Source organism: Candidatus Thiodiazotropha sp. AKIB8 (assembly GCF_058244675.1).
Genome location: NZ_JBSYOO010000016.1, coordinates 1 through 57,671 on the forward strand (window position 1 = coordinate 1; position 57,671 = coordinate 57,671).

Sequence of the window (57,671 nt, forward strand, 5' to 3'; positions counted from 1 at the left end):
AAAAAAAACCCTATCCTACTGGGGGCGGTTTTACCGGCCGCTTCTGTTTACGGGCCAGAAACAGGAAAAAACATCAATCAAGACACTACAAAGCCGATAGTCGATCAAGATATTTCGACCCTGTAGCTGGGTTAATTACATAGAAAGCACCCTCCAGAATCATCTAACAGCTCCCTGAATAGAGCATTTTCCATATATAAATTATGGTTTTATCATCATAAAAGTGGCTCCCGAAAGCCTATACAGATCACCAGCTCAAACTTTGCTTGCTGAACCCGGATAGTGTATTTTTCGCGGATGCCTACACCACTCCTCCTGATACTCTGCACCGCCCCCGACCGTGGGACAGCCGAGCGTCTTGCAGGAACACTGGTAGAACAGGGGTTAGTCGCCTGTGTCAATTTATCTGCGCCGATCACTTCAATCTATAAGTGGCAGGGTAAAACCGAACAGTCTGACGAAATCCAGTTATTCATAAAAACAACAAAAGATCGCTACCAGGCATGTGAGTCGGCACTCCGGGCGGAACATCCCTATGAACTTCCGGAAATCATCGCAGTCCCTGTAGAGCAGGGGCTGGATGACTATATAACCTGGGTGGAAAGATGCACAAACCAAACAAATTAATCGCCCTGCTGTTGCTGCTAACAGGGCTGGCAGGCACAACTCTGGCTGAGTGGAATGAAGATGACCTGCTGATGCAGGATCAGGCTTTCCAGATATCTGCAGAGAGCCTCACGCCGGACTCACTCAGAGTCGAATGGCTTATTGCTGATGACTACTACATGTATCGGGATAAGATCTCTTTTGATACAGAATCCATCGGCATCGAATTGGGCGAAGCCAGCCTCTCCAAGGCAAAAATCAAACAGGACGAATTCTTTGGGGAAGTGGCGATCTATCGCAATAAAGCCGTTGCTGAGATTCCGATCAAACGCATCCAGGGCGCCCCGGAAACCCTGCTTCTGAAAGCCCGCTCTCAGGGCTGCGCCGATCAGGGCATCTGCTTTCCTCCTCATATGCAGGAGGTCCGACTGGCGCTGCTGCCGATAGCAGAGGATGCTGCCGCTGCCGAGACCAATGACCCACTCGCCTTACTTGGAGATAGTGACCCTGCTCCCTTGTTCGACAATAGCGAAGAGGATGAATTGCTCGAACCCGATGAAGCCTACAAACTTACCGCTTCAGTCGAAGATGGCACACATATACGACTCTACTGGTCCATTGCAGACGGTACCTATCTCTATCAGGATAAGATAAGACTCTCCCTGAAGCAGAATGAGACAGCGCTGCTCGGGCAGATCGATCTACCAGAAGCAGAGATCAAACAAGACTCTATCCGACCGGACGGCTCCTTCGGGGATGTCGCGGTCTACCACAACGAAGTTGACTTGACTGTGCCATTGGTGCGAAGCAGCGTCGATGCTGGAGAGATCGTAGTTGAAGCAAACTATCAGGGATGCGCCGAGATCGGAGTCTGCTACCCACCAATCAGCAAGCAGTTCACACTCAGTCTGCCTGGTATATCAGAGGCCCAGGCTGAAGCGTCAACCACTGCCCTGAGCAGTAGATCATCCTCAACAACCCAGGCACCAGCCCAATCGGAAACCGATGAGATCACCAATACCCTGAAAGGAAACTCCACGCTGGTGATTGTTGGCGTATTTTTCCTGCTTGGACTGGGTTTGGCGTTCACCCCCTGCATCTTTCCAATGATCCCAATCCTATCGGGCATCATCGCAGGTCATGGTGATCAGATCACAACTAAAAAGGCATTTACACTGTCACTGGTCTATGTCCTCTCAATGGCAGTGACATATACTTTTGCCGGGGTTCTGGCCGGACTGTTTGGAGAGAATCTTCAGGCCTATTTTCAGAATCCCTGGATTCTTTCCAGCTTCGCCCTGGTATTTGTACTACTCGCACTCTCGATGTTTGGATTTTACGATCTGCAACTGCCCAGCAGCCTGCAGAGCAGGCTCACCGAAGTGAGCAATAAACAGCAGGGGGGATCCCTGATTGGCGTGGCCATTATGGGCTTCCTGTCCGCCCTGATCGTCGGCCCCTGCGTCGCCCCACCCCTGGCAGGCGCCTTGATCTATATTGGACAGACAGGCGATGCCTTGCTCGGTGGTCTGGCGCTGTTTGCCCTGAGCATGGGTATGGGCGCACCGGTGATTGCCATCGGCACATCTGCCGGGAAACTCCTACCCAGAGCCGGAGGCTGGATGGATGCAGTGAAGGCGGTATTCGGCGTTGCCCTGCTGGGCGTTGCCATCGTTATGCTGGAACGCATAATTATTGCAGAAATAGCAATGGTGCTTTGGGGTCTTCTTCTGATCATCTCCGCGATCTATATGGGCGCCTTGCGTAACCTGGAAATTGAAGCCAGCGGGTGGCAGAAACTCTGGAAAGGAGTGGGCTTCGTGTTTCTCGTCTACGGTACTTTGATGCTTGTCGGCGCAGCTGCAGGCGGCAAGGATACGGTGCAACCCTTGAGGGGCATTGTGATGGCTGGCGGCTCGGGATCAGCCCATCAGGAACTGACCTTCAAACGAATCAAGAGTCTCGAAGATCTTCAACGGGAGGTTGATTCTGCTTCTGCAGCAGGCAAACCGGTGATGCTCGATTTCTATGCGGATTGGTGTGTCTCATGCAAGGAGATGGAAAAATATACATTCAGTGATTCAGATGTGATCAGCGCGCTCTCGAATACAGTTCTACTGCAAGCGGATGTGACTGCAAACGACGATACGGACAAAGCTTTGCTGCAAGAACATTTCGGTCTGCCAGGCCCACCGGCAATCATCTTTTACGGGGCAGATGGCCAAGAGCGCAAAGCCTTCCGTGTCGTGGGTTTCAAGCCAGCGGACGAGTTTGCAGAGCATGTGCGAAGGGCCATTCAATAGCGTAAAAAACCTGCACCTTATTGGTGCAGGATCTCCCTGAAAAGCCGAAATATCTCATTTATACACTGACAAACTGTAACGATCTTGATAAGTTCTGCATTGAAACTGGACAAAACCGCGCTTATCTTGCAAAATTAGACGAATCTTATTCAAACACCGCCGAATCACTTCCCATGCACAGAAATTGGGAATAAAAAGAGCGGTTTACTTCGCAACTCATTGTCCGGGACAGCAGAATTATGGCGACCATTCTGATACTCAATGGCCCCAATCTGAATCTACTTGGCGTTCGTGAACCCAATCACTACGGTCATGAGTCTTTGAATGAGATAAGCCAACACCTGGAGTCCATAGCCAAATCGTTAGGCCATGAGATCGACTTCCGTCAAAGCAATGCTGAGCATGAGTTACTGACCTGGATACATCAGGCTTACGAGAATGAGGTGGCTTTCATTATCATCAATCCAGCCGCCTTCACCCATACCAGTATTGCCTTACGGGACGCCCTTCTGGGAACAGGCATACCCTATATCGAAGTTCATCTCTCAAATGTACACGCCAGAGAGGAGTTCCGCAGACACTCCTATTTTTCTGACAAAGCCGAAGGTGTCATCGTCGGCCTGGGTGCTCAGGGATATGAACTTGCATTGCAAGCCGCTGCTACGCGGCTCAACAAATAAACAATCTAGAGACAGAACATCATGGATATTCGCAAAGTAAAAAAATTAATTGAATTGCTTGAGGAGTCGGATGTTGCGGAGATTGAAATCCACGAGGGTGAGGAGTCGGTCAGAATCAGCCGCAACAACTCCATACCCATGACAATGGCGGCACCTGCAGTTGCCCCTGTTGCTGCGCCTCAACAAGCTCAATCTCCCTTGCCCGCCGCTTCAGCTCCACCAGTAGAAGAGAGTGCTGCAGAGATCCAGGGACATGCGGTACGCTCGCCAATGGTAGGCACCTTCTACCGCTCACCTTCACCAGGCAGTAAGCCTTTTGTTGAAGAGGGTCAGCAGGTTGCTGTGGGGGACACCCTATGCATCATCGAAGCGATGAAGATTCTGAATCAGATTGAATCAGACAAAGCGGGAACAGTAAGGAAAATACTGCTCGATAACGGCCAGCCGGTGGAATATAACGAACCCCTTTACATCATTGATTGAGTGAAACCATGATAGACAAGATTGTAATCGCCAATCGTGGTGAAATTGCACTTCGCATTCTACGAGCCTGTAAAGAGCTGGGTATCAAGACTGTTGCCGTTCATTCCGAAGCTGACCGGGACCTCAAGCACGTACTGCTTGCTGATGAATCAGTCTGCATAGGACCCGCACCTTCCAGTGAAAGTTACCTCAATGTGCCTGCAATAATCAGCGCCGCCGAAGTAACCGATTCGGTTGCAATCCATCCTGGATATGGCTTCCTCTCCGAGAATGCAGATTTTGCAGAGCGGGTTGAGAACAGCGGCTTCATCTTCATCGGCCCCAAAGCTGAGACTATTCGTGTCATGGGCGATAAAGTTGCAGCCATCGATGCCATGATAGAAGCCAAGGTACCAACAGTACCCGGCTCCAATGGCCCACTGGACAGCAACTCCAAGCGCACCAGAGAACTGGCAAATGAAATAGGCTACCCGGTCATCATAAAAGCGGCTGGTGGTGGTGGTGGACGCGGCATGCGTGTCGTGCACAGTGAAGCCACCCTGCTGAATGCCGTAGCAATGACCAAGGCTGAAGCTGATGCTGCATTTGGCAATGCGACAGTCTATATGGAGAAGTTTCTTGAAAATCCACGCCATGTAGAGTTCCAGGTACTATCTGATACCCACGGAAACGCCATTCATCTGGGTGAGCGTGATTGCTCGATGCAGCGCCGTCACCAAAAGGTGGTCGAGGAGGCACCAGCCCCTGGTATCACCGAACAGCAACGCAGGGATGTCGGCGAACGTTGTGCAGAGGCGTGTCGCCAGATTGGCTATCGCGGAGCAGGCACTTTCGAATTTCTCTACGAGGATGGCGAATTCTACTTCATCGAAATGAATACCCGTGTTCAGGTTGAGCATCCTGTCACTGAGCTGATTACCGGCGTCGATATCGTTAAAGAACAGATACTCATCGCTGCAGGTGAGCCTTTGCGATTCAAGCAGAGCGACATCAAACTCGAAGGTCATGCTGTTGAGTGTCGTATCAACGCGGAAGATCCTGTTAACTTCATGCCCAGCCCTGGCACCATTACCCAACTGCACACACCAGGCGGCCCAGGTATTCGGGTCGATACACATATCTATAACGGATATAAGGTTCCACCCTACTACGATTCGATGATCGGCAAACTGATTGCCCATGGTGAGGATCGTGCGTCTGCTATTGCACGTATGCGTATTGCACTTCATGAGATGGTGATCAGTGGTATCAAAACCAATATACCCCTGCACCTCGACATCATGAAAGACAGCGCATTCAATGCTGGTGGTGCCAACATCCACTATTTGGAAAAAAAGCTGGGGTTATAATCCTGGTCAGTAAACAATCATGTCCTGGCTTCAACTCTCACTTGATACCGATGAGGATCAAGCACCAATCCTTGAATTGGTCTTTGAAAACCTTGGCGCTCTCTCAGTCACCCTGGGCGATGCCGGAGACCAACCACTTCTGGAGATTCCGCCAGAGACAGAGCAGCTATGGCAGCATACCCGGGTAACAGCGCTTTTCGAGGGTGAACAGGACCAGCAACAACTGCAACTCGCGCTGACTGAGGCACTCAGTGAACCACTTGTAAGGCGGCTTCACTGGGAACGGATTGAAGACCGTATTTGGGAACGGGTCTGGCTGGAGCACTTCAAACCCATGTCTTTCGGTCAACGCTTATGGGTCTGTCCAGTAGGGGAGACCATTAAACAACCCGATAGCATAGTCATTCAATTGGATCCCGGGCTGGCATTTGGCACAGGAACCCATCCCACTACTGCACTCTGTCTTGAATGGCTGGATGGCCAGCCACTTAATGGCAAGAGAGTCATTGATTATGGTTGTGGATCGGGAATTCTCGCCATCGCCGCACTTAAATTAGGCGCTGCTTCGGTGATAGCCATCGATCACGACCATCAGGCACTTCAGGCCAGTCAGGATAATGCAGAGAAAAATGGGGTTGCTGAACGATTGTCCACCTTTCTGCCTGAAGAGGCACCAAAACTAAGTGCCGATTACCTGGTAGCCAATATTCTTGCTGGTCCCCTGATAGAGCTTGCATCGCATTTGGCTGAATGCATCAATTCAGGTGGAGAGTTTGCCCTTTCGGGAATCCTTGCTGAACAGGCGGATGAAGTAGGCAATCACTATCAGGCATTCGCTGAACTATCACCTGTCAAACAACGAGAGGAGTGGATACTGATCAGCGGTACTAAGCACTAAAAGGCCCTGCTAATAAATAATTCCTAGGGACAAAAGAGGTTAAGACTTGCCTAGGATTTTAGTACAGTCTAACGTAGGCTTAACAGGCCCTAAGTAACTGACCGATATTCAACCCATGTTTACCCAGTGCCCACACTGCTTAACTCTGTTCCGCATCAACTCGGAGCAACTCAAGGCCGCCGAGGGTCAGGTCAGGTGCTGCCAGTGCAACCAGATCTTCAATGCATTGGAGACCCTTCAAGAAACTCCGAAACCATTCAGCAATCAAGAAGAGATAGTGGATGTCGCGACAGATGAAGAGCGTGTCTCAGATGATCAACTCCTCTACTACCCACCCCAACAACATGATCATGACTCAGCACTGATCAATGACAGTGAAGTTGAGAGGTCACTTGATGATCTAGCAGATGACTCATCCCCTGTTCCTCCATTTTCAGATGATTCAAATTTGGAGAGCGACGAACCAGGCTTACTGGAAGAGAGTAGCAACCCGTACCTCTATGAAGTGAATGATGGTCTGGAGACAGAGCCTGACTACTTTGCCTCCGGCTCAGAATCCCAAATGTCTGAATTACTGGACAAGGACTCGGCTTCATTACTCCTCGACAGTGAACACCCGAATTCCAGCCTTGCTGAGATTATCGAGCTGGACATCCCTGAGTCTCATCATAAATATGAAGCGTCATCGGATAGCCTGATCAATGATAGCAGTGAACTTGAAGCTGAACGTCAAGGCGATACGGATAGCAGTGAGTTGGCAGAGGAAGAGCCGCCAATTGAGTCGGTGGAAGAGGAGCTCCGAAACATCGAGGATCAAATTGAGAAGGAGTTACCCTTCACTTTTGAAGCTCAGGATGATGAGGAAGCAGATTCAAACGGCGCCTCCATCTTCTGGACCATCGGATCATTGCTATTGTTGATACCGCTATGCGGGCAGATGGCATGGCAGTATCGGGATAACCTGATACATCATGAAACAGGCAGACAACTATTGGATGTTGTTTGCACTGTTGCCGGCTGCACCACACCGCAGCGAAAAGACAGAAGTAAGATACTGGTTACCGAGCGCTCGTTAAGCGCTCACCCTGAAAAAGAGAATACGCTTTCCATGCGTCTTGAGATAGTCAATACCGCACCGTTTCAACAACCCTTTCCTAAACTTCAACTAAGCCTGTTCAACGATATGGGGGCACTCATCGCGCGTCGAACTTTTAGCACGTCTCAATATCGCCCAGCATATACCGGAACAGATGAGTTGATGCCCAAACTGAAACCGATCCAAATCGATCTTGAACTGGTCGATCCCGGCAAAGAGGTCACTGGTTTTAAATTTGAGTTTCTTTAAATTCGATTGACTCATAACCTCCATTAGTACTTGACCATTTTATTAACCCGGCAACTGAATATGTCGTCGGCTTGTAATAAATAAGACAACCCTAAACTTTCACCAACCCTGGTTTGAATTAAAAACGACATCACAATCAGGGAATTTACTTCTCAAAAAAGTTTACATTTTAAATGTATATTCATTTTCATCCTCTTCAGCCTATATATCTAAAGGAGATTGAATAGCTTACTCAACACCCTTCCAGCCGATTCACAAGTTTCATCTCTTTCGAACCCCTGCACTGGATCAATTCAACTCGATTTTGCCTTTGCTTCCACCCCGATTTACGGGTAGTATCCCAACCCCTCCTTATCCTGTGAAAAGCCCTCTAAGAGGGGCGATTTAAATGCGCATTGGGCCCTATAAAATTGCAAATAATCTGTTCTTAGCGCCGATGGCAGGCGTAACGGACAGGCCGTTCAGACAACTATGCAGAAGTCTGGGCGCAGGTGTTGCCGTGTCAGAGATGATCTCTGCCGATGCGTCCTTATGGGGTACTAAAAAAAGCGTAAGGAGACTAGACCACGAAGGTGAGGATGCACCAATCAGCGTACAGATTTTAGGCTCTGATCCTGAGATGATGGCTCGGGCCGCCTGCGCCAATGTAGAGATGGGCGCCCAGATCATCGACATCAATATGGGTTGTCCAGCAAAAAAAGTATGTAAACGTGCCGCCGGCTCTGCACTGCTTGAGGATGAACCACTGGTCGCTGAAATACTAAAAGCGACTGTTGATGCTGTGGATGTCCCGGTCACCCTTAAAATACGTACCGGCAGTGATCCACAAAACAGAAATGGTCTACGAATTGCCGAGATAGCCGAAGATGCTGGCATCCAGGCATTGAGCATTCATGGCCGTACTCGAGCCTGCAAATTTTCAGGTCATGCCGAGTATGAGACCATTAGACAGATTAAACAGATGATAACCATACCGGTTATTGCAAATGGAGATATTGATTCCCCGCATAAGGCTGCGGAGGTATTTGAAAGAACAGGCGCTGACGCCCTAATGATTGGCCGCGCTGCGCAAGGACGCCCCTGGATCTTTAACGAGATCGACAACTATTTAAAAACCGGCAGGCTATTGCCTGAACCGGAACTCGAATGGGTTGCTGGCATCCTTACCAAACATGTCCAGCAGTTGCATCTATTTTATGGGGAGTACCTTGGCGTTCGCATTGCCCGCAAACATATCGCCTGGTACAGCAAAGGGCGCCCTGAAGGCGCCGTTTTCAGGAACAAAATAAACTATTCAGAATCACCTGCAGAGCAAATGCAGGCAATTCAGGAATATTTTGAGTTCCTGTATAACAAAAGGGACCTGGCAGCATGATGATTGAAGCGGCTCTACCTGACCAACAAAGCGAAGAGTATCTGACAGTTACTCACAGCAAAAAATCTGAACCCTTGCGACAGTGTGTCAGCGACGCCATGCAGCGCTACTTTAGTAATTTAGACGGACATGGTGCCAACAATCTTTATCGGTTGGTAATGAATGAGGTTGAAGCGCCACTACTTGAAAGTGTCATGAAGCATACCGGCGGGAATCAGACACAAGCTGCCACCATCCTGGGCATCAGTCGCAGCACCTTGCGCAAGAAACTTTCCCAGTACGACCTTGATTGAACTACAGAATCATCTTATGTGAATTAAGCGGCAATATCTGACTACTTTGCAGATCATGCCAAAACGATCATTTGCGTCATATCAAATCATTGAAGCATCCGACAGATTTAATTGTAGATTCCCTTCATAGTGATTTTTTTTAACGTGACCAAACAATATTTCTAAATAACAACCAACGGTATCACTCATGGCATCGATAAAACGCGCACTGATCAGTGTCTCAGACAAGACGGGGATTGTTGAATTCGCCCGCAATCTGGCAGAAAAAAATGTGGAAATACTCTCCACTGGAGGCACCGCAAAACTACTTACCCAAAATGATGTGCCTGTTATCGAGGTATCAGAATATACAGGCTACCCGGAAATGATGGATGGCAGAGTCAAGACTCTACATCCAAAAATCCATGGCGGAATCCTTGGTCGCCGTGGTACCGATGATGGCGTAATGAAGGAGAACGGCATTGGTCAGATCGATCTGATCGTGGTTAACCTCTATCCATTTGAAGAGACTGTGGCAAAACCGGATTGCGATCTGCCCACCGCAATTGAAAATATCGACATCGGCGGCCCAACCATGCTCAGAGCGGCGGCAAAGAATCATAAAGATGTCACTGTCGTTGTAGATGCATCTGACTACCAGAGAATCATCGACGAAATGGCGGCTAATGACAATCTGGTAGGTGACTCCACCCGCTTTGACCTGGCAGTCAAAACCTTTGAACACACCGCTCGCTATGATGGTGCAATCGCCAACTATCTTGGTGCCAGAACTGAGGGTGAGGTGATTGATTTTCCTCGTACGCTATCGTTACAGTTCAAACAGAGTCAAACCATGCGCTATGGTGAAAATCCCCACCAGAAAGCCGCTTTCTTTGTTGAACACAATATTGAGGAAGCGAGTGTTGCCACAGCTACTCAACTACAAGGCAAAGCACTCTCATATAACAACATCGGCGATACCGATGCAGCTTTGGAGTGTGTTAAGAGCTTTGATGAAGGCCCGGCCTGCGTCATCGTCAAGCATGCCAATCCCTGCGGTGTCGCCTATGGTAAAAATCTGCTTGAGGCCTATGACCGCGCCTATAGCACCGATCCTGAATCGGCCTTTGGCGGAATTATCGCCTTCAATGGTGAATTGGATGGGGATACAGCAAAAGCCATTGTTGAGCGGCAATTCGTAGAAGTGATTATTGCCCCCAAGGTCTCTGCTGCTGCAGTCGAAGCGGTAAGCAGTAAAAAGAACGTTCGCCTACTGGCCTGTGGTGAGTGGCTCAGCGAATCTGTGCATCGTACTGAGTACAAACGTGTCAACGGCGGCTTACTGGTTCAAGATGCCGATCTGCAATTGACACAAGAGATTAAGATTGTCACTAAAAGACAGCCTACTGAACAAGAGATGCAAGATCTTCTGTTTACCTGGAGAGTCGCTAAATATGTCAAGTCCAACGCAATTGTCTATGGCCGTGACGGCATGACCATTGGCGTGGGCGCAGGACAGATGAGCCGGGTTAACTCTGCACGCATCGCAGCAATAAAAGCAGAACATGCCAAGCTGGAAGTCAAAGGCTCGGTGATGGCATCTGATGCCTTCTTTCCTTTCCGCGATGGTATAGACAATGCTGCCGAAGCTGGCATTGTCGCAGTCATTCAACCCGGTGGCTCTATGCGTGATGACGAAGCCATCGCTGCAGCTGACGAGCACAACATGGCGATGGTATTCACTGGCATGCGTCATTTCCGTCACTGATGAATATACTGGTAATCGGTTCGGGCGGCCGAGAACACGCCCTTGCTTGGAAAGCTGCACAATCTCCCCTGGCAGAGAAGGTGTTTGTAGCCCCAGGTAATGCTGGTACTGCGCTGGAAGATAAACTTGAGAATGTAGAGATTGGCGTAGAGGCCCTTGACCAACTGGTGGACTTTGCCAGGCAGAATCAAGTTGGCCTGACCATCGTAGGGCCTGAAGTACCTCTCGTAATGGGTATAGTCGACGCCTTCCAGAAGGCCGGCTTGCGCTGTTTTGGACCCTCACAGGGCGCTGCTCAGCTTGAAGGCTCAAAATCTTTTACCAAGGATTTCCTCGCTCGCCATAAAATCCCCACTGCTGACTATCAGACCTTTACTGAGATAGATCCCGCTTTGGATTATCTACATCAATGTGGCGCACCCATTGTAATCAAAGCCGACGGCCTGGCTGCAGGTAAAGGGGTCATCGTCGCCATGGAGATGGAGACCGCCGAGTCTGCAGTACGTGACATGCTTGCCGGCAACGCTTTTGGGGAAGCTGGCCATCGGGTGGTTATTGAGGAGTACCTCGAGGGCGAGGAGGCAAGCTTTATTGTCATGGCTGATGGCACACATGTCCTGCCCATGGCCACCAGCCAGGACCATAAGCGAATCGGTGATGGTGATACGGGCCTCAATACCGGTGGTATGGGTGCCTACTCACCTGCGCCGGTAGTTACCGATAGCGTTGAGAAGCGCATTATGGATGAGGTCATCTATCCAACCATCAAGGGTATGGCGGATGAAGGGTTACCCTATACCGGCTTTCTGTACGCCGGCCTGATGATCACTGCCGATGGCACCCCTAAAGTGATTGAATTCAACTGTCGCTTTGGAGATCCGGAAACACAACCCATTATGTTGCGCATGCGTTCTGACCTGGTCAAACACTGTCTCGCCGCTCTGCAAGGAGAGCTGGATCAGGAAACAACTGTCTGGGATCCCCGTGCATCGGTTGGCATCGTCCTGGCGGCAGGCGGTTATCCAGGAAACTACGACAAAGGCCTAACCATTACCGGACTGTCTGAATCGTCATCAAGTGATCAGAAAGTGTTTCACGCAGGCACTCGCCTGGATGGTGATAAAGTACTGACTGCAGGTGGGCGAGTGCTCTGTGCCACGGCTCTGGGAGAGAGTGTTACCCAAGCCCAGGAGGACGCCTATCGGCTCACCCGTACAATTCAATGGCAGGATATCTACTTCCGCTCTGATATAGCCTACCGGGCCATTGCCCGGGAAAAGGCTGCTGATGGCGGTTGAAAAACCCAGTCGGAAACACTCTACTCATCGCACCCTGTTTCGGGGTGCCTTGGGTGTCTCAATAGCAGTCATCAGTTATCTGGCTTTCACCCCTTTGGATCTACCGGGTGTCAGCAGCCTGAATGACAAAGTCTCTCACATGATCGCTTTTTTCTGCCTTGCTTTTCTGGCGGACTTTTCCTGGCCTGAATCCCCTTGGAATCAGTTAAAGTTTTTTTTACTTCTGGGTTACGGTCTCGCCATTGAGGTGGTGCAGGCCTTTCTCCCCCATCGCCTCTTTTCTCTCTTTGACCTGTCAGCAGACGCCTTTGGGCTAATTCTCTACACTCTACTTCTTCCTTGGTTTATGCGATATAAGTTGCTTAAATCACTCAGATAACAAACGGCTTAAATAAAATACTCGCTCAATCTTTCACCCTTAACCACAGCAATCCAAAAAACCAATATAATTCTTGTAGGGATTGGTATATTCATTGAGAGATCTCGAAATCAGTCAATAAATCCACACAACAAGCAGGCAGTTATGAGCAGCGACGTTAAACATAGTGCTTTTAAATATGACTACCTGGGCTCTGATCCTAAGGCAATTCAGAGGTCAGTCTCCAACCATTTGGTCTACACCATCGGCAAGGATCCATTCACAGCAACAGATCACGATTGGATGATGGCATTCAGTCATGTGGTTCGGGATCGCTTGATCGAACGCTGGATGGAGACACAACGTAACTACTACAAACACGATGCCAAGCGTGTCTACTATCTCTCGATGGAGTTCTTGATCGGTCGCAGCCTGATCAACAGCCTGTTGAATATGGATATTTACGATGCGTGCGGCCAGGCGCTGCACAAACTGGGCATCGAACTTGAACAGCTGCGAAACCTGGAACACGACGCAGCCCTTGGTAACGGAGGCCTGGGAAGACTTGCTGCCTGTTTTCTCGATTCCATGGCGAGCCTGAATATTCCCGGTTATGGTTATGGCATCCGTTTTGAATATGGCATGTTCCGCCAGAAAATTGAGAATGGCAGCCAGGTAGAGCTGCCGGAAAACTGGCTGGTGCATGATAACCCGTGGGAGTTTCCACGTCCGGAAGTCTCCTACCGGATTCGCTTCGGCGGACGGGTCATGGAGTACCAGGATAGCAGTGGCCGTAAGCATTTCGACTGGATCGATGGCGACATTGTCATCGCACAGGCTTACGACACCCCGATTCCCGGTTTTCAGAATGATACGGTAAACAATCTGCGCCTGTGGAGCGCCAAGGCCCACGAAGCCTTCGACCTCAATCAGTTCAACCAGGGGGAGTATACAGAGGCGGTAGTCGGCAAGACCTTCTCAGAAAACATATCCAAAGTACTCTATCCCAACGACAGCTCCACCATGAATAAGCTGCTTAGATTAAAGCAGCAGTACTTTTTCGTCAGCGCCTCACTGAAAGACATCCTGCGACGCTTCTTCACAGACCATGAAGATCTGAAGGAGTTACCATCCAAAGTCGCCATCCAGCTCAATGACACCCATCCAGCCATTGCCATACCGGAAATGATGCGACTGCTGATGGACAAGCATCAACTGGAGTGGCAACCGGCCTGGGAGATCACCACCAGGGTCTTCTCATACACCAACCATACCCTGCTGCCGGAGGCCCTGGAGACCTGGCCGGTGAAGATCCTTGAAGAACTCCTTCCCCGCCACTTGCAACTGATTCTCGAAATCAATCGACGCTTCCTGCTGGTGCTGGGACACCTCCATCCTGGAGACATGGATATCCTGCGCCGCCTCTCAATCATCGATGAAGGTGGGGAGCGACGTATCCGCATGGCTCATCTGGCGATCATCGGCAGCCACAAGGTGAATGGTGTCTCTGCCATGCACAGTGAGCTATTGAGAGAGTCGACTTTCAAGGAGTTCAACCAATTCTATCCAGGCAAAATCATTAATATCACCAACGGCATCACCCCTCGTCGCTGGTTATACCTCTCTAATAGAAAACTCTCATCTTTGATTAGTGATGCTATCGGCCCCGAGTGGATAAAGGATCTCAGCCAGGTAAAAAAGCTTGAGGCATTCGCCCAGGACAGCAGCTTCCAGGACAAATTCCTTGATATCAAAAAGGCCAACAAGGATCACATGGCCAACCTGATTGAGTACTACCTGCATAAACAGGTCGATCCCACTACCCTGTTCGATGTCCAGGTAAAGCGAATTCATGAATACAAACGCCAATTGCTGAATCTGTTTCGCGCAATCGAACTCTACAACCGAATGGTCGATAATCCAGGTATCGATTGTGTTCCCCGCACCATTCTTTTTGGTGGTAAGGCAGCCCCTGGCTACAGTATGGCGAAAATGATCATACGCCTGATCAATGATGTTGCAGATGTAATCGACAACGATCCCGCTGTCAGCGACCGCCTTAAGATCATCTTCATCCCCAACTACGATGTCACTACCGCCACCGACATCATTCCCGCCGCTGAACTGTCACAGCAGATCTCTACCGCAGGTATGGAGGCATCGGGAACCGGCAACATGAAGCTGGCGCTGAATGGTGCCTTGACCATGGGCACTATGGATGGTGCGAATGTGGAGATGCTTGAGCAAGTGGGAGATGAAAATATCTTTATATTCGGACTCACCACTGATGATATCGCCCGGCTCAATCATCAAGGCTATCATCCACAGAGATACTATGAGTCCGATCCCAGACTAAAACGCATCATCGATATGATCGCGAACGGTTTCTTCTCACCTGAAGAACCCTCCCGCTATCGCATGATCACCGATAACCTGCTGCGCAGTGACCATTTCAAAGTCCTGGCCGATTTTGATACCTATATGTCCATCAGTGATAAAGCAGATGGCATCTATCGGGAACCCTCATCCTGGGTCCAAATGGCAATACTCAATACCGCGCGCATGGGTTATTTCTCAAGTGATCGCACCATCAGTGAATATGCCAGTAAGATATGGCAGGTGGAGCAAGTGTCGGGTTAATCAGAAATGCATACGAAAGTTGTTATCATATTTTAAGCATCTTAGGGCCCCCCACTTTGAGCTACTCGGTAGGGTGGGGCCCTGCCCCACCAATCTGTTGAAGAGGAATAAGAGACTCAAAGACGCAAAGAAACTTGAGAATCAATAAAAAGCACCCAGCAAGACAATTATTCTAAATATGGGATATAATTCCCATACAAACCAACACTGGATCATCTGCCTCTACAAAGGGAGTGATGGCATGAATGGAAAGCATAGCTGGATAACCCTGTTAACACTAAGTCTCTCACTCTTTGCCTGTGGTGGAGGCGGTGGAGACGACGACAGTGATGACGATGATGATGACAACAGCGGTCCAGGCGTAACTGAAGTCAGCGGCAGCCATCGCGTTCTGGCCTTTAATGACCTGGGTATGCACTGTGCGGATCTCGACTATTCGACATTCGTCATCCTGCCCCCCTTCAATGTCATACACAGCCAGGTGATTGAACGGGGTAATCCTCCGAAACTGCTTGATGACAATAGCGTCGAAGTCAGCTATCTCGCTACATCTGATCCGAGCGGCTCGATCAACACTACCAGCCAGAACCTGGCCGGCAGTGTCAATAAAACCAACTTTTGGAGCATTAACCCAAATTCGGGTAATAGCTATGTCTTCGATCTGTTCGGAGATAACCCAGTGCCGGACGAGGGCTTGGTATTTGGCCAAAACATGCCTGGCATTCTCAACCCATACAGCGCCAATGATCCCCAGCTGTTCAACGAATTCAACAGATCCAAAGGCTGGTTCTCTGCTGAGGGTATTCCAATTCTGCCGGTCGACGACAACGGACAACCCAACGCCTATCCTTTGATGAGAGTCACTGCCCAGCAAGTGGGTAGCGAAACCGCCCTTGCCACGCTTGATGTCGTCTTACCCGTCGCCTCAGAGGCAGATTGCCAGAACTGTCATGCAGCAGGTGAGATTGCGGCACCCATCTCCAGCGAAATCCCCTACCTGATCCCGGACGACATCAATGATTCCAATGCCGTATTGCAGGCCGCAAAAGAGAACATACTGCTACTGCATGATGCGGAACACGCTACCAACCTGGTAGCAAGCAAACCCGTACTTTGTGCCGCATGCCACTACTCTGCTGCCTTGGATTTAAGTGGTTCTGGACCTGCCGGCAGCCAACTCGGAAATGACACCATGTCAGAAGTCATGCACAGGCATCATGGTCAGCTGACTGATGAAACGAGCGGAGAACCGATCTTCCCCAGCAATGGCGACCTGGAAGAGACCTGCTACCAGTGCCACCCAGGAAAAGTTACCCAATGCCTTCGTGGCGCTATGGGTGGTGCAGGTATCGAATGTGCCGATTGTCATGGGAGTATGCTTGCCGTAGGCCAGGAGACAAGAACACCTTGGCTTGACGAGCCTCGCTGCGAATCCTGCCATACCGGTGATGCAACCAGTCATCTTGGTACCAGCCTGAGACTGAGCCAGGCCTGGGAAGACAACATCGACACAGCAACACCCCGAATCGCGACCAACAAACGCTTCGCAGAAAACGATTTGACGCTCTATCGCAACAGTCTCGGTCATGGCGGTGTTGCCTGCGAAGGCTGTCATGGCTCAACCCATGCCATCTGGCCGAATGCCAATGAGGCTTCCAATGACAACCTGGCATCGATACAACTCCAGGGACATGTCGGCACAATCAGTGATTGCAGCACTTGCCATACCAGCCTGCCTCTGACCACGTCCGGCCCCCATGGCATGCATAACGTCAATAGCCGAGGCTGGAACCTTGATCATGAAGACTTTTACAAAGATAACCCCAGCAGTTGCCAAAGTTGCCATGGCGTTAACCTGCAAGGTACCGTGTTATCCCAAGCTGCTGATGACAGAAACTACCTGCGGGACGATGATGGAGAGAGAACCATCTTCGTGGCGAAAGGTACGCAAGTGAGTTGCACCTTATGCCATGAATACCCCGAGGAAGATGATGACTGATAGGCATCGTAGAGTCTGTCGAGCTCTGATTCAGATACTCCTGCAGAAGACAATTTATAATCCAAACAGCTGCTCATCATCACTCTCACCCAACCGCACAAAGGTGATACCTATACCGTAGATACCCTGTTCCATTGCAACTCTAAAATGGATTTTGTCGATAACCTTGGTTTATAAGGTGGCGAGTTTCGGTATTTCATAAAATCTTGAGCTATCGAACTGTGCCCGGATGTTCAACATGCCATGGATACCCAGGTAGCCTGGATGGAGCACAGCGGAATCCGGGATGGTTGGTGCGCTGTTCCCCAGGATTCCGTTGCACTTCATCCAGGCTACGGACTTATTATGTTTGTACCGTAGGGTGGGGCCATGCCCCACCAAATAGGTTAGAAGTAGACAAATAGTGGATGATCACTCTGGATCTTGAATGAACTTCTCTGCAACTTATCACTATTTCCCACCATATATGGTGGGGCATGGCCCCACCCTACGGAAGGTAAGGGAGAGATGGTATCTGACTCTCTCATTGTGATAGGTAGTAGGGTTGGCTATATCTTGCGATTAGTTGCTGGTAATAGATAAACAATTATCAACGCTTGAAAACTAATTAGATGAGTTTCATGTGCAGCTAAATATCATCTTATGAGCGCTTTTTATTATACAAACAGCTTATCGAACAGCTGCTCATCATCACTCTCACCCAGCTGCTCAAAAAAGAGATCAGTTCTCTGCTTGAGATCTGTCAGGTTACTCTGGCGGATCAACTCTCTGCTCTCAAGCAGGGCACTGGGCTGCATGCTGAGTTCGCGTAACCCCATCCCGATCAATAACCTTACATAACGCGGATCACCTGCCATCTCGCCACACATACTGACTGGTATATCTGCCTGACGAGCTGCATCAATGGTATTTTGAATCAGTGACAGCACAGCCGGGTGCAGCGGATCGAAAAGAAAATTGACCTCTTCATCCATTCTGTCCACCGCAAGGGTGTATTGAATCAGATCGTTAGTACCTATCGAGAGAAAGTCGAGTAATTGGGCAAAACGATCCGCTATAATCGCAGCAGCCGGAACCTCTATCATACCGCCGACAGGAATCTCAGAATCGAAAGGGATTCCCTCTTCAGTCAGCTCATGCTTGGTTTTGTCGATGATATCCAAAACCTGCTTTAACTCTTTAATCCCAGAGAGCATCGGTATCATCAGTCGAACCGGCCCCTCTGCAGATGCGCGGAGAATAGCTCTCAGCTGTGGCACAAACAGTTCAGGCTCCTTCAGGCAGAGCCTGATCGCCCGCAGCCCCAGTGCTGGGTTGATGGATGGCATGCAACTCGATTCGGCGATTGCGCCCGTGGTCTTGTCCACCCCCAGGTCGAGTGTACGTATCGTGAGCGGAATACCGCCCAATCCTCTTACAGCAGCGATATAGACATCCAACTGCTCAGCTTCAGTCGGGGGTTCGCTACGATTCATATAGAGAAATTCAGTGCGGAACAGACCCACCCCATCTGCTCGGTTTTCCATCGTTATGCCGATGTCTTCTGGAAGCTCAATATTGGCATAGAGAAATATCTGATCGCCGTCTGTAGTCAGAGCAGGCAGGTCTACCTGCTGGCGAAGCTCTACCTCTCTTCTTCGGCGGGTCTCTATTCGCTGCCGGTAGTAATCCAGGATTCGTTCGGTAGGATCAGCCAGCACAACACCCTGTGCGCCATCAACAACCAGCGGCTCTCCCTGTCGAAACAGAACGGTTGCCTGGTGAATACCCACTACAGCAGGAATACCCAGACTGCGTGCCAGGATTGCGGTGTGGGAGAGCGGCCCACCATACTCGGTGATAAATGCGGCAACCCCCTGATTTTTCATCATGATAGTTTCAGCAGGGGTCAGATCCCGTGCCACGATGACCCGCCCTTTGAGATCACCCCTCTGTTCAGGTTCTCCACCGGCCAAAACAAATTGCACGTGCCCCACAACATGATTCACATCATCTTTGCGGGTACGCAGATAGGGGTCGTCCATCTCATCGAAGACCCTAACCAGCTCATCTCGCCGTACCTGCAATGCCCACTCAGCGGTGTATAACTTCTCCTGGATCAGGCTTATAGTTGCCTGACTGATGGCATTGTCCTCCAGCATCAACAGATGAGTATCAATAAACTCGCTGATATCCTGGGCAGTATCCTCAGGGATCAGGTTGCGTACTGAACGTAAATGACTGGTGGTGGTCAGCAAGGCCGTTTCAAAACGCTCTACCTCGGCATTAATCCGATCCCTGGTAATCTCTCGATGAGTGATCTCCGGTACGCCTTGCTGTAAAAGGTAGGCATCACCAATTGCGACCTCGCGGGTCGTCTTGATACCGATGCCCTGACAGGAGAGCGTCATTGTTCCTCCCCAAACTTATTGTTGATGAGAACTATTAATGCCTCCATCGCCTGCTGTTCATCGTTGCCATCGATTTCGAGCTTCAATACAGAGCCTTTATTTGCTGCAAGCATCATCACACCCATAATGCTTTTACCATTAACCCGTTGACCATTTCGGTTCAAAAATACGTTACTGTCGTAACCATTGGCGCAGCTGACTAGCTTTGCTGCAGCACGGGCATGCAATCCAAGTTTGTTTACTATTTCTATCTCTTTTTCAAGCATGATTAATACTATTTTAGTGGGCTTTTACAGCAATGAATCCCATCCCTGCCACCACTGACGGCTTTTTCCGTTAGTGATTTAAGGTCGAGATCCTGATAATTGAGCGTACGAATCAACATCGGCAGATTAAGCCCTGATACCACGTTCACTCGATCTGACTCAGCCAGACTATAAGCAATATTGCTGGGTGTGGAGCCATACATATCGGTAAACACCAACACGCCATCCCCTTCATCAAGACTATCCACTGCTTTACGGGCCTGAGTTTTAATTTGATCAGGATTGCAGTCAATCGACACAGTTAATGTTTCAACAGACAACAGCGCACCATTGAACATCTTATTTGCTGTCTCAAGCAGAGCATCACCAATTTGAGAATGGGTTATCAATAACAACCCAATGCTCATGACAACTCACGATGGCGAGACATGACTTGCAAACCTGCATCCTTAAAATGTCGATATAACTGTTCAACAACATACACAGAACGATGTTGCCCACCTGTACAACCGATAGCGATGGTTAAATAGCTGCGCCCATCTGCTTCGAAAGCGGGAATCCAACGGGATAGAAAGCTGATCAGGTCTGACACCATGAGGTTGGTCTCATTCTGAGCATTAAGATATTCAGCAACAGGCTGATCCAATCCGGTAAAGGTACGTAATTCAGTCTGCCAATAGGGGTTGGGTAAACACCGCACATCGAACAAATAGTCCACATCTCGAGGCAGCCCGTGCTTGAATCCGAAGGACTCAAACAGAATTGAAACCTGCCCATTCTCACCATCGATTCTATTACGAACCAAGTCTCGTAACTCATGTACGTTACTGTGAGTGGTATCTATTCTGAGATTCGCCGCTTCACTCAACGGCTGCAGAAGTTCTCGCTCATGTTGAATCGCCTCACTGAGGGAGCGTTGCTGGTTGCTCAAGGGATGTTTACGCCGGGTCTCGCTAAAACGCTTGATCAACGTATCCAGCTGGGCATCGAGAAACAACATATTGCAATTAATACCACGCTGACGAATGTTCTCCACCACTGCCGGCAGACTTGAGATCTGACTTGGTTGGCTGCGTGCATCAATACCTACTGCAGTTTTATTGAAGATCTCCTCAGGTTCACCGTTCAAATAATCGGATACTGAAACCAAAAGCGAGACCGGAAGATTATCAATGCAGTAGTACCCCATATCCTCCAGGGTATGCAGAGCAATGGTCTTTCCTGAGCCGGAGAGCCCTGTAACAATCTGAAGTTTTATCTCATTTGCCATTCTGTTCAGACTCTTGAAACTAGTGTTTTACCCGAATCCAGCTCGGTAACATCGCCAGATCGTAGGAGGTAATTACCTTTTTTGTAAACAAGTTAACAGGAATATCGACAAAGCAGATAGGGATACCTTGCCCAGCTGAGTTTACCCTCAGCATATTCATCCTGCACACATCAATGAGAGTAGGCTAAGCCTGATCTATATAGTTTTTCTGACGTTCGATAAAATCCTCGGTCGCGTTGTACCCATCCATCTTCAGCAGATGTTGTCGTACAGCCGTCTCCACCAGGATTGCCAGATTTCTACCTGCTGCAACAGGCAGGCTCGTCTGCGGCACCTCAACTCCCAGCAATGTTCGATGGGAATGACAACCTTCCAGGCGATCCATGTCATCTAATTTTTTATCATCAAAGTGCAGCAAATCGATTATTAAGTGTAGCTGCTTCTCTGGCTTTATAGCACTGTTACCAAAGATCGCACGCACATTAATCAGCCCCAATCCACGAACTTCGAGGAAGTCCTGCAGTACCTTGGGACAGCGACCGCTCAAGGTCTTACCGCCGGTTTTATAAAACTCTGTTGCATCATCAGCCACAAGACGATGCCCCCGCGAAATCAGAGCCAGGGCCAGCTCACTTTTTCCGATTGCCGGATCTCCACTAAGCAGTACACCCTTACCTAAAACTTCCATGTAGACCCCATGTAACAACAGCGTCTCACCCACTGGAAGACTGAATTTCTCCAGCAGTCGATGGATTACATAGTTGTCACCTTTCGGGGTGAACATGAGTGCAGTTCTGTTCTTTTCTGCCAATTCAAAGCAGCTCTGTTGAGGCTTTAGACCATCAGTAAATATCAGCGCCAGAGGAGAGGTGGTAAAAAGCGCCCTCAGAGATTCCCGGTATTTTTCTTCACCGCTGCTCTGTAGATGTTTCTGCTCAGGAGGACCAATCACTTGAATTTGATTGGGTCGAATCAGATTCAGTGGTCCCACAGGTTGTTGACCGTGGGGCGACTCACTGTCCAACTCTATTGTTTTTTCATCACCATCACCATTCCAGCTCAGTGAAAGTTCGCTGGCAAATTCGTCGAAAAGATCGCGAATGGTGTAGTTGGTGGGCATTAAACTGACGTTATCGCCGCTTCTCGCTGCCGGATTAACTGAAACAGTTGCTGCGTTGTTTCCGCTTCACGCAGTGCCGAGCAGAATGGAGGGTCATCAAACATCCTGGCCAATTTTGCCAGTAGTTGCAGATGGGCTTCAGTTGCCTCCTCAGGAACCAGCATGGCAAAGGCAAGATCCACCGGTTGGCTGTCGATCGCATCAAAATCGACCCCTGAAGGCAGCTGAATAAATGCTGCGGTGGATTGTGTTATCTGTGACATTCGCGCATGGGGTAGCGCTATTCCTTTGCCCAGTCCGGTGCTGCCTAAACGTTCACGCTCAAGCAATGCATCAAACACAGTATCCTGTGTGAGACCAGGAGCAGAATTGGCCAATCTTTGGCCAAGCTGCTCCAGGACACGTTTTTTACTGGCTGCCTCCACACTGCAGCCGATCCGTTCCTCAAGCAGAAATCCGTCGGGAAACATGGAGACCTCGCCAGTTTTATCTATTCTGAACTACTGCTACTTACAGCGTACTTCGCGCCACTACCGGCACGGTGACTCTGCATCTTTTCTTTATGCTTTATGACTTGCCTATCCAGCTTATCGGTAAGCCCATCAATGGCCGCATACATATCTTCCTGTACTGCATCAGCGAATACGCTGGCACCGTTCACTTGCATGGTGGCCTCTGCCTTTTGCCTCAGCTTCTCTACGCTCAAGATGACATGTACATTGATTACATTATCAAAATGCCTCTCAAGACGTTCGAACTTATTATCTACATAGCTTTTCAAGGCATCGGTAACTTCCACATGATGACCGGTAACGCTTATCTGCATAATTTTCTCCTGTCTTAGATGAGTTGGCTCATCACTCTAACTGAGGCGGTGAAGTAACGCCGGGGCATTTTTACAGCAACTCATTCATGAATCCACTTTTATCTGAAACCGCTCCGGTTCAGTAAGCATATCAAGCATGATATGATAGCCACTCCGATAATTCACTTCACCTACATCAGTCGCTTACGCTCGTTCGATGGTGGGATACTCATCGACTCGCGGTATTTTGCCACCGTTCGGCGGGCCACTTTTATACCCTGTTCCGACAATATGGCGGCGATTTTGTTATCGCTGAGAGGTTTGTTTGTATTCTCTGCAGCAATCAATTTTTTTATCAGCGCACGTATAGCAGTGGAGGAGCACTCACCCCCTGCACTTGTGTTCACATGGCTGGAGAAGAAATATTTAAACTCCAGCGTACCCCTGGGGGTATGCATATACTTCTGGGTTGTCACCCTGGATATGGTCGACTCGTGCATCTCCAGAGCCTCAGCGATATCCCGTAAAACCAGTGGCTTCATAGCCTCTTCGCCATGTTCAAAAAAGCCCCGCTGATATTCAACAATCTTACTCGCCACACGCAGAATAGTCTCATTTCGACTCATCAGGCTTTTGATGAACCAACGCGCTTCCTGCAGGTGGTTTTTCAGGAAAGTATTGTCATCACTCTGATCCGCACGCTTGATCAGACTGGCATAGTCGTTGTTTACCCTTAGTTTAGGCGTAACCTCACCATTTAGCTCCACAACCCAGCGATTATTGCGCTTGCTGACGAATACATCAGGAATCACATACTGAGGCTCGCTTTTGGCGATCGCTGTGCCAGGGTGAGGATTGAGCGTCCTGATCAACTGCATGATAGCCATCAGGTCGTCCTGATCAACCTTCATTCGTCGCATGATCTGATTCTGATCCTGCGCAGAGAGCAAGTTGAAATGGTCGCGACAGAGTCTGATCGCCAAATCCAAATAGGGTGTTTTTTCAGGAAGTTGCCGAAGTTGAATTAGAAGGCAGTCCTGAGCACCCTGAGCACCAACCCCCGGAGGGTCGAAAGCCTGGATACGATGAAGTACTGCCTCTACATCCTCCAGAGTCATCTCCTCATCATTCAGGGAAACCAGGATCTCCTGGAGATCACCTTTGAAATATCCATCCTCATCAATACTGTCGATGAGGTTAGTGGCAATCAGAACATCCTGCTCAGTGAATGGGGTCAGTGTCATCTGCCAGACCAGGTGGTCATGCAAAGTGATCGCGCCACTGCGCTGAACCAGATAGTCATTGTCTGCAGATTCACTACCACTGCTCGATGGGGGAAGATAACTGTCGTATACGTCAGCCCATTCACTATCAACGGGCAGGTCTTCTGTGATCTGGCTACTGTCGGTCTGAATTTCCCGCTCGTTGTTGATATCGTTGGAGCTCAAAGACTCTTTATTGTCTGAACTCTGATCAGAGCTCTCTTGACTAGCTTCTTCTTTTTGAGTCTGCTGACTAAACTCCTCTTCACCCTCCAGCATGGGGTTTGTTTCAAGAACCTCCTGCACCTCCTGACTCAGGTCGAGCGCAGACAATTGCAACAGGCGTATTGCCTGCTGCAACTGAGGTGTCATTGTTAAATGTTGTCCGAGCCGGAGCTGTAGAGCCTGCTTCATAGCAGAGATATCTTTAAACCTGGTATGTTATTTGTATGTCTTTATATTCATTCTAGCTAATAAATGCCGTTCACGGAATAATTCTTGGTATTTGTTTCGTTTGAATATAATTCTGCCTCATACTTTAACCTTCATTTTGTCAGCTGACGAGTAGTCATCATCTCTACTCTTAAATCACATAATCCATGAAAAAACATAAACATAGCCTTACATAGTAAAATTTTCGCCCAGATAAACACTACGTACCTCCTGGTTATCGAGGATCTCCTCGGTGGTTCCTTCCGCCAATACCTTACCAGTATTAATGATGTAGGCTCTATCACAAATATCAAGAGTCTCTCTAACATTATGGTCGGTAATCAACACCCCAATCTTTAATTCTCTAAGATGTTGAATGATTCTTTTAATATCGATAACCGCAATTGGGTCGACACCTGCAAATGGCTCATCCAATAAAATGAATGCGGGCTCCATTGAAAGCGCACGGGCAATCTCCAGGCGGCGTCGCTCTCCACCTGAGAGGCTCATAGCCATACTCTCTCTCAAATGTTCGATACCGAACTCTTCCAAAAGCCGGTCACAATGCGCTCTTCTTGCTTGCGCGTCCAGATCCTTTCGATTTTCAAGTATCGCCAATATATTCTGCGCAGTATTGAGCCGCCTGAAAACAGAGGGCTCCTGGGCCAGATAACCAATACCCATGCTGGCGCGCTTATGCATTGCAAGATCAGTAAGCTCCTCTCCATCCAGGTAGATTCTACCCTGATCAGCCTGAACAAGGCCCACGATCATGTAGAAACTGGTGGTCTTTCCGGCACCATTTGGCCCTAACAGCCCAACAACCTCACCGCTATTCAGATTGAGCGAAACACCATCGACCACTTTACGCTTATGGTACTGCTTCTCAAGTGCATCAGCCCGCAACTGGCTCACGGTGCATCGCTCTTGGTCTGGGGTTCAATTACGACTTGAACCCGCTCTTTACCCTGAGCACTGCTACCCGCCTTCACCTGGGCACTGGTTCGATTGTAAACAATCCGGTCATTTCGAAAACTGTTACCGCCCTGCTCAAGCAGAGCATTGTCAATCAATACCATTTCATCACGATCAACATGAATTTCCATCCTTCGCGCCTGACCATGCACCTCTACCCCATCGACTTCCGGCAGCTGACTGAATCTAGTCGGTTCACCTTCACTGATGATCCGCTCCGTCTTTCCCTGCCGACGATGAACCCAGAGGCGCTCAGCCCACAACTTCATACTACCCTGGGTAATCGTCACATTCCCCTCATAGAGGCTGATACCTGTCGACTCATCAATGGCTAGACTGTCCGCCTCAAGCTGCATTGGCTGATCCCGATCACTCTCCAAGGCCATAATCGGCATTGCGCCAAAACAGACAAGGCCATATACCAGGATTGACAGAATGCCCTTACTCGAACTCATAGTAGCCTCGTACCTGATGTAATAACTTCAAGCGAGATGGCTCAGTCAGCCATGCCTGCATGCCGACTGCTGATATTCGCTGCTGACCACTCTGAATTTCGACCGCCTCAGCCGTTGATGCATATGAGTCTTTTGATTTAAAAGTCAGATCTTCGGTCTCAATCAGATAAGGTGCGAAATCACCCTTTCCTTCACGCTCGATGATCACTCTGCCCGGAAGATAGAGTGTCTCTTGCTGATGGTCTGCCACACCCTGTTCTGCCTGCATCCTCCATGGCGGCGTATCGGCTCGGAAACGCCATACCACTGGCTTTAACAGCTCGGTAATACCACGCTTCTCATAATGTAACATTTTAGGGGTTTGTAATGTTTGCAGAAGCTCCCCATCCTCATTGTACTGTTTTACGCGTAGGTCCACGGCATAGGAATCAGGGATATCCCTAGCTACCTGTCGTTTCTGCATCTCAGGGCGCGTCAGTTCATTCACCCACCAGGCTAAACTCAGCACCAGGGCGAGCATCAAGGAGAGACCAAGCAGGCGTCTGTTCAAGCTAGACTTCCCACATATCCATAATCAACTGCGAACTCATGCTTCAAAGATAGTGATCCAAACTGGCTTGCAAGGTTCCTTGCGCTTCCATGATCATCTCACAAACATCCCTGCCAGCCCCATGTCCACCGCCATGAGGCGTTTGCCAGTGGGCGTGTTGAACCACAAAGGGGTGCGCATCCTGAACGGCGATGGCAAGCCCGACTCGACGCATGATAGGAAGATCCACAACATCATCCCCGACGTAAGCGACCTGCTCATCAGTAAGCCCCAGTTTATCTCTCAACTCTTCATACGCTGGAAGCTTCTCGAGTTTGCCCTGATAGACATGCTCAATACCCAGGTTTTCCATGCGCAACCTCACCACTTCAGAGGTCCGGCCAGTGATAATGCCAATCACCACACCGGTGAATTGCAACATTTTCATCCCATGTCCATCTCTGGAATTAAAGGACTTGTACTCTTGACCATCATCACCGAAAAAAAGAGCGCCATCCGTCAATACCCCATCAACATCAAATATCAAGAGTTTGACTGCTTTTGCTTTATTATAAATATCCTGCATTTTGCCCCCCTGTCTAGTATTTCATATCGTTTGACAATGTTACCGTGACGCTAAATGGCTAGCCGCAAGGCATGACACCCCCTTTCCAAGGCGCGTAACAACACGGGTCGCCGGGTAGCGTCTTGTCCGAGAGGAGGCCTGCTCAGGCCTCTAAAACTGTCGACCAATTGAAACACGACACTACATAACACCAGCTCTAAGTAGGTCGTGCATGTTGAATGCGCCAATCAGACGCTGCTCCTCATCCACCACCAGCAGGCCGTTTATTTTATTTTCATCCATCAACTGTAACGCCTCAGCCGCCAACATTTCTGGCGGAACCCGTTTGCAATCCCTTGTCATCACCTCTTCAACACTGATTTTGTGTATATCGATCGGCTGGTTGAGCGTACGCCTTAGATCGCCATCCGTATAGACACCGGCAAGACGCCCCTCGTGATCAACAACCGCTGTCATGCCCAGCCCCTTCACAGACATCACCTCCAACGCCTGGTGAAGCGTAGCCTCAAGCATCACCGATGGCAGGGCCTCTCCACTATGCATGATATCTCGAACATGCAGCAACAGACGTCTACCCAGCGACCCACCAGGATGGGACAAAGCAAAATCCTTGGCAGTAAAACCTCGCGCTTGCAGCAGAGCCACCGCCAAAGCATCGCCCATCACCAGTGCGGCAGTAGTACTGGAGGTCGGCGCCAGCCCCAGGGGACAGGCCTCTTTATCAACACTGACATCGATATGAACCTCAGACTCTCTTGCCAAGGTCGAATGAGGCTTTCCTGTCATCGCGATCAACGGCACACCCAATCGCTTCAGCAGGGGAAGTATTACCAGTAACTCTCCTGTCTCCCCGGAATTTGATAACGCCAAAACCACATCATCGGCTGTGATCATGCCCAAATCCCCATGACTGGCTTCACCAGGATGGACAAAAAATGCCGGGCTACCCGTACTGGCAAGGGTTGCTGCCAGTTTGTTACCGATATGACCAGATTTTCCCATACCGATCACGACAATACGGCCACGACAATTAAGCAGATAGTGGCAAGCCTGGGCAAACCCTCCATCCAACCTTGGAATCAACGCTGAGACCGCCGCAGCCTCGGTTTCAATTACCGCCTGGCCCAACTCGATCATTTGGGTCATTTCTTGCTGTGAGGGTGGTGTGGGTTTCTTCATCCGAACAGTATGTCTTGTTTAGTGAGCCATCACAAAATGCCGGCCTGTCTGGGGACAAACCCGCCATGAGAGGAGATAACCTGTTTAAATATCATGATTTTTCTTGTAATTACGATCCACTTCCAGCAAATCCACGTTATGCTCAATGAGTAACTAAAGAGTAAAACAGCCAGGCCTGGTAACCGACGAAACAGAGCAACAACCCCAAACCTTCAATACGATTAATACGGCCCTGTTTACCAAATCCATAGCCCATTAAAAACAGGAACAACGTCAAGGCGAACATTACCGGAAGATCCCGGTTCAGCAAATCCGGCGAAAAAGCACCCGGCGCGACCAAACCAGGAATACTCAATACAGCCAGCATATTATATAGGTTTGAACCAATGACATTGCCGATAGCAATATCGTCCTCTCCCTTCAGTGCGCTGGTAATGCTTGCCGCCAGTTCGGGCAGACTGGTGCCGATGGCAACAATAGTCAATCCAATCACCACATCGCTGACGCCGAGCGCCACAGCTATATTGGTCGCACCCCACACCAATATCCGGGAACTGATCAGTAGAAATACCAAACCACCGATCAGAAGAAACAACGCCTTTTTTGTTGGTACATCGTGCGGAATCTCTGCATCGTACTCCCCGGCTATGGGGTCTGCTTCTCCTGTTTTTGCAGTGTAGATCATCCAGCCGAACACAGAGATCAGCAACAGGATCAGGATCGATCCATCCACCTGACTTAAATTGCCATCCCACATCAACACTATGCAAATCACCGTAACAGCAAGCAGAATTGGATATTCGCGCTTAAGTACACTGGAGTGAACAGAGAGAGGGATAACGAGTGCAGTAACACCAAGAATCAGACCGATATTGGCAATATTGGAACCAACCGCATTACCGATCGCCAAACCCGGATTGCCGTTTACCGACGCCATAAGGGAAACCAGAACCTCAGGCGCAGAGGTACCAAACCCTACAACCGTCAGGCCGATCAGCATGGGGGAGACGCCAAGATTGTCCGCCAATGCGGCGGCACCGCTGATAAAGCGATCCGCACTCCATACTAAAACCACCAGACCAATAAGTATCGAGAAACTATGCAGCAACATTAAAATTATATTTTTTAGCGAGTTAAATAAACACTGTCACCTGATCTATATCTACTTGAAGATCACCAGGACAGTCGCAGCTTTGTAGCGCTGACACCATATTATTAGGTGATGCGCTAAGAGAATAGTCAAAGGGTTGAGATGATAGCAGAAAGCCAGAGGAAAACACTTGACAATCATATCGGAATATTAGATGATTCTTACATACTGATACTCAGATGTACCAGTTTTCCTCCTTTGGTGGTATATATTCAAGCGCAACATCTCCTGTTGCGCTTTTTTTTTGCTTGGCGACTCGATTTCCAGGATTATCCGCCCAACTACCCTCTGGGAGTGAAATAGTCCTTGTGCCATCCCAGGGGTTCATGTATTATCCGCCGTCTTTTTCGAGGCACAATAGTTCTCCATTGGAGCGACATCGGATGACTACATTAAGCGCAAAACCGGCTGAAGTTCGCCGCAATTGGTACCTTGTGGATGCAACAGACAAGACCCTTGGTCGTCTGTCCACTGAAATTGCACGACGTCTGCGTGGCAAGCACAAACCGGAATATACTCCGCATGTAGATACCGGCGACTATATCGTCGTTGTCAATGCAGAGAAAGTCCGTGTTACCGGTAATAAAATGACAGACAAGATGTACCACCACCACACTGGTTACATCGGTAATATGAAATCCATCAGCTTGGACAAATTGCTTCAGAAGGCACCAGAACGTGCAATCGAGCATGCAGTCAAGGGCATGATGCCGAAAAACCCGTTAGGACGCTCTATGTTTAAAAAGCTGCGTGTCTTTGCTGGTTCCGAGCATACCCACCAGGCTCAGCAACCTCAGCCCCTGGACATCTAAAGGCAAGAGTTTAAGACCATGGCAGATACCCATATCACTACCGGACGCCGTAAAAGTTCCACTGCTCGAGTCTTCATGACTACTGGCAACGGAAACATTACCGTCAACAACCGCCCTCTCGACGAGTACTTCGGTCGCGAAACTGCCCGCATGGTAGTTCGCCAACCGCTGGAAACTACAGGGACTGTCGACAAAGTTGACATCAAAGTCACTGTCAGAGGTGGTGGCACCACTGGTCAGGCTGGCGCCATCCGTCACGGTATCTCCCGTGCACTGGACGCCTATGACGAGTCACTGCACAGCACACTGCGTAGATCAGGATTCCTGACCCGTGACGCCCGTGCTGTTGAGCGTAAGAAAGTCGGACTTCACAAAGCCCGTAAGCGCCCTCAATTCTCCAAGCGCTAAGTCTGGCTTGCGTTGCAGGCGGAGACGCCTGGCACCAAGTCTGCAACTGGGGATTCGTCTAATGGCAGGACAACGGACTCTGACTCCGTATGTGGAGGTTCGAATCCTCCATCCCCAGCCAACAACTATTTAAGCCCACCCTGTGTGGGCTTTTTTATTTTCTCTACAAAGCTGCCCGGATGGAGGATTTGAACCGATAAGAGGTTCGATGGAAGAGCGAAGCGATGACGAGCAGCTTCAGCTGACCCCGCAGGGGCGAGGCCGTTAGGCCGAGTAATCCTCCATCCCCAGCCAACAACTATTTAAGCTCACCTCAATAGATGTAGAGAGCCCCTGAGTATGGGCTGGAGGTGTCCTCCATATCATCGCTTTTGCCTGAATTTTCGTCGGGTGCACCGACAACCAATGTCCTCCCATCATGAGAGATACTCAGGCTTGCGCCAAATCTATCGTTTACCATCCGGCAAAACAGGAAACATACCGGCTCTTCCCATCCTGGAGAGGTATCCGGTGCCTTCACATAGGCCTTTTGAATCCATGAAGAGAGGGGGTTTTCCCGGGTAAACTGATATACAGCCCCAGGTTGAGATAGTGCACTGTCATCAGCCTGATCCCCATTCACCCCACGAGCAACAGAGCCCTCATATTGGGCACCAACTGCTACAGACATCCCGTCCCCTGATATCGCAACCTGGTGACCAAAATAGTCATCACTTCCAGTATTGGAAGCCTTAAAATATTCTGACTCAATCCACTGGGAGTTAATACGCTCAAACAGGTAGGCCGCACCTGAATATTCAGCACTATTATCAGATCCATCACTTCCGATCCCGGTTGAGGATGAATCCTCCCCCCAAGCGCCCACAACCATCAGATTGCCATCATCACTAATTGACAGACTGTGACCAAAACGATCCCCGGCTTCACTATTTGAGGATTTGATGTAGGCCTGCTGGGTCCAGCTCTCTCCATCCAATACGAACAGATAGACAGCACCTGACTGAGCTGCACTATTGTCAGACTCACCATCAACACCCATTGACGATGAAGCTTCATAGTGAGCCCCTACAGCCAGGGTTACCCCATCACCGGAAAGTTGTACGGCGCTGCCAAAATAGTCACCTTCCTCGCCGTTTGATGATTCGAGAATAGCCCGCTGTTGCCAGACATCTTCCCCTCCCTCGAATACATAGACCTTTTCAGCTGCCCCCACACTGAGTCGATTGCCACTTGCAGAAAGGGATAGTGCCTGACCAAAAACTTCGCTGGCTGAGCTATCTGATGCCTTGAGATAGGCCAGTTGACCCCAGATGTCAGCATTGCGGGTAAACAGATAGACAGCCCCAGCACTTTGGGCACTGTTATCCTGCTGATCGCCATCCACGCCTGTTGCTGCAGAACTCTCACCAGGGGCACCAACCGCAAGTGTGTTGCCATCGTAAGAGAGTGATACTGCTCTCCCGAAGTCGTCATCCCTATCAGTGTTTGATGCCTTGATATAGGCCTGACGCTGCCATCCACCATCAATGCGAGCAAACAGATAGACTGCGCCAGCACTCATTTTATAGTCTGGAGTGAAGCTCCACTCGCCATCGATACCTGTAGCCGGTGAGATATCACCTGGCGCACCAACCGCCAGTGTCAACCCATCCCCTGAAACTGCAACAGAAGTTCCAAAATAGTCTTCCCAACTGGTTTCATAGCCTTTCAGATATCCAATCGTGTCGAGCATCAATGAGCTGATAGTGATAGATTCAGAATCGACACATTGACCAGCCTCGTTGCAGGCCTGTATCAAATAGGAAGTATTGAGCCAATCTTCCAAGTGCACCGAAATCTCTTCGTCAACCTGGGTTGATGTGAGATCCGAGCCTTGCTGGTTAAAGCCTGAAATCCCGTCCGGGTTCTTCAGCAGCCGATAGTGGTTGGCACCCACATCATCCCAGAAGAATCGAAGTAGTTTGGTATTTTCCGCTGAAACAGTGAGGCTGAGCGCCTGAACAGTGCAGTTGATTTGAACATTCGTTATTTCGGCTCCCGAGAGGGTACCAGTGCCGTTATTGACGGTGCAGGTTTGCCCAGATGGTTGGCTGGCGATGGTTACCTCATAGGCCGCACCGTCATCCAGCTCAATGGCAAATGAAAAACGGCCGTCACCAGCGACAGGAAGGGTATCCCCCCCGTTGATTTGAAGCACGAGGCCATCAGCTGTCAGACCAGTGACCTCACCACCAACTCGATAGGAGTTTTCACTACTGCCACCACAAGCGCTCAACAGCAATAGCAGATTCAATATAAATCCAGAACGAACCACTATCCCTGAAAACACTTCCATTAAATCTTCCTTTTCACTCTATCGAGTCATCCTATAACAAAGCGCTTAGGGGTGAACTATATTTTGTTACCGTTTAATTAACATCTCAAATGCTGCCCCTACCTCACAATTGTGAACATTACCCTTAAACAGAATTTAATTCCTAATACATTGACCCAGATCAACGTATTCCGCTAAGACATTCAATAGATTCCAAATTGGTGGCTTGGTAACGAACCACCAGCAACTCTTGGAAAAAGAGCACACTTAAATCTTGGAGGGATTCTATCGATCACTAACTCACCAACCTGCACTCTAAACCCGAATACTGCCCCTATTGAGCCGAATCAGCGGCTTCACATCCATCAGTAGCAGAATTTGGGTGAGTCGCACCTCAACATCAGAAATGGATAAGGAGAGGGTCATGCGTCGAAAAATCACCGCATCAGTGATGCAACTACTCGCTATCCTGGGACTGGTCGCAGTCGCAGGAACAACTCATGCCGCAATTATCGACTTCAGTTCGGGAACGTTCCTCGACAGGTCACCAGGTACCGGAGTCGACTACTATTCTCAGGATGGCTATATCGTCGAGATTGCAAACCCAGCGCACAACACAGACATGACAGTCTGCCCGAATAGATGGTGTTTCGATAATATTTGGGGTGTCCCCGCAGAAACAACCTTTATTACCCGCGCCGATGGAGGGGCATTTGATCTCACCAGCTTACAGATCTTTGCTAATACAGCTTCTGGAGTGAACTTCAGTGCTGATAGCGGCGCCTTCCTGAACTCCACTGATTTCGGAACCATCAGTTTCGATACCGCGTTTCAAGATATCACACTGCTGAGGATGGACATTCCTTGTGGATTTGCGACAAGTTGCGGCATAACCCTCGACAATATCGATGTTAGCCCAGTCCCCATCCCTGCTGCTGTCTGGCTCTTTGGTAGCGGGCTTTTGGGATTAATTGGTTTCAGGCATAAGAGAGAGGCAGATCAGGCTTGACTGCCCAGATAGGGCTGCTCATCAGCAGCCCTGTCGAAAGGCATCACGACTGCTTCGTTTTCAGCCGACTCACTTCGCCACATACTCCGCCACTGGCGGATGGTAAATCATCTGCAGCGTAACGCCATCTGGATCAAAACAGTAGAAACTCCTGGCACCATCCCGATGGGTGCGAGGAGAAGTGCGCATCTTCACACCCTGCTCAGTCAGAAAATCATACCATTCGTCAACGCTCTCTGGGCTACTGAGCATAAAGCCTATGTGGTCGAGACGCTGGGCAGCTTCATCAAATGTCTCAACGGCTATCTTATGCAGCGCCAGATTGTCCGGCCCGGAAGTCAGATATAGATTATCAGGGTCTGGTCGCCACTCAATTTGCATACCCAGCAATTCAACATAGAAGTGCTCGCTGCTGGCCATATCCCTGACATTCAGCGCAACGTGGCGCATGCCAATGTGACTTTCAGGTCTTTTCATGAATAACCTCATTCACGGCCTGCTCCCAGATCTCCTGACCACAGGCACGCTGAACCACCAGAGGCAGAGCAACAGGTCCATGAGAGAGGAGCTGCTCATGCAAGGTCAGTGGGGATGAACCAGGATTTGCCTGAATATACTGATTGGACAGGTGCTCAAGCAGATCAGCGCCCAGCAGGGCCATAAAGGCATCTGTAGGTCGTCTGGAGATGGCAGTCAGGCTGACTTCCGCCCAGCAGGGAATATCTGATAATGGTTTCAATCGCTCAAGTGCCTGGCGACTGTCTATTTGACCAGAGTGAAATTCGAGATCGACAGAGGCCTGTTCCGCCAGCGCCAACCTTCTCTGATTGAGCAGTGTACGATCCTGCTCATCGAAATAATCATTTGCTTCCAAAAGACGGCTCATATAGTGGGCCCAGCCCCGTTTGAAAGCGGCTGATGGATTGATCTGACGCACTAGGCTATGTGCCGGTACGCCCCCAGCCCAGGCCAGATAGTGACGCCCTGCCCAACTGCCATAGAGGTTGCGCATTCGAATCGCTGACCGGCTCTCGCCTCCCCCAACCTGCTGATCATGGGGAATCAAGAGCACCCCCCCCTGCTCGGTGCGCAGATAACTGCCACAGTCCGGCTGCCTGAAACAGCTATCGGTGACACGAAACTCAAGTGGCTGTTCTGAATCGGGCAACAGCTGCTGCTGCTGCAGAAAGTCCCGTAATATTTTTGCTTCTTCGCGATAGGCCTTTATTCGATCATTTCCGCTGAGAATTTCGCCTCTATCCTCTCTCAGGTCAGTGACGCTTAAACCTTGTGATTCCAGGGACTGGTAGGTCTCTTGAAGTCGTTTACGCGCAAAACCTAGTGCTTGCTTAACCTCAAGATCGATCTGATCGCGGTTGCGCAGCAACCAGCCCAGCAGTGCCTCTCCACAGTCTGCCGTTCCTGATGCAACCGGGGCCAGCTCTTTGACAAGGCTCTTCCTGTAATCCCCAACGGCTTCTGCAGCCTTGCTGGCCAGGGTCTGTAATCTGCCCTGGTCGGCACAACACTCCCGGGTTTGCGGTAGATCCCGTCCCAGCCTTTTTAGCCAGGGTTCGCCCTTTTCAGCTGTCTCCAGGGCGTCGGCCAACCAGAGTGTCGATACCACCCCAGGCAGCTCTGACAATCGACCCCGGGCATCACGCAGATAGTTCGGGGTAAGCTCCAACACCCCCATCAACGCCTCACAGAGACGATCTGGTTGGCGCACGATCAACTCCTGAAGTTGATTCAAGGGAAGATATCTGGCCGGGTCGCGGTAACGCCAATCCTGCTCCAGCAGCATCCGATGTTCAACAAATGCCGCCCCATAGATCAGCTGTAGATCGAGCTGTCGATCTGCATCCAACTGTTCCGAATCAAGCTCTTTGAGGCTAACCAGCAGGTTACTGATCAGGTTCGCCAAAGCGCCATTGTCATCATCACCATCGGCATTGAGTCGACCTTCGTATCCAGAAACTGAGGCAAAAACTGCAGCCAAAGGATGAAAGCGGAACCAGGCGCGATAGTAATCGGCAACCAGTTCGTCGAATACACCGGCATCATTGCTCATTGATAATCTCATAGTCATGGGTGATTTTAGCTGTAGCGCCCAGCATTATAGAGGCAGAGCAGTATTTTTCTGCACTCAATGAGATCGCACGGGAGACATGTTTTTCACTCAGCTCCCGGCCGCTAACAACAAAGTGGGCATGAATGGCTGTAAAGACCTTCGGATCCTCTTCAGACCGCTGAGCCTCAAGCTCAACAACACACCCTGTCACTTGCTGGCGGGACTTTCTCAGCATTGAGAGTACATCAAACTCAGTACACCCGCCCATACCCAGGAGTAACATCTCCATTGGTCTGACGCCCAGATTTCTACCGCCATGTTCAGGTGGGCCATCCATAATCACCCCATGACCACTACCAGCTTCCCCCATCATGGTGGCTGCCTCCACCCATACGACCCGTGCTTTCATTGTTAACTCCAATTTGTTCATCTTTCAGGTCTGACACAAAATTCAGAAATAAACGATAAACATGAATTACGTTGAATTTATGACTTGTTGTTTTTTGTTACACTATATATAGGCGAGTCTACAGAAGGCTGTAAATTCGACAAGTTGAAACAGTTGCTTGACTTGATCCTACGCTTTAACTGAACATGGCTTCAAACCAAAGCAAGGGCTCAGATTTGCAACCATGAAGATCATCGAGAGCTGCCCTGGGGCAGAATGCTATATTGCTCTGCAAGCTGATCTCTTAAATAAACAACCTTAATTCAGAGTCCGAAGATCATGACGATCATACAACCGCCACCGCAGGAACCAGAATATCTACAACGATTCCTGTCATTTTGTCATCGCCGACGCTACCCAAAAAACACCGAGATCATACATATTGGCGACCCGGCAGATATACTCTACTACATCACGGAAGGCTCGGTGGCTGTCTACATCGAAGATGAAGATGGTCGGGAAATCATCCTTACCTACCTGAATAAAGGCCAGTTCGTGGGAGAGATGGGTCTCTTCGTCCCCGAGCCGAAACGCAGTGTTATGGTGCGTACTCGTGCCTCCTGCCAGATTGCAGAAATAAGCTATCAACGCCTGGAACAGCTCTTCACCCATGACCTGAAGGACTTCTCCAAGGATATTCTCTACGCCATGGGGGCTCAGTTATCCCAGCGTCTTAACCAGACAAGCAACAAGGTAGGACATCTGGCCTTTTTTGATGTCACAGGGCGTATTGCCCGCACCCTGCTTGATCTGTGTAAGGAACCTGACGCGATGACCCATCCGGACGGCATGCAGATCCGCATCACCAGACAGGAGATCGGACGCATCGTAGGCTGTTCCAGGGAGATGGCAGGCAGAGTACTGAAAAACCTTGAGGAGCAGGGTCTGATCAGCGTTAAGGGTAAAACCATCGTGGTGTTTGGCACCCGCTGACCGCTCTCCAATCGCGTAGGGTGCGGCCCAGCCGCACCTTTCAGGCTCAAGAGAGAATCTCTACCGACCCCATTGAGTTGGCAGCTTCATAGCCTCAGCTTATATCACCGTTATGCCAAGTGTCCGTTCATTGCAGCAAGCCTGGCAGCTATCTCCACCCTCCTGAAAGGAAGGTGGCAGGGGTTATCATCCCCCCATCTCCAACACCTTCTGGTAACGGGGGCAGTTGGTCAAATGGTCATTGACCATTCCCACCGATTGCATGAAAGCGTAACAGATCGTGGTGCCGACAAAACGGAACCCCTTGCGTTTCAGTTCCTTGCTCAGAGCATCAGAGGTCGAGGTGCTGGCTGGCACCTGCTCAAGCTTGCGCCAACTGTTCTGCACTGGCTCTCCCTCCACAAAAGACCATAGATACTCTGCGAACCCCTCACCAGCCTCCAGCTCAAGGAAGGCCCGGGCATTACCGATCGTCGCATTGACCTTAAGCCGGTTACGTACAATCCCCGAGTCCCCAAGTAACCTGGCAACATCCTCCTCACCATATGCGGCAATCTTCGTCGCATTGAAGCCATCGAAGGCGCGTCTATAGCCATCCCGCTTGCGTAATATAGTCAACCATGAGAGTCCCGCCTGCGCCCCTTCCAGAATCAGCATTTCAAACAGATGTTGCGGGTCACGGGAGGGTACCCCCCACTCCTGATCATGGTATTGGATATACTCATCATGTCCCAGGCACCAGGGACAGGGTTCCGATTTCATTGTTTTTCGCTCTCCTTTGGCCCAATCCAGAATTGCGGTACATGGGCCACCTCCCAGCAAAAACCGTCCGGATCTCTAAAGTAGCCAGAATAGCCTCCCCAAAATGTATCCTGGGCCGGTTTTATCACTTTTGCCCCTGCAGATGCTGCTTCCGCCATAACCCGGTCGACGCCAGCCTTGTCAGCTAGATTATGGGCCAGAGTTATCGGGCTCTGCTCAGCTTTACCTAGAGAGAAGCCCATATCCTCTTCCAATGCTGATTTGGGATAGAGGCCAAGCCAGCTTCCCTGTAGTTCGAAAAATGCCACTGCATCACTCTCGAAATCGTAGCGTGGCAGACCCAATTTCTCATAGAACTGAATGGATAGTGAGAGGTCAGTCACGCCTAGCGTGATTAAATTAATTCTTGGCTGCACAGTAATTTCTCCTTGAGTTTGATTTCTCAATAGGAGTCTATGCTCTGCCTACTGACAACGGGGTGTCAGCAGTGAAATTGCATGGTGATCCGATCCACTAGTGTGGTGCGTCATACTAGCCAACATCATCCTCAACACTGATCAGGAAAAGAGTGTATTTAATCTCGCTCCAGGGTCTTCGGCCCTCATAAAGGCTTCGCCTACGAGAAAGGCATTGACCTGGTGGCTGCGCATGCGGGTGACATCTTCACGATCCAGTATGCCGCTTTCGGTCACCACGATTCTCTCTGAAGGTATCTGCTGAAGAAGACCCAGGGTTGTATCGAGAGTGACCTCGAAACTGCGCAGGTTTCTATTGTTGATGCCGATCAGCCGGTTGTCGACTGCCAGAGCTCGCTTCAGCTCCGCCTCATCATGCACCTCAATTAGCACATCCATACCCAGCTCATGGGCGAGGTCGTTCAGTGAGTTGAGCTGCTGGTCATTCAGGCAGGCCACGATCAACAATATGCAATCGGCATCAATGGCACGGGCCTCATAGACCTGGTAGGGATCGATGATGAAGTCCTTGCGTATCACCGGCAGCTGACAGGCAGCTCTTGCCTGTTGCAGATACTCATCACTCCCCTGAAAAAAATCGATATCGGTCAATACCGAAAGACAGGCCGCACCACCCTTTTGATAGCTGCTGGCGATCTCAGCAGGCCTGAAATCCTCTCTCAACACCCCCTTACTTGGGGAGGCCTTTTTGATTTCAGCAATCACGCCGGCCTGGCCCGCGTCGATCTTGCCAGCTATGGCATCGGCAAAACCTCGTGGCTCTGAGCTGTGGCAGAGCTGCTCCTTGAGGGACTCCAGGCTGCAGACATCGACTCGAGCGGCAATCTCTTCAAGTTTACGCCGAACAATCTTTTTCAGGATATCTGGGGTATCACTCATAATCACTCAAAACTCTGGGTCAAAACCACTAACCTGTCGAGCCTGCTCCTCGCCTCACCGCTGGTGATAGCCGCATCGGCTTTTTCAATCCCTTGTTTGAGGCTGCTGGCGATACCCGAACTATAAATCGCAGCACCGGCATTGATCATGACAATATCCCGAGCTGGCCCTGGTTTATCCTCGAGTACACCTCGAATGGTTGCGAGACTCTCAGTCGCATCATTGACCTGAATCGTCTCGAGGGGATTACGGGTGACCCCGAAATCCTCGGGTTGAATGGTGAAACGCCTGATCTGGCCATCTTTCAACTCCGCCACATCAGTTGCGTCGCCAATACTGATCTCATCGAGACCATCCCGGGAGTGCACCACCATCACATGACGACTGCCCAATCTTTGTAAAACTTCGGCCAGTGGTTCAAGCAGCTCATCGCTAAAGACCCCCAAAAGCAGGTTGGGAACACCAGCGGGGTTGGTCAACGGCCCCAATACATTGAAGATGGTTCGAACACCCATCTCTTTGCGAGGACCGATGGCATGTTTCATCGCGTTGTGATGACCGGGAGCAAACATAAAACCAACCCCAACCTCACGTACACACTGCTCGACCTGTTGTGGAGTCAGATCCAGTCGCACACCAGCCGCCTCCAGGGCATCAGCACTACCCGATTTGGAAGAGACAGATCGATTACCATGTTTGGCGACATGGCAGCCAGCCGCTGCGGCAACAAACATACAGGCGGTAGAGACATTGAAGGTGCCTGAAGAGTCGCCACCGGTACCCACGATATCCACCGGATGAGTTAAATCACCAATCGACACACCGGATGCCAGTTCACGCATCACCGATGCTGCAGCAGCGATCTCGGCAACCGTCTCCCCTTTCATCCGCAGTCCGATAAGAAATCCGCCGATCTGTGCTGCGGTGGCACCGCCAGTCATGATGGTCTGCATCACCGCTGTCATCTCTTCACCGGTCAGATCCTGGCGGGCCAGAATCTTATTGATGGCTTGTTGCATTTCCACGTGCTCCCCCCCTGTTGAACTTATTGTTATAAGTCTTATACAGTTTATATCAGAAGTAGGGTGCGGCCCTGCCGCACCAACATTCGCAATCAATGGCAGAACCTTTGCTGCGGCAGTACCGCACTCTACACCCCGTCGACAAAGTTCTTCAGTAAATCATGGCCATGCCGGGTAAGGATCGATTCAGGATGGAACTGCACGCCCTGTATCGCCAGGGTTTTGTGCCTGACCCCCATGATCTCATCCATAGAGCCATCCTCCAGCTCAGTCCATGCGGTGATCTCAAGACACTCCGGCAAACTCTCTTTGTCAACAACCAGAGAGTGGTAGCGAGTTGCCTGAAAGGGGTTTTCAAGGTCATGGAAGACCCCAGTATCCCGATGGTGGATCGGTGAGGTCTTACCATGCATGACTTGCCTGGCATGTATGATATCGCCACCGAATGCCTGGCCAATGGATTGGTGGCCCAGACAGACACCAAGAATCGGAATCTTTCCAGCGTAAGTCTGAATAACCTCAACTGAGATTCCCGCTTCATTCGGGGTGCAGGGTCCGGGTGAGATAACGATATGGTCAGGACACAGGGCACCCACATCCTTCACTTCGATCTCATCATTCCGAACCACCTTGACCTCGACACCCAGTTCACCCAGATACTGAACCAGGTTGTAGGTGAAGGAGTCATAATTGTCGATCATCAATAGCATGACTAGCTCGCATTTCTTTCAGGGATTTGGATTTTTGGGGCAACCCGGTCGAAGCAGGTTGGACGATCGGTCGCAGAAGTATAGCCGTGCCTATAGCTCAAGACCGATCGTTCAAGATGCTCGGCCGGACTGTTCCAAAAACCAAATAGGACAAAGTGAGGTTTCATCTCCATACCTTCAATTACAGTAACCATTCAACTATCAGCATTGTTCTCGTTTAGAGGGTCCGCCCTGTGAGAAATGCGGGCTAGACCTCCTCATCACAGGCATGGCGATCAAGCCCCGCCTCTGCCAGAGCAACAGCCCGAAATACGGCACGACCTTTGTTCATCGTCTCTTTCCACTCCAGTTCAGGTACCGAGTCGGCTACTATTCCCGCGCCAGCCTGGATATGTAGCGTCTTGTCTTTAATGACAGCTGTACGAATAGCGATAGCGGTATCCATGTTGCCATTCCATGAGATATATCCCACGGCCCCTGAATAGACGCCCCGCTTCACCGGCTCCAGTTCGTCGATGATCTCCATGGCTCTGATTTTTGGTGCGCCACTCACCGTACCCGCTGGAAATGTGGCACGCAGCAGGTCGATAGCACTCATCTCGTCGCGAATGGCGCCAGTGACGTTGGATACGATATGCATCACATGGGAGTATCGCTCCACAATCATCTTGTCGGTCAAAGTAACAGTGCCAATCTTAGCCACCCTGCCGGTATCGTTGCGACCCAGATCGATCAACATCAGGTGCTCTGCAAGCTCCTTGGGATCTGCCAGCAGCTCCTCCTCCAGCGCCTTGTCCTCTTCCTCGCTGTAGCCACGTCTGCGGGTACCCGCAATCGGCCTTACCGTCACCTCGCCATCTTCCAGGCGGGTCAGAATTTCAGGTGAAGAACCAACAATATGAAACTCCTTCAGATTGAGGTAGTACATATAGGGTGACGGGTTCAAGCCTCGCAGTGCACGATAGAGATCCAACGGAGGTGCTTCGAAGGGAATAGAGAGTCGCTGGGAGACCACTACCTGCATGCAGTCGCCATCAAGAATATATTGTTTGCTACGTTCGACTGCCTGCTTATAACCCTGTTCGGTAAATCCCGAGACAAAATCGGATTCATTGACCTGTCTCGAACTCCCCTTACCTATCTTGGGAATTGGCTGACGCATCTCCTGTATCAGTTCACAGGTCCTTTGCTGTGCCGTATCCAGTGTTCCCCCTTGAGAGGGATCAACATGCACAATGACATAGAGGCGGCCGGTGAGGTTATCGAATACAACCACCTCATCTGAGACCATCAGCAGAATATCCGGGTTTTCCAACAGATCAGGATTGGGACATTTCGCCAGCTTGGGCTCAATATAGCGAATGATGTCGTAACCGAAATATCCAACCAGGCCACCGTTGAATCTCGGCAGCCCTTCAATCTCTGCAACCTGGTAGCGTTGTTGAAAATCTTCGATCCAGGCCAGCGGATCCTCCACCTGATGAGACTCAACCACCTCATCATCACTGACCACTTCGACCTTTTGCCCGAAAACCCTGACATGGGTGCGACAGGGCAGGCCAATGATCGAATAGCGACCCCACTTCTCGCCCCCTTGTACAGATTCGAACAGATAGGAGTAGGGCGCATTGGCCAACTTCATATAGACGCTGAGGGGGGTATCGAGATCAGCAAGGACCTCACAGACAACAGGTATGCGGTTGTAGCCCTGTTGCTCCAGGGCTGCGAATTCTTGGGGGGTCATTTTCCTCTCCACACAAAAGACGATAAAACGGTTGAGCTAGAGTTGGCAGTCACCAACGCCATCGTGCACCATTCATCAAGGTCTCATTGCGTGAAAGCAGGATCATCACTATCTTCAATTAGGTAAAAAACTTGCGATAACCTTACTAGAAAACGGCACCTTAGCTCAAGCAGCGTTTTCAAGAATTCCCTGGATCTCGGTCAATGAATCAATCACTGCATCAGGATCATAGTTGCGGATATCCTCACCGTGATTATAACCGTAGCTCATACAGACAATCTGGAAGTTGGCCGCCCTGGCCGCTTTTACATCGCTTTGGGAATCTCCCACCATCATTGAAGCTGAAGGATCTATACCCAGATTCTCTGCGGCATGCAGCAAGGGCAATGGGTCGGGCTTTTTCTTTGGCAGGGTATCACCGGCGATAATGATCTCGAAATCATCATGTATTCCCAGATCCTTTAACAGGGGAAGGGTAAATTGAGCCGCCTTGTTGGTCACACATCCCAGTCTGTAGCCCTGGCGTTTCAAATAGTCGAGACCCTCACGAATTCCTGGATAGAGCATCGAACGCTGACTGGTGTTTAGCGCATAGAGTTCCAGAAAAATTGGGTATGCCTCGACAAAGTCCGCTTCATCCGGCTCACCATCCAACTGACCGATCAATGCACGGCGAACCAGTCGCTCCACGCCATTGCCGACCCAGTCGCGAACGCGCTCTTCGCCATGCACGGGTCGGCCGAGCCGTTTCATCATCTCATCAACGCAATAAGCCAGATCGGGCACACTATCAACCAGGGTACCGTCCACATCTATGAGGATCATTTCAGGTTTCTTGATCATGCCAAAATCTCTCTAACAAGCACTTGAATTTCGACTCTGCATGGTGCGGCATTGCCGCACCCACAGATTAACGAATTAAACCTTTGCCATCTCTGCCTTCATCTTGCCGACGATGGTGTCATAACGGTTGGCATCACTCTCTCCAGGAAAACCGAAGATACCTGAACCGGAAACGAATGTGTCTGCCCCTGCCGCCTTTATCTCCGCAATATTGTCGACCTTGACGCCACCATCGATCTCCAGACGAATATCCAGTCCAGAGTCATCGATCAGCTTGCGGCATGCACGAAGTTTGTCCAGGGTCGCTGGAATGAAGCTCTGCCCACCGAAACCCGGGTTGACTGACATCAGCAGGATCATATCGACCTTGTCGAGTACATAGTCCAGGTGACTCAAGGGTGTTGCAGGATTGAAAACCAGGCCGGATTTGCATCCTTCAGAGCGGATCAGCTGCAAGCTGCGATCGATATGTTCAGAGGCTTCAGGATGAAAGGTAATATAGGTTGCCCCCGCTTTGGCGAAATCTGGAATGATTCTATCCACTGGCTTGACCATCATGTGTACATCGATATCAGCGGTAACGCCATGTTTGCGCAGTGCCTCACAGACCAATGGTCCGATGGTCAGGTTGGGCACGTAATGGTTATCCATGACATCAAAATGGACAATCTCGGCGCCTGAAGCGAGAACGTTGTCCACTTCCTCTCCAAGTTTGGCAAAATCCGCAGACAGAATGGAAGGTGCGATCTTATCGGACTGACGAGCCATGTTGTTATCTCCTACTGTGTGATCCCCATGCCTGGCCTGGCTGGAGGCTTGGCGCAAACCCATTTTCACGCCTCGGTTTTCAAAAGGATGGCCACTTTAACTCAAAGCGATGCTATTTTCAGCTATCCCATAAGAGGGGTATTCACACCGAACTACTATTCTATCTGGACGCTGGGTTAATATGTTCGATCGGCCAGGAGTCTCAAGATGCCAAAACATTGCCTATCTATACCGACAAAGTTATCTCTGATACTGCTTGCCATCTTCGCAGCATTCTCAATTCAGGCAGCCAATCTGAGTCTGGAACGGCGTATTTCAGAGGCACTCGATAATCCCAGTCTGTCAGGTAAAGCCGTCTGGCTGGAGGCAAATGAGGGCCGTTTTCTGGCCATCTACGAACCCAGCAGCGCCAAGCTGAGCCTTGGTGGTGCTCTGATTCTGCATGACGCCGGCACCCATGCCGACTGGATAGAGGTCATTCAACCTCTTCGGCAACATCTATCAGAACAGGGCTGGAATACCCTCAGCCTGCAACTGCCTGCTACAGAATCCCGTCCCGATCCTCGTACTACCCAGAGTCTGTTGGAAAAAGCATCCCCCCGCATCCAGGCAGCCATCGACTATTTAGATCCACAACAGCAACCCACACTGGTTCTGGTAGGCCACGGCTTGGGTGCCACCATGGCACTGCACCACGCAGCCAAACAACCCAATCAGCGGATCAAGGCTATCGCCGCAATTGGCCTGAGTATCGACACAGAGGACGAATCAACACCAGCAGCCCAGGCAATCGCACAACTACAGATACCTCTATTGGATCTGTTTGGCAGCCGTGACCTGACAGCCGTCAGGGAGAGTGCGGCAAAACGACGCCAAATCGCTTCTATGAATGGCCGAGAGGATTATCGACAGGAGAAGGTGAATGGTGCCAACCACTTTTTCACAGGATTACAGAGCAGCTTATCGCACCGCATCCATGCCTGGCTGAAGCGATCAACGAGCGACGCCACAGGTGAGCGCTAATCTTCTCTCATCAACTTTTTGATCCGACGCACATAGTGGCGAGTCTCTCCTGGCGCATGGGACTCCACCTGGATCCAGTTTTTTACCTCGCCTTCAGTTTTTTTAGCTTTTCGGTAGGCTCGTAAAACATTGCCATAACCTGCATTGTAACTGGCCAGAGCAAAGGCCAGACGCTCCTCTGTTGGCAAACCTTTTTTCCACTTACGATAGAGCATGCGGTCATAGTAGACCCCTGCTGCGATATTCCAGCGGGGTTCGTCTATGTGGGTAAAGTGGGGGTTGTCCTCCTTGATCTCCGCATAGGTGCCCGGCAGGATCTGCATAATCCCTTTGGCCCCAGCCGGACTCGAGGCACCCGGCCTGAGCCCGGATTCTGCTATCCCCTGCGCCTTGAACCAGTGCCAATCGATATGAGGACCAAAGTAGTGCTTGGTATATTTTCGAAAATAGTCATCGTAACGATCACTCCAGTGATCATCTTTGACATTTTTGAAAGGGCCTGCAACTACCAATCCGGGTAGTAATAGCAGTAACAGAAAACTACGCAAAGGCATAGGGCTGACTAATTCAGACCGAGCCCGATCACCAGGCCCAGGGCTGTGCCTATGCCGACGAATATCCCCATGATCATGATCCCAACTGCAATATTCCCCTTCTGTAACTCATCGGGAATACTGAAATTGACGATATGGCTGAAGACCTTGCAGCCAAACCACATAAAGAAGATCGTCAGCGCCCCGCCAATGATCACGTAGACAAAATTGAGCAGGATGGGGTCTAGGCTATCGGTCATTTCTCCCCTCCCAGGGACTGATTGAGTAACAGAGTAAGACAAACCAATGGTGCTGCAAGATCAGCCCATGGAGCGGGCTTCTTTGATGCGTTCGTAGGCCTTCTTTATCTCATCGGTCTTTTGGGCTGCCATCTTCATCATCTCTTCGGGCAGTCCTTTGGAGACCAGCTTGTCAGGATGGTGCTGGCTCATCAGGCGTCTATAGGCTCGCTTTACCTCTTTATCGGGCGCATCGGCGGAAACATTAAGGATCGCGTAGGCATCCTCCAGTGAGACCCCTTGCGACCTGGGGGGAGGTTGGCTGCCTGTGCCGCCATAGTGGGATTGAGCCTGGACCATGCGCACAAGCCGCCGAAAGGTGAATTCAGGGACATTCAGCAGTTCGCAGATGTGGAGTAGCAGCACCTCCTCTTGCCGGTCCATTTGACCGTCCGCATAGGCTGCCTGGATCTGAATTTCCAGAAACATCTGGATCAGGGTCTGGCGACGATGACACTCCTGGCGAAACTGGATCACCACATCATCCAGAGGAAACTGATCTGATTTACCTTCACTGAACAGATGAATGGCGGTCTGCCGCATCTCACTGGAGAGCGACATTTGGCTCATCAGGTTCTCAGCCAGTCTGATCTCATCCTGAGAGACCCGTCCATCAGCCTTGGCCAGATGTCCTAATACCGAAAAAGTCGCGGTAAAAAAAGCAGTCTGAACCCGCTCCTGATCCCCTGGTCCCCAACTGGCACTATCGCCGGGAAGCGCTTTCAAGCCTTTATCGAAACGATGCCCTAAAGCCGCACCCAACACGGCACCCAATGGGCCGCCGAGCATAAAACCAAATGCACCACCTACCAGTTTTCCCCACCAGCTCAAGGAGTTACCTCACTAAATTAGCATTCGAACCCACCATATGAAATCATCTTCAGACAATCATGCAGGTTGTTTTGATACGCCCACGATCGGGCAATCAGAAAACTATACCTCAGCTTGTACTGGATAATCTATTTGCCGTGTAGATATTGTTCGTCACTGAATGAGTAGACCCAGGCAGGAAAAAACACCACCATCATGGTGATGACCCAGCCATTGATCAATGCCTCAGGGAAAAACATCAATGGAAAAAACGGCATCACCGTGACCTGTAATTCAGCCAGGGTATAGGCTCCGCTCAGCACCAGTAACATCATAGCCAGATAGCCGCTTACGTAGCCAACGAGCCAGGCAGTAAAAAAACCATTACCCAAGACATAGACAAAAAACTGTTTTGGTAACCATGTGCGTAGCAACACCAGAGAGATCTGCGACAGGGTAATTGGCGCCAGTGCAACTGTCAGGAAACTGACCACAAAGCCTTCCCATCCAGATCCAGCGTTCAGAGTCACCGCGAAGAGAGCAAGAGAGGCGATAATAATCGCCATAGACCAGCCAAACATCAGGGTTATGACCGTGACACCGAGCAGATGAAAGGAGAGACCAGCCTGAATCTGGCCACGCATATGCCATAGCACGATCAAAGCCACAACAGCACCAAAAAAGACGTGAAATTGATTTTTTTCTGTAAGTCGACGCCAATAAGCCAGCCGTAAGGCGATCAGAAAACTTGCCACAAACAACCCTGCCATTCCAAGTAGCAGGTTTCCGGAGAATAGATCACCATCCAATTCCATCGATTTTCTTCCTTTCCTCGGCGCAATAATTAGCTATGCTGAGCGCTGATGACAGAACACACCAGATAATATGGGAGAGCCCTATGATTTACCGTTCCCTCGGTGACAGCAATCTCAAAGTCAGTGCCCTCAGTCTGGGTACCATGACCTTTGGCGAACAGAACAGTGAGGCTGAAGCCCATGCTCAGTTAGACCGGGCCATTGACGCCGGTATTAATCTTATCGACACAGCAGAGATGTATCCGGTTCCGCCCAAAGCGAAAACACAGGGCGAAACCGAGCGTCATGTCGGCAATTGGCTTGCCCAACGTGGACGACGGGACCAACTGGTACTCGCCACCAAAGTCGCCGGTCCCGCAGACTGGCTCAACTACCTGAGGGACGGCAATCTGCACCTCGACAGAAGCAACATCGAAGCCGCATTGAACCAGAGTCTGCAACGTCTGCAGACAGATTACATTGACATCTATCAGCTGCACTGGCCGGATCGCAAGACCAACTACTTCGGCCCACTGGGTTATCAACACCCTGAACATGAGGAGGCCACCCCAATCGAAGAGACCCTGGAAGTTTTAGGGGATCTGAAAAAAGCAGGAAAAATCCGCCATATCGGTGTCTCCAATGAGACCCCTTGGGGGCTCATGCGCTACCTGCAGATTGCCAAGCAACACAACCTGCCTAGAGTGGTTTCCATACAGAATCCCTACAGCTTGCTGAATCGCACATTCGAGATCGGCCTGGCGGAAATCGCTCACCGAGAGCGCTGTGGTCTGTTGGCCTACTCACCGATGGCATTCGGTGTCCTCTCTGGTAAATATCTGGGTGGCAGGATGCCAGCCAACGCCCGCCTGACCCTGTTCGACCGTTTTACCCGATACACAAACCCACAAGCTGCTGCTGCAACCGAACAGTATGTTCAGCTGGCCAGAGAGCATGATTTGGATCCGGGACAGATGGCACTTGCCTATGTGACCAGCCGCCCCTTTGTGACCAGCACAATCATCGGTGCCACCACCCAACAACAGTTGGAAAAGAATCTTGCAAGTATCGACACCGTGTTGAATAAGGAGCTATTGGATGGCATTGAAAAGATCCATTTTCAGCATCCAAATCCAAGCCCTTGACCCACCGCAACAACTCACCGGATTCTAGAACGAAAGCATATGATCCAGCTTAAAAATGGGCTACAGTCATGGTCATAAGCTTGTTTTTCCAACCACTATTATTTCTCGTCAAATTGTTATGGATCTACAGGGAGAGATCCAATATCGTCCGCCAACACGAAGACACTGAAAAGTAGAGAAGATCAATCATGAATAGACCTGTAATCCGCATTGGCTCATGGTTTAAAACAGTCAACGGAGACCAATTTGAAGTTGTTGCTCACGACTTGGATGAGGGGGTTATTGAAGTCCAGTTCTATGATGGCACGGTAGAAGAGTATGATCTGGACGACCTTGAGGAACTTGAGGTGAAACCGATAGCGCCACCTGAGGATTGGGCGGGCTCCTACGATCTCAGCAAAGATGATTACGGGGTAGATCTTGATCAGCCTGCCGGTGACAATCATGCCAATCCATTCGATAACCTGGAAGATAAGGATTAGGGCCTGTTTACTCTATTCGAATTGGCCCTAGTTAAACGGACGTCTCTTTTAAGCGTGCCTTTTCTGGTTGCTGATCTGGCTAACAGCGGTTATTGCATCCCTTCTCGCACTGTACGATGGGGTCGCTCCCACGGCATAAGGTGGAAACAGTATAAAGCCACCTCTCGCCTCTTCATTACACCCACTGATTAACCGCTAATATCAACCCTATTGGTGGGGCATGGCCCCACCCTACCCAGTGTGTAAACTTGCATTCGATATCAACTAAGGCTGAGGAAGTGCGGGTGATAGTCGTCCTGCTCCGACATTTAGATATAGCTGCAGGCCGGCTCTTGTTATGGGCGGTACTTTTATTACCTTAGATATCACGCAGTTGAATAGGGAGTGCAGCTTAGGCAAAGTGGATCTAAGCAAGACTTTTGGACGTAACACTTAATAACAAAGCGGGAACAATTCGATTGAACCTGATCTGACGTCACTAAAGTTTGCCAACCCAGGGCCGTTATTAAAAGTAACAGCGGCCCTGATTCAAGTAAGATACAGGAGGTGTAAGATGAAAACAGTCTACGATATGAGTACTGGCCAGATTACTGAAACCGGTCTCGAAGAGGCGTCTGTGCATCAAAACGCACCTAACGCAGAATATGCAACCGAGCTTGAATTGGGTCTGCAGCCCGTAATCTCAGAATCGTCCACGAAGAGAGCTTTACCACCTGAGCTGGTCCTGGCAGACCTAAATGCCTTTCTCGAGAAGATGAGCTAACAGGTTAAGGCAGAGACTTCGTGACTCACAAGCCGGGCCTCAGGCCCGGCTTTTTTCTAGCTGCTGAAATTTCATTGCAGACCTCAAACTGCCACTGTAAATTGTAAAAATACCCTCGCCCTCTACGTAGGGTGGGGCCATGCCCCACCATCCAGGTTATGGAACCGCAAAAATCCAGTTACTTGGATCACTACCAGCAACATCTGCAAACCGGTTCATCCGGTGGTTATCGTTTCAGTTGGAGATGGTGCGGCAGGGCCGCACCCTACCCTCGAGTTTATTCCGCAGCTTTCGTTTTTTGCGCTTACCCCTCGTCTCAAAACGGGACACCAAAGGGTGCTCCAAAAGCCATGTTAAGACGTAGAGTGGGACCATGCCCCACCGTAAACTGTAAAAACAACCTCGCCCTCTGCGTAGGGTGGGGCCATGCCCCACCATCCAGGTTATGGAACCGCAAAAAACCCAGTTACTTGGATCACTACCAGCAACATCTGTAAACCGGTTCATCCGGTGGTTATCGTTTCAGTTGGAGATGGTGCGGCAGGGCCGCACCCTACCCTTGAATTTATTCCGGAGTTTTTTTACTGCGCCTCTGTATCGAATTACCTGAACTTTTTCAGGCTACCCCAGTTCAATCAAAACCTGTCCGCTATCTATCCTTGCAGGTATCGATTGAAGTGCATCACCAGCGCAGGGACCTCGCAGACAAATACCGTCTTCAATACGAAACAGGGCACCATGGGTTGCGCACTGAATGTAGTTATTGCTCAAATCAAGAAACTGGTCGGGTTGCCACTCAAGATTAATCCCAGTATGTGGACAATGATTGCGGTAGGCATAGACCCGGGATGCTTTACGTACCACAAGGATTTCCAGAACCTCGTTATTAAACTCAATGGTAAAACCTCGGCTCCCTGGGTCACTGAACCCATCTAAATCACAAATCACTTGCCACGATGACATGCTATTTCTCTGCTGCTTCTGGGCCAGGCCTGAAACCTCCTGAAGCTTTCACAAGTTGCCCTATAGCCCTTCTCTACCACACTTCTCTCCCGCAGCCTGAATCGCATACCTCAGCGCCTCCATCGGATCATCCCAATGATAGAGCCCGTGTATCAAACCGGCATTGAAGACATCACCAGCCCCTAGAGTATCTATTACCTTCGGCGGCTTGAAGGCTGGCAAAAACCGGGCACTGTTATTACCAGTGTGAAACCAGCCACCCTCCTCCCCCCAGGCAAGAAAACAGAGCGACCGAGTAGTAAAGGAGGCTATATAATCAAACAGCTTTTGTGCACTGTCCAAACCCTTTGCGAGTGCATAGGCTCTAGAAACCATAACCACATCGGCATAGCTCAAACACTGTTCCAAATCATCCCGTGGCTTTTCAAGTTCAATTGAAACACGAGCATCCGTTCCCAGCTCTCTTACTCGCTTTAGCATCGCCAGCGTAGCCTGAGGGTTGCGCCCTTCAAAATGGAGCCAATCAAAAGCGCTTAATTCAACTTTGGAGAAGTGACTTTCGTTATACTCAGGAAGATTTCGATAGTGAACTATGGTACGGGATCCCGTTGCCTGACTGGAAATAATGTAGGAGGTTGGGGTTACACTGCCAGTCTCTACAGAGGCCCAGCGGGTATCTATAGCGGAAGCAATCAGCGCTTCCTTAATGAACTTACTCTGCTCATCATCTGCCAGCATACCGGCCCAACTACAGCGGTGCCCAAGGCGACTCAAGACAGTGAGTGTGTTACAGGCGTTCCCGCCTCGTCGAAGCTGTTGTGCTGTGGCTCGTATCTCTTGATCTTCTTCTGGAAAAACATCTACCCGATTGACGATATCCAGGGTTGCGACACCAATTGCCAGAATATGCATCGGAGATCGTTAACGGGTAGCGGGACTATTTACGGCGGAACAGGCGGCCCAGGGAGTTACGCTTGGGATCAGAAGGATCAGTTGGATCTCTGGAGTCCATTTCAGTCATCTGTGATCCTGGGTCACTGACTGGTGTAGTGCCGGCATCCAAACCACCTGTCTTTCTGAGTAAAAGTTCCAGCTTACGTTTAAGTTGATCCACTTCCTTATCTCTATCTTCGATAGAGTCCTCCAAAGCGCGACATTGGCTTTGGGATAGTCGTAACAGATGATCCTTCTCTGACAAAGACTGCTGCATGGAGAACATCTCCTGACGGCTGGCCTGTAATGCAGCCACCTCATCCACATCGCGACTGCTGGAAGTTGAGACTTTGGATTTCGCACGCCTTACCTCTTCCCGCATATGTTCGAGATCATCTGCCGCTTGCCTGCGCACCATATCCAACTCGGAACGCAATGCATTCACTTGCTCATCAACACCAAACGATTGCACATCCTGTATCTGCTCAACGTAGGTCTCGATGACACTGCGTAACTCACCCACTTCACGGCGCATACGTGAGGCTTCAGCACTGGCCTCATCCCGCTCAGTTTCAAGATTGTCGGCCTTGATGCGCAACTCCTCCATCTGAACCAGAAGGTCGTCGGCCATACTGGAATCCGACATCTGATCACGCATACCGCTCATCTCAGAGTTGAGATGATCATTCTCGTTAGCCATGTCCGCATACTGTGAGCGCATCTCTGTCAGCTGTTTCGCATATTGATCCCGCTCTTGAGCCAGACGCTCCTTCTCATCGTTCAACGTCTCCAGATCTTCACCGAGCATCTCGATGGCGGTTTCCTGCACTTCACGCTCACGTCTCAGCACATCAGCCTGACGAGCCATTTTTTCGCTCTTTTCGCGCTTTTTCCGCTCGCTCTCCAGGGCGACTCGAAGTACATTCACCTCGCTCTCAACATCGTCTGTAAGTTGACTCTCCATCTCCATCTGCACTTCACGCAGACCTTCAACTTCCCGCTTCAGGCTGACGATCTTCTCTTCAGCCTGGGTTAATGCCTGTTGCTTTGTTTGCAGTTCATCGCTGGCCTGGGCCTGTTGCAAAGATTCGTTGGCACTCTCCAGCTCTGACTGTATGGCCGCCTGCTGCTGTCGACTATCCTGCAACTCCTTGACCAACTCCCGCTCCCGTTGTTGCATTTCGGTCACGGCTTGCTGGGTCGATTCCTTTTTCTCTGCAAGTTGCTTTTGCAGATCAGTCAGTGAGGCTTGCAGTACCTCAACCTGCTGTTCTGAGTCTTGAGCGCTCTGCAACTGCTGCTGCAGGCTCTCCTCAGTCTGTTGCTGTGTTTCCCGCTCCTCATCGTATCGCTGCTGAAGCTGCTCCATCTCACTTCGCACACTATTCAGCTGCTGCTCCAACTCCTCTCTTGAGCTAGCCAGAGCATTACGGTTGAGCTCTATCTCTGCCATTGCGGCATTGACTGACTGGGTCATCTCTTTTTCTGTTGCCAAGTCAGTTTGCAGGCTTTCGATAACGGACTCTTTATCGGACAACAGACTTTCATGGTTCTGCTTCGCCTGCTCCAGCTCTGACCTGGTCTCATTCAACTGCTGCTGTAACGCCGCCTTATCTGACGCTAAAGATTCACGGCCTGCCTCAATCTCTGCCAGCGAGAGATTAATAGAGTTGGTACTCTCTTTTTCAGCGGCTAATTCGCTTTGCAGTGCCTCAATGGCAGCGTATTGATCTGATAACTGAGATTCATGATCCTGTTTGAGCTGATCCAGCTCTGATCTGACTTCGCTTAATTGCTGTTCCTGTGTCCCTTTATCACTCTGCAACTGCTCCTGCTCAGCCAGTAACTGCTGATGAGTCTGGTTGAGTTGCTCGAGAGATTGTTTCGCTGTTTCCAGCTCGCCATAGACACGACTGCTATCTTGCTGTTTTTCATTCAGCTCGTTCTGAAGCGTATCAATACGCTCTTGCAAATCAGCCTGTAACGCTGCGAGCTGTTGCTCAGCCTGATCCTTTTGCTGGACCATCTCCTGCAACACTGATTCCCTCGACGCCAGGGTCTCTTCAATAGACTGCTTTGTCTGTTCAACATCGGTGAGTTGCAGAGTTGCGGCTTGCACAGCCTGCTCAGCTGTTTCCAAAGACTGCTTTAAGAATTGTGAAGTCTGGTGTTCCTGTTCAAGACGCGCTTCCGATTCAACCCGCCTCTCTTTCTGTTTGCGAGTTGCCTCCTGGGCCTCTTGTAATTTATCCCTCAGCCTGACCAACTCTTCATCGCTGTCAAAGTGAACCTCTTCCAGCGCATTCTCTAGCTGCTGTTCACGCTCCAGCGCATTTTCCTTTTCCAGATTCAAAGCAGCAATCTGTTGCTGTAACTCGTTGATCTCTTCTGAGGTGTTATCCTGCTGGGCCTGCAACTCTTCCAGCGTCTTATTCAGACCGGCCTCAGCCTGTTCCAATGCACTTTGACGCTCTGCCAGCTGTTCATCCAGTTGGCTCTTCTCACTCTGCAGCTGATCTTTCTCAGCATGGGCCTGTTCTAAATCAACCTGAAGTAGTTGCATGGCATCAGCATGAGCTGCTTCGGCCTCTTGAATTCTACTACGCAGCGCCTCCAGCTCACCCACCAGGCCCTGTCTCTCTTCCTCAAGACTATCGATCTGCTGCTGCAGAACAGACGCCCTTGTCTGCTCCTGCTCAAACTGATCTTTCCACTCATCCCTCTCCTGCTCCATGGCAACCTGAGCGGAGCTCATAGCAGCCAACTGCTGCTCTAAATCCTGCTTGAGCTGCTGTAACCCGGAAACCTCATCACTGGCTTGCTCTGCAGTCTGTTTGGCGTTCTCAGAGAGGGTTTCTATTTGTGCAGTAAGTTCATCTACAGTCTGTTGATTGATCGCCTGTTGCTGCTGCAGCTCTTGCTGAGCCTGCGTCAGGGCCTGCTGTGCCTCTTCGAACTGCTTCTGATAGTCTGCTTCTGCCTCAGCAGCACTCTGCTGCTGCTGGCGTAATTCATCTTCAGCTTGAGCCAGGGATTTTTCTATCTCTTCGAATTGCTGCTGATGCTGCGACTCTGACTCTGTGCTCTGCTCTTTTTGCTGCTCTAGTTCTGATTGAGCTTGAGCAAGAAACTGCTGAACTTCTTCAAGCTGTTGCTGATACTCGGACTCGGAGTCAGCGGCGCGATCCCGTTGCTGTAGTAACTCATCCTGAGCCTGAGTGAGGGCTTGCTGAATCTCTTCAAGTTGCTGCTGATACTGAGATTCCGTCTTGGCAACATGATCTTGTTGCTCTTGCAACTTACCAGTCAATCCCTCCTGCTCTTGACGAAACTGGGTTAAATCACTGTGGGCCTGCTGGTGGGACTGCTTCAGCTCATCATGGGCCTGGCTCAGGCTGTTTATAGCTTCTGAGAGCTCCTCATTACGGGCTTCTGACTCTTTTAAAGACTGAATCAGATCATCACGTTCTTTCGATAAACGCTCTAAATCGTCCGCAAGCTGCTGCTGCCGACTCTCGGTCTCCTGCTGCGCTTTCTGTAGCTCATCCCGCTCCCGGGTAATCGCGGCCAAACCATCTTCAGCCTGCTGGTGATAGCTCTCAGCCTCACCCTTGAAAGCAGCTATTTCAGCCAGTAGCTGCTCACTTTTATCTCTCTCTTCCTGGCTGCTTTCCTGAGCATTCTCAAGTTCGAACTGTAACTCTGTTATCTGCTCTTTGAGACGTCCCTCACTCTCTTCATGGCGGCCATGAATCTGCTCCAGCTGCTTGTGCAGCTCATCGCTATGCACTCTGACATCATTGGCATGCTGTTTTGCACTGTCCATCTCCTGCTGGCTCGTCTCCAGACGAGACTCCAGTTCCTTGATGCGCTGCTGCAGTGCCTGCTGATCAGCCTCACTGCCCTCTTGCTCGGCCAATCTGGATTCCGCTTTCTCCAAGCTGTCACGAAGCTGCTCCACATCCTGCTGCAGCCCTGCTGCTGAGTGAGCCTCTTCTTCGCCGCTTTGGATCCGGCTTTTTGCAGCAGTAAGCGCTTGGCGTAACAGTTTTATTTCAGTTTGTCTCTGCTCCAGTTCCTGCTGAAAATGTTTACGGGTCTCATCGAGCTCCTTCTTCATGCGATTCAATGCGGCGATATGTTCCTCAGCAGACTCGGCAGCGTTTGCACCATCATCTGAATCACGATTGAAATCTATGACATTGTTGACCAGAAGCTCGCTCTCATGAGCCTTCAGGCCGACCTCTTCTGCCAGCTCAGTCCAGTTGGCAGCGACAACGAACACCTCTGCGCCGCGCTCAGTAAGGAGATAGGCCGCAGTAGCTGACTGACCAACTTCCTCACCATATACGACGTACGGACGATCCAGGGTAAGACTCGATGCCTGAAAGCGAAGTGAGAAAAAAGGTAGATTGATTGCCCCGGGAAGGTGCCCCTCTTCATACTCTTCAGGGGCACGAACATCCAGCCAAAGGGCTCCATTTACGACATAATCGGCCGCTTCGCTGTAGTCCAGTGCTCGTGAGAGAGGCTGTTTGACCAGCTCGATGAAATCCTGCTTATTCAGTCGCACCAAGATCCCGTCAGTATCCATCACCACAGAACTGCCCCGGGGCTTGTCTGAAATCAGCGCCTCTTCACCAAAGCCCTTGCCTGCCTTAAGTCTGGCCAACTCCACTGGAGCATGGCTCTTCTCTGGCTGCCGGGAGACTACACACTCCCCTCGACTGATCAGATAGAAATAATCCCCATCATCACCTTGATTGATGATGACATCGCCGGCACTGACATGAACCTCTTCCATACGCATCATTACACGCTGGAGATTTGCAGGAGGAATTTGTTGAAAAACAGGGGATTGCAGCAATAGACTCATCCAGTCGCCACTGCTTGGCTGATCGATGCTATTCACTTCATAGCTGGCACTATGGCTA

At 50.2% G+C, this 57,671-nt stretch carries 55 protein-coding genes, 1 tRNA gene and 1 other RNA gene (1 of these 57 running past the window's edge); 24 read left to right on the forward strand and 33 right to left on the reverse strand.

Translation table 11 applies throughout. The annotated features are described in order from the left end of the window. The first annotated feature begins 297 nt into the window (after nucleotides 1–297). The 14 genes from cutA (at nucleotide 298) to AC4IFB_RS02980 (ending at nucleotide 17,374) form a co-directional block, all read left to right on the forward strand. Nucleotides 298–627 (forward strand): divalent-cation tolerance protein CutA, encoded by a 330-nt coding sequence (cutA, locus tag AC4IFB_RS02915; protein WP_490775555.1) that lies wholly within the window; start codon nucleotides 298–300, stop codon nucleotides 625–627. Further along, nucleotides 606–2,909, forward strand: coding sequence for a protein-disulfide reductase DsbD (locus tag AC4IFB_RS02920; protein ID WP_490779346.1), 2,304 nt, complete (start codon nucleotides 606–608; stop codon nucleotides 2,907–2,909). Before cutA ends, AC4IFB_RS02920 begins: the two co-directional genes overlap by 22 nt. A gap of 239 nt (nucleotides 2,910–3,148) precedes the next feature. Continuing rightward, nucleotides 3,149–3,589 (forward strand): type II 3-dehydroquinate dehydratase, encoded by a 441-nt coding sequence (gene aroQ / locus AC4IFB_RS02925; RefSeq protein ID WP_490775553.1) that lies wholly within the window; start codon nucleotides 3,149–3,151, stop codon nucleotides 3,587–3,589. Nucleotides 3,590–3,610: 21 nt separating this feature from the next. Further along, nucleotides 3,611–4,072, forward strand: a complete 462-nt coding sequence (gene accB, locus AC4IFB_RS02930; protein WP_490775552.1) for an acetyl-CoA carboxylase biotin carboxyl carrier protein — start codon at nucleotides 3,611–3,613, stop codon at nucleotides 4,070–4,072. A gap of 8 nt (nucleotides 4,073–4,080) precedes the next feature. After that, nucleotides 4,081–5,421 (forward strand): acetyl-CoA carboxylase biotin carboxylase subunit, encoded by a 1,341-nt coding sequence (accC, locus tag AC4IFB_RS02935; RefSeq protein ID WP_490779347.1) that lies wholly within the window; start codon nucleotides 4,081–4,083, stop codon nucleotides 5,419–5,421. Between the two features lie 19 nt (nucleotides 5,422–5,440). After that, entirely contained in the window at nucleotides 5,441–6,319 is an 879-nt protein-coding gene (gene prmA / locus AC4IFB_RS02940) for a 50S ribosomal protein L11 methyltransferase (protein ID WP_490775550.1), read from the forward strand. 115 nt (nucleotides 6,320–6,434) lie between these two features. After that, nucleotides 6,435–7,664 carry a DUF3426 domain-containing protein gene (locus tag AC4IFB_RS02945; RefSeq protein ID WP_490775549.1) on the forward strand — a complete coding sequence of 410 codons (1,230 nt, stop codon included), beginning with the start codon at nucleotides 6,435–6,437 and terminating at the stop codon, nucleotides 7,662–7,664. 388 nt (nucleotides 7,665–8,052) lie between these two features. Beyond that, complete coding sequence (gene dusB, locus AC4IFB_RS02950; protein ID WP_490775548.1) at nucleotides 8,053–9,039, forward strand: tRNA dihydrouridine synthase DusB; 987 nt, start codon at nucleotides 8,053–8,055, stop codon at nucleotides 9,037–9,039. Then, nucleotides 9,036–9,332: a DNA-binding transcriptional regulator Fis gene (gene fis / locus AC4IFB_RS02955; RefSeq protein WP_490775547.1), complete on the forward strand. Its 297-nt coding sequence runs from the start codon at nucleotides 9,036–9,038 to the stop codon at nucleotides 9,330–9,332. Before dusB ends, fis begins: the two co-directional genes overlap by 4 nt. Before the next feature lie 187 nt (nucleotides 9,333–9,519). Beyond that, nucleotides 9,520–11,079 (forward strand): bifunctional phosphoribosylaminoimidazolecarboxamide formyltransferase/IMP cyclohydrolase, encoded by a 1,560-nt coding sequence (gene purH / locus AC4IFB_RS02960; RefSeq protein ID WP_490779348.1) that lies wholly within the window; start codon nucleotides 9,520–9,522, stop codon nucleotides 11,077–11,079. Then, nucleotides 11,079–12,377, forward strand: coding sequence for a phosphoribosylamine--glycine ligase (gene purD / locus AC4IFB_RS02965; RefSeq protein ID WP_490779349.1), 1,299 nt, complete (start codon nucleotides 11,079–11,081; stop codon nucleotides 12,375–12,377). Before purH ends, purD begins: the two co-directional genes overlap by 1 nt. Then, nucleotides 12,367–12,756 (forward strand): VanZ family protein, encoded by a 390-nt coding sequence (locus AC4IFB_RS02970; protein ID WP_490779350.1) that lies wholly within the window; start codon nucleotides 12,367–12,369, stop codon nucleotides 12,754–12,756. Before purD ends, AC4IFB_RS02970 begins: the two co-directional genes overlap by 11 nt. 144 nt (nucleotides 12,757–12,900) lie before the next feature. After that, entirely contained in the window at nucleotides 12,901–15,375 is a 2,475-nt protein-coding gene (locus AC4IFB_RS02975) for a glycogen/starch/alpha-glucan phosphorylase (RefSeq protein ID WP_490779351.1), read from the forward strand. A gap of 241 nt (nucleotides 15,376–15,616) precedes the next feature. Then, the gene (locus tag AC4IFB_RS02980; RefSeq protein ID WP_490779352.1) at nucleotides 15,617–17,374 is read left to right on the forward strand and encodes a cytochrome C; all 1,758 of its coding nucleotides are present in this window, start codon (nucleotides 15,617–15,619) and stop codon (nucleotides 17,372–17,374) included. A gap of 656 nt (nucleotides 17,375–18,030) precedes the next feature. On the opposite strand, the gene ptsP is transcribed toward AC4IFB_RS02980, so the two are convergent. From ptsP to AC4IFB_RS03050, 14 genes are all read right to left on the reverse strand, one after another. Continuing rightward, nucleotides 18,031–19,764, reverse strand: a complete 1,734-nt coding sequence (gene ptsP / locus AC4IFB_RS02985) for a phosphoenolpyruvate--protein phosphotransferase (RefSeq protein WP_490775541.1) — start codon at nucleotides 19,762–19,764, stop codon at nucleotides 18,031–18,033. Continuing rightward, nucleotides 19,761–20,030: an HPr family phosphocarrier protein gene (locus AC4IFB_RS02990; protein WP_490775540.1), complete on the reverse strand. Its 270-nt coding sequence runs from the start codon at nucleotides 20,028–20,030 to the stop codon at nucleotides 19,761–19,763. The genes ptsP and AC4IFB_RS02990 overlap by 4 nt, the downstream gene beginning before the upstream one ends. Before the next feature lie 8 nt (nucleotides 20,031–20,038). Next, the gene (locus AC4IFB_RS02995) at nucleotides 20,039–20,437 is read right to left on the reverse strand and encodes a PTS sugar transporter subunit IIA (protein ID WP_490779353.1); all 399 of its coding nucleotides are present in this window, start codon (nucleotides 20,435–20,437) and stop codon (nucleotides 20,039–20,041) included. Further along, entirely contained in the window at nucleotides 20,434–21,300 is an 867-nt protein-coding gene (rapZ, locus tag AC4IFB_RS03000) for an RNase adapter RapZ (protein WP_490775538.1), read from the reverse strand. The genes AC4IFB_RS02995 and rapZ overlap by 4 nt, the downstream gene beginning before the upstream one ends. 184 nt (nucleotides 21,301–21,484) lie before the next feature. Continuing rightward, on the reverse strand, nucleotides 21,485–22,420 hold the full coding sequence (gene hprK, locus AC4IFB_RS03005; protein WP_490779354.1) for an HPr(Ser) kinase/phosphatase: 936 nt from the start codon (nucleotides 22,418–22,420) through the stop codon (nucleotides 21,485–21,487). Continuing rightward, nucleotides 22,420–22,890: a PTS IIA-like nitrogen regulatory protein PtsN gene (ptsN, locus tag AC4IFB_RS03010; RefSeq protein ID WP_490775536.1), complete on the reverse strand. Its 471-nt coding sequence runs from the start codon at nucleotides 22,888–22,890 to the stop codon at nucleotides 22,420–22,422. The genes hprK and ptsN overlap by 1 nt, the downstream gene beginning before the upstream one ends. A 20-nt stretch (nucleotides 22,891–22,910) precedes the next feature. Beyond that, the gene (gene hpf / locus AC4IFB_RS03015; protein ID WP_490775535.1) at nucleotides 22,911–23,246 is read right to left on the reverse strand and encodes a ribosome hibernation-promoting factor, HPF/YfiA family; all 336 of its coding nucleotides are present in this window, start codon (nucleotides 23,244–23,246) and stop codon (nucleotides 22,911–22,913) included. A 170-nt stretch (nucleotides 23,247–23,416) separates the two neighbouring features. Then, nucleotides 23,417–24,901, reverse strand: a complete 1,485-nt coding sequence (locus AC4IFB_RS03020) for an RNA polymerase factor sigma-54 (RefSeq protein ID WP_490779355.1) — start codon at nucleotides 24,899–24,901, stop codon at nucleotides 23,417–23,419. Nucleotides 24,902–25,108: 207 nt separating this feature from the next. Then, nucleotides 25,109–25,834: an LPS export ABC transporter ATP-binding protein gene (gene lptB / locus AC4IFB_RS03025; protein ID WP_490775533.1), complete on the reverse strand. Its 726-nt coding sequence runs from the start codon at nucleotides 25,832–25,834 to the stop codon at nucleotides 25,109–25,111. Continuing rightward, complete coding sequence (gene lptA, locus AC4IFB_RS03030; RefSeq protein WP_490775532.1) at nucleotides 25,831–26,349, reverse strand: lipopolysaccharide transport periplasmic protein LptA; 519 nt, start codon at nucleotides 26,347–26,349, stop codon at nucleotides 25,831–25,833. The genes lptB and lptA overlap by 4 nt, the downstream gene beginning before the upstream one ends. Further along, nucleotides 26,336–26,899 (reverse strand): LPS export ABC transporter periplasmic protein LptC, encoded by a 564-nt coding sequence (gene lptC / locus AC4IFB_RS03035; protein ID WP_490775531.1) that lies wholly within the window; start codon nucleotides 26,897–26,899, stop codon nucleotides 26,336–26,338. Before lptC ends, lptA begins: the two co-directional genes overlap by 14 nt. A 43-nt stretch (nucleotides 26,900–26,942) precedes the next feature. Beyond that, a complete protein-coding gene (gene kdsC, locus AC4IFB_RS03040) occupies nucleotides 26,943–27,464 on the reverse strand; it encodes a 3-deoxy-manno-octulosonate-8-phosphatase KdsC (protein WP_490775530.1) in 522 nt (173 codons plus the stop codon). A 180-nt stretch (nucleotides 27,465–27,644) separates the two neighbouring features. Further along, complete coding sequence (locus AC4IFB_RS03045) at nucleotides 27,645–28,610, reverse strand: KpsF/GutQ family sugar-phosphate isomerase (protein WP_490779356.1); 966 nt, start codon at nucleotides 28,608–28,610, stop codon at nucleotides 27,645–27,647. Between the two features lie 175 nt (nucleotides 28,611–28,785). After that, complete coding sequence (locus AC4IFB_RS03050) at nucleotides 28,786–29,754, reverse strand: calcium/sodium antiporter (protein WP_490779357.1); 969 nt, start codon at nucleotides 29,752–29,754, stop codon at nucleotides 28,786–28,788. Between the two features lie 422 nt (nucleotides 29,755–30,176). On the opposite strand from AC4IFB_RS03050, the gene rplM reads away from it, so the two are divergent. The 4 genes from rplM (at nucleotide 30,177) to AC4IFB_RS03070 (ending at nucleotide 31,307) form a co-directional block, all read left to right on the forward strand. Continuing rightward, nucleotides 30,177–30,605 (forward strand): 50S ribosomal protein L13, encoded by a 429-nt coding sequence (gene rplM, locus AC4IFB_RS03055; protein ID WP_490775527.1) that lies wholly within the window; start codon nucleotides 30,177–30,179, stop codon nucleotides 30,603–30,605. Nucleotides 30,606–30,623: 18 nt separating this feature from the next. Next, the gene (gene rpsI, locus AC4IFB_RS03060) at nucleotides 30,624–31,013 is read left to right on the forward strand and encodes a 30S ribosomal protein S9 (RefSeq protein ID WP_490775526.1); all 390 of its coding nucleotides are present in this window, start codon (nucleotides 30,624–30,626) and stop codon (nucleotides 31,011–31,013) included. Between the two features lie 47 nt (nucleotides 31,014–31,060). Continuing rightward, nucleotides 31,061–31,134, forward strand: a tRNA-Gln gene (locus tag AC4IFB_RS03065). A 44-nt stretch (nucleotides 31,135–31,178) separates the two neighbouring features. Then, a non-coding RNA gene (locus AC4IFB_RS03070) (RtT sRNA) lies at nucleotides 31,179–31,307 on the forward strand. A gap of 19 nt (nucleotides 31,308–31,326) precedes the next feature. Here AC4IFB_RS03070 and AC4IFB_RS03075 read toward each other — a convergent pair. Next, entirely contained in the window at nucleotides 31,327–33,348 is a 2,022-nt protein-coding gene (locus AC4IFB_RS03075) for a hypothetical protein (protein WP_490779358.1), read from the reverse strand. 403 nt (nucleotides 33,349–33,751) lie between these two features. Here AC4IFB_RS03075 and AC4IFB_RS03080 point away from each other — a divergent pair, with 403 nt between their 5' ends. Next, entirely contained in the window at nucleotides 33,752–34,336 is a 585-nt protein-coding gene (locus tag AC4IFB_RS03080) for a hypothetical protein (RefSeq protein ID WP_490775524.1), read from the forward strand. A 69-nt stretch (nucleotides 34,337–34,405) separates the two neighbouring features. Here the strand turns inward: AC4IFB_RS03080 and AC4IFB_RS03085 are convergent, their stop codons facing one another. The 3 genes from AC4IFB_RS03085 to AC4IFB_RS03095 are packed head-to-tail and all read right to left on the reverse strand — an operon-like array spanning nucleotide 34,406 to nucleotide 36,816. Then, a complete protein-coding gene (locus AC4IFB_RS03085) occupies nucleotides 34,406–34,813 on the reverse strand; it encodes a VOC family protein (RefSeq protein ID WP_490775523.1) in 408 nt (135 codons plus the stop codon). After that, the gene (locus AC4IFB_RS03090; protein WP_490779359.1) at nucleotides 34,800–36,407 is read right to left on the reverse strand and encodes a DUF885 family protein; all 1,608 of its coding nucleotides are present in this window, start codon (nucleotides 36,405–36,407) and stop codon (nucleotides 34,800–34,802) included. Before AC4IFB_RS03090 ends, AC4IFB_RS03085 begins: the two co-directional genes overlap by 14 nt. Further along, nucleotides 36,397–36,816 carry an OsmC family protein gene (locus AC4IFB_RS03095; protein ID WP_490775521.1) on the reverse strand — a complete coding sequence of 140 codons (420 nt, stop codon included), beginning with the start codon at nucleotides 36,814–36,816 and terminating at the stop codon, nucleotides 36,397–36,399. The genes AC4IFB_RS03090 and AC4IFB_RS03095 overlap by 11 nt, the downstream gene beginning before the upstream one ends. Nucleotides 36,817–37,134: 318 nt before the next feature. Between AC4IFB_RS03095 and crp the strand changes: the two genes are divergently transcribed. Then, on the forward strand, nucleotides 37,135–37,788 hold the full coding sequence (gene crp / locus AC4IFB_RS03100) for a cAMP-activated global transcriptional regulator CRP (RefSeq protein ID WP_490775520.1): 654 nt from the start codon (nucleotides 37,135–37,137) through the stop codon (nucleotides 37,786–37,788). A 186-nt stretch (nucleotides 37,789–37,974) separates the two neighbouring features. On the opposite strand, the gene AC4IFB_RS03105 is transcribed toward crp, so the two are convergent. The 8 genes from AC4IFB_RS03105 to rpe form a co-directional block, all read right to left on the reverse strand. Beyond that, nucleotides 37,975–38,550, reverse strand: a complete 576-nt coding sequence (locus tag AC4IFB_RS03105) for a DNA-3-methyladenine glycosylase I (protein WP_490779360.1) — start codon at nucleotides 38,548–38,550, stop codon at nucleotides 37,975–37,977. Then, nucleotides 38,547–38,966: a VOC family protein gene (locus AC4IFB_RS03110; RefSeq protein WP_490775518.1), complete on the reverse strand. Its 420-nt coding sequence runs from the start codon at nucleotides 38,964–38,966 to the stop codon at nucleotides 38,547–38,549. Before AC4IFB_RS03110 ends, AC4IFB_RS03105 begins: the two co-directional genes overlap by 4 nt. A 141-nt stretch (nucleotides 38,967–39,107) precedes the next feature. After that, nucleotides 39,108–39,905, reverse strand: coding sequence for an indole-3-glycerol phosphate synthase TrpC (gene trpC / locus AC4IFB_RS03115; RefSeq protein ID WP_490779361.1), 798 nt, complete (start codon nucleotides 39,903–39,905; stop codon nucleotides 39,108–39,110). 2 nt (nucleotides 39,906–39,907) lie between these two features. Continuing rightward, entirely contained in the window at nucleotides 39,908–40,930 is a 1,023-nt protein-coding gene (trpD, locus tag AC4IFB_RS03120) for an anthranilate phosphoribosyltransferase (RefSeq protein WP_490775516.1), read from the reverse strand. Between the two features lie 125 nt (nucleotides 40,931–41,055). Continuing rightward, nucleotides 41,056–41,637: an anthranilate synthase component II gene (locus AC4IFB_RS03125; protein WP_490779362.1), complete on the reverse strand. Its 582-nt coding sequence runs from the start codon at nucleotides 41,635–41,637 to the stop codon at nucleotides 41,056–41,058. A 247-nt stretch (nucleotides 41,638–41,884) separates the two neighbouring features. Beyond that, entirely contained in the window at nucleotides 41,885–43,381 is a 1,497-nt protein-coding gene (gene trpE, locus AC4IFB_RS03130; protein WP_490779363.1) for an anthranilate synthase component I, read from the reverse strand. Between the two features lie 165 nt (nucleotides 43,382–43,546). After that, the gene (locus AC4IFB_RS03135) at nucleotides 43,547–44,224 is read right to left on the reverse strand and encodes a phosphoglycolate phosphatase (RefSeq protein ID WP_490779364.1); all 678 of its coding nucleotides are present in this window, start codon (nucleotides 44,222–44,224) and stop codon (nucleotides 43,547–43,549) included. 75 nt (nucleotides 44,225–44,299) lie between these two features. Next, nucleotides 44,300–44,992 carry a ribulose-phosphate 3-epimerase gene (gene rpe / locus AC4IFB_RS03140; protein WP_490775512.1) on the reverse strand — a complete coding sequence of 231 codons (693 nt, stop codon included), beginning with the start codon at nucleotides 44,990–44,992 and terminating at the stop codon, nucleotides 44,300–44,302. 207 nt (nucleotides 44,993–45,199) lie between these two features. Between rpe and AC4IFB_RS03145 the strand changes: the two genes are divergently transcribed. Further along, entirely contained in the window at nucleotides 45,200–46,015 is an 816-nt protein-coding gene (locus AC4IFB_RS03145) for an alpha/beta fold hydrolase (protein WP_490775511.1), read from the forward strand. Here AC4IFB_RS03145 and AC4IFB_RS03150 read toward each other — a convergent pair. The 4 genes from AC4IFB_RS03150 to AC4IFB_RS03165 all read right to left on the reverse strand — a co-directional run bounded on the left by AC4IFB_RS03150 (nucleotide 46,012) and on the right by AC4IFB_RS03165 (nucleotide 48,472). Next, nucleotides 46,012–46,569, reverse strand: coding sequence for a transglycosylase SLT domain-containing protein (locus tag AC4IFB_RS03150; RefSeq protein WP_490775510.1), 558 nt, complete (start codon nucleotides 46,567–46,569; stop codon nucleotides 46,012–46,014). The genes AC4IFB_RS03145 and AC4IFB_RS03150 overlap by 4 nt on opposite strands. A gap of 8 nt (nucleotides 46,570–46,577) precedes the next feature. Next, on the reverse strand, nucleotides 46,578–46,808 hold the full coding sequence (locus AC4IFB_RS03155) for a DUF350 domain-containing protein (protein WP_490775509.1): 231 nt from the start codon (nucleotides 46,806–46,808) through the stop codon (nucleotides 46,578–46,580). Between the two features lie 60 nt (nucleotides 46,809–46,868). Beyond that, entirely contained in the window at nucleotides 46,869–47,678 is an 810-nt protein-coding gene (gene djlA, locus AC4IFB_RS03160) for a co-chaperone DjlA (RefSeq protein WP_490775508.1), read from the reverse strand. 128 nt (nucleotides 47,679–47,806) lie between these two features. Beyond that, nucleotides 47,807–48,472, reverse strand: coding sequence for an energy-coupling factor ABC transporter permease (locus tag AC4IFB_RS03165; protein ID WP_490775507.1), 666 nt, complete (start codon nucleotides 48,470–48,472; stop codon nucleotides 47,807–47,809). Nucleotides 48,473–48,555: 83 nt separating this feature from the next. Here AC4IFB_RS03165 and AC4IFB_RS03170 point away from each other — a divergent pair, with 83 nt between their 5' ends. From AC4IFB_RS03170 to AC4IFB_RS03180, 3 genes are all read left to right on the forward strand, one after another. After that, a complete protein-coding gene (locus AC4IFB_RS03170) occupies nucleotides 48,556–49,596 on the forward strand; it encodes an NADP(H)-dependent aldo-keto reductase (protein ID WP_490775506.1) in 1,041 nt (346 codons plus the stop codon). 188 nt (nucleotides 49,597–49,784) lie between these two features. Then, nucleotides 49,785–50,078, forward strand: a complete 294-nt coding sequence (locus AC4IFB_RS03175; RefSeq protein WP_490775505.1) for a DUF6763 family protein — start codon at nucleotides 49,785–49,787, stop codon at nucleotides 50,076–50,078. 553 nt (nucleotides 50,079–50,631) lie between these two features. Further along, nucleotides 50,632–50,841 carry a hypothetical protein gene (locus AC4IFB_RS03180; protein WP_490779365.1) on the forward strand — a complete coding sequence of 70 codons (210 nt, stop codon included), beginning with the start codon at nucleotides 50,632–50,634 and terminating at the stop codon, nucleotides 50,839–50,841. Between the two features lie 621 nt (nucleotides 50,842–51,462). On the opposite strand, the gene AC4IFB_RS03185 is transcribed toward AC4IFB_RS03180, so the two are convergent. The 3 genes in view from AC4IFB_RS03185 to AC4IFB_RS03195 are tightly spaced (at most 60 nt apart) and all read right to left on the reverse strand, a layout consistent with a single transcriptional unit that may run on beyond the window. Beyond that, nucleotides 51,463–51,804 (reverse strand): Rieske (2Fe-2S) protein, encoded by a 342-nt coding sequence (locus AC4IFB_RS03185; protein WP_490775503.1) that lies wholly within the window; start codon nucleotides 51,802–51,804, stop codon nucleotides 51,463–51,465. A 60-nt stretch (nucleotides 51,805–51,864) separates the two neighbouring features. Beyond that, a complete protein-coding gene (locus tag AC4IFB_RS03190; protein WP_490779366.1) occupies nucleotides 51,865–52,716 on the reverse strand; it encodes a PfkB family carbohydrate kinase in 852 nt (283 codons plus the stop codon). Between the two features lie 25 nt (nucleotides 52,717–52,741). Continuing rightward, a protein-coding gene (locus AC4IFB_RS03195; RefSeq protein WP_490779367.1) for a cyclic nucleotide-binding domain-containing protein crosses the window boundary here: on the reverse strand, nucleotides 52,742–57,671 show its 3' portion. The gene runs 347 nt beyond the window's last position; the window shows 4,930 of its 5,277 coding nt (coding positions 348–5,277); its start codon lies off the right edge, out of view; its stop codon occupies nucleotides 52,742–52,744.

Coding starts and splice junctions, on each gene's coding strand:
- purH (WP_490779348.1), top strand. CDS start 9,520: ATGGCATCGATAAAACGCGCACTGATCAGTGTCTCAGACAAGACGGGG.
- AC4IFB_RS03165 (WP_490775507.1), bottom strand. CDS start 48,472: ATGGAATTGGATGGTGATCTATTCTCCGGAAACCTGCTACTTGGAATG.
- aroQ (WP_490775553.1), top strand. CDS start 3,149: ATGGCGACCATTCTGATACTCAATGGCCCCAATCTGAATCTACTTGGC.
- AC4IFB_RS03145 (WP_490775511.1), top strand. CDS start 45,200: ATGCCAAAACATTGCCTATCTATACCGACAAAGTTATCTCTGATACTG.
- hpf (WP_490775535.1), bottom strand. CDS start 23,246: ATGCAGATAAGCGTTACCGGTCATCATGTGGAAGTTACCGATGCCTTG.
- rplM (WP_490775527.1), top strand. CDS start 30,177: ATGACTACATTAAGCGCAAAACCGGCTGAAGTTCGCCGCAATTGGTAC.
- ptsN (WP_490775536.1), bottom strand. CDS start 22,890: ATGTTTCCCGACGGATTTCTGCTTGAGGAACGGATCGGCTGCAGTGTG.
- AC4IFB_RS03020 (WP_490779355.1), bottom strand. CDS start 24,901: ATGAAGCAGGCTCTACAGCTCCGGCTCGGACAACATTTAACAATGACA.
- rpsI (WP_490775526.1), top strand. CDS start 30,624: ATGGCAGATACCCATATCACTACCGGACGCCGTAAAAGTTCCACTGCT.
- AC4IFB_RS03045 (WP_490779356.1), bottom strand. CDS start 28,610: ATGACCCAAATGATCGAGTTGGGCCAGGCGGTAATTGAAACCGAGGCT.
- accB (WP_490775552.1), top strand. CDS start 3,611: ATGGATATTCGCAAAGTAAAAAAATTAATTGAATTGCTTGAGGAGTCG.
- AC4IFB_RS03190 (WP_490779366.1), bottom strand. CDS start 52,716: ATGCATATTCTGGCAATTGGTGTCGCAACCCTGGATATCGTCAATCGG.
- AC4IFB_RS03090 (WP_490779359.1), bottom strand. CDS start 36,407: ATGAGCAATGATGCCGGTGTATTCGACGAACTGGTTGCCGATTACTAT.
- AC4IFB_RS03105 (WP_490779360.1), bottom strand. CDS start 38,550: ATGAAATCGGAACCCTGTCCCTGGTGCCTGGGACATGATGAGTATATC.
- kdsC (WP_490775530.1), bottom strand. CDS start 27,464: ATGCAGGATATTTATAATAAAGCAAAAGCAGTCAAACTCTTGATATTT.
- AC4IFB_RS02945 (WP_490775549.1), top strand. CDS start 6,435: ATGTTTACCCAGTGCCCACACTGCTTAACTCTGTTCCGCATCAACTCG.
- AC4IFB_RS03170 (WP_490775506.1), top strand. CDS start 48,556: ATGATTTACCGTTCCCTCGGTGACAGCAATCTCAAAGTCAGTGCCCTC.
- lptA (WP_490775532.1), bottom strand. CDS start 26,349: ATGAGTTCGAGTAAGGGCATTCTGTCAATCCTGGTATATGGCCTTGTC.
- trpE (WP_490779363.1), bottom strand. CDS start 43,381: ATGACCCCCCAAGAATTCGCAGCCCTGGAGCAACAGGGCTACAACCGC.
- AC4IFB_RS03125 (WP_490779362.1), bottom strand. CDS start 41,637: ATGCTATTGATGATCGACAATTATGACTCCTTCACCTACAACCTGGTT.
- cutA (WP_490775555.1), top strand. CDS start 298: ATGCCTACACCACTCCTCCTGATACTCTGCACCGCCCCCGACCGTGGG.
- AC4IFB_RS02975 (WP_490779351.1), top strand. CDS start 12,901: ATGAGCAGCGACGTTAAACATAGTGCTTTTAAATATGACTACCTGGGC.
- AC4IFB_RS03155 (WP_490775509.1), bottom strand. CDS start 46,808: ATGACCGATAGCCTAGACCCCATCCTGCTCAATTTTGTCTACGTGATC.
- crp (WP_490775520.1), top strand. CDS start 37,135: ATGACGATCATACAACCGCCACCGCAGGAACCAGAATATCTACAACGA.
- AC4IFB_RS03180 (WP_490779365.1), top strand. CDS start 50,632: ATGAAAACAGTCTACGATATGAGTACTGGCCAGATTACTGAAACCGGT.
- AC4IFB_RS02995 (WP_490779353.1), bottom strand. CDS start 20,437: ATGAGCATTGGGTTGTTATTGATAACCCATTCTCAAATTGGTGATGCT.
- ptsP (WP_490775541.1), bottom strand. CDS start 19,764: ATGACGCTCTCCTGTCAGGGCATCGGTATCAAGACGACCCGCGAGGTC.
- AC4IFB_RS03135 (WP_490779364.1), bottom strand. CDS start 44,224: ATGATCAAGAAACCTGAAATGATCCTCATAGATGTGGACGGTACCCTG.
- prmA (WP_490775550.1), top strand. CDS start 5,441: ATGTCCTGGCTTCAACTCTCACTTGATACCGATGAGGATCAAGCACCA.
- AC4IFB_RS02970 (WP_490779350.1), top strand. CDS start 12,367: ATGGCGGTTGAAAAACCCAGTCGGAAACACTCTACTCATCGCACCCTG.
- AC4IFB_RS03185 (WP_490775503.1), bottom strand. CDS start 51,804: ATGTCATCGTGGCAAGTGATTTGTGATTTAGATGGGTTCAGTGACCCA.
- AC4IFB_RS03150 (WP_490775510.1), bottom strand. CDS start 46,569: ATGCCTTTGCGTAGTTTTCTGTTACTGCTATTACTACCCGGATTGGTA.
- AC4IFB_RS03080 (WP_490775524.1), top strand. CDS start 33,752: ATGCGTCGAAAAATCACCGCATCAGTGATGCAACTACTCGCTATCCTG.
- AC4IFB_RS03095 (WP_490775521.1), bottom strand. CDS start 36,816: ATGAAAGCACGGGTCGTATGGGTGGAGGCAGCCACCATGATGGGGGAA.
- trpC (WP_490779361.1), bottom strand. CDS start 39,905: ATGAGTGATACCCCAGATATCCTGAAAAAGATTGTTCGGCGTAAACTT.
- dusB (WP_490775548.1), top strand. CDS start 8,053: ATGCGCATTGGGCCCTATAAAATTGCAAATAATCTGTTCTTAGCGCCG.
- hprK (WP_490779354.1), bottom strand. CDS start 22,420: ATGCCCACCAACTACACCATTCGCGATCTTTTCGACGAATTTGCCAGC.
- AC4IFB_RS03075 (WP_490779358.1), bottom strand. CDS start 33,348: ATGGAAGTGTTTTCAGGGATAGTGGTTCGTTCTGGATTTATATTGAAT.
- AC4IFB_RS03085 (WP_490775523.1), bottom strand. CDS start 34,813: ATGAAAAGACCTGAAAGTCACATTGGCATGCGCCACGTTGCGCTGAAT.
- rapZ (WP_490775538.1), bottom strand. CDS start 21,300: ATGGCAAATGAGATAAAACTTCAGATTGTTACAGGGCTCTCCGGCTCA.
- AC4IFB_RS02920 (WP_490779346.1), top strand. CDS start 606: ATGCACAAACCAAACAAATTAATCGCCCTGCTGTTGCTGCTAACAGGG.
- AC4IFB_RS02990 (WP_490775540.1), bottom strand. CDS start 20,030: ATGCTTGAAAAAGAGATAGAAATAGTAAACAAACTTGGATTGCATGCC.
- AC4IFB_RS03050 (WP_490779357.1), bottom strand. CDS start 29,754: ATGTTGCTGCATAGTTTCTCGATACTTATTGGTCTGGTGGTTTTAGTA.
- accC (WP_490779347.1), top strand. CDS start 4,081: ATGATAGACAAGATTGTAATCGCCAATCGTGGTGAAATTGCACTTCGC.
- purD (WP_490779349.1), top strand. CDS start 11,079: ATGAATATACTGGTAATCGGTTCGGGCGGCCGAGAACACGCCCTTGCT.
- AC4IFB_RS03175 (WP_490775505.1), top strand. CDS start 49,785: ATGAATAGACCTGTAATCCGCATTGGCTCATGGTTTAAAACAGTCAAC.
- rpe (WP_490775512.1), bottom strand. CDS start 44,992: ATGGCTCGTCAGTCCGATAAGATCGCACCTTCCATTCTGTCTGCGGAT.
- fis (WP_490775547.1), top strand. CDS start 9,036: ATGATGATTGAAGCGGCTCTACCTGACCAACAAAGCGAAGAGTATCTG.
- AC4IFB_RS02980 (WP_490779352.1), top strand. CDS start 15,617: ATGAATGGAAAGCATAGCTGGATAACCCTGTTAACACTAAGTCTCTCA.